General features: G+C 71.9%; 50 protein-coding genes and 1 pseudogene (1 of these 51 cut by a window edge). 22 read left to right on the top strand and 29 right to left on the bottom strand.

All coding sequences use genetic code 11. The annotated features are described in order from the left end of the window. Window positions 1-145: 145 nt before the first annotated feature. Window positions 146-937, top strand: coding sequence for a precorrin-6A synthase (deacetylating) (cobF, locus tag ACZ607_RS19255; RefSeq protein ID WP_469736038.1), 792 nt, complete (start codon window positions 146-148; stop codon window positions 935-937). A 57-nt stretch (window positions 938-994) separates the two neighbouring features. Here cobF and ACZ607_RS19250 read toward each other — a convergent pair whose 3' ends face one another. Both ACZ607_RS19250 and ACZ607_RS19245 read right to left on the bottom strand, forming a co-directional pair. Continuing rightward, window positions 995-1558: a CGNR zinc finger domain-containing protein gene (locus tag ACZ607_RS19250; protein ID WP_469736036.1), complete on the bottom strand. Its 564-nt coding sequence runs from the start codon at window positions 1556-1558 to the stop codon at window positions 995-997. Window positions 1559-1647: 89 nt separating this feature from the next. Then, complete coding sequence (locus tag ACZ607_RS19245) at window positions 1648-1848, bottom strand: hypothetical protein (protein ID WP_469736034.1); 201 nt, start codon at window positions 1846-1848, stop codon at window positions 1648-1650. 228 nt (window positions 1849-2076) lie between these two features. Between ACZ607_RS19245 and ACZ607_RS19240 the strand changes: the two genes are divergently transcribed. Beyond that, complete coding sequence (locus ACZ607_RS19240) at window positions 2077-3120, top strand: alpha/beta fold hydrolase (protein WP_469736032.1); 1044 nt, start codon at window positions 2077-2079, stop codon at window positions 3118-3120. 12 nt (window positions 3121-3132) lie between these two features. Here ACZ607_RS19240 and ACZ607_RS19235 read toward each other — a convergent pair whose 3' ends face one another. Next, window positions 3133-4020: a helix-turn-helix domain-containing protein gene (locus ACZ607_RS19235; RefSeq protein WP_469736030.1), complete on the bottom strand. Its 888-nt coding sequence runs from the start codon at window positions 4018-4020 to the stop codon at window positions 3133-3135. A gap of 134 nt (window positions 4021-4154) precedes the next feature. On the opposite strand from ACZ607_RS19235, the gene ACZ607_RS19230 reads away from it, so the two are divergent. Beyond that, window positions 4155-5924: a glycoside hydrolase family 35 protein gene (locus tag ACZ607_RS19230; protein ID WP_469736028.1), complete on the top strand. Its 1770-nt coding sequence runs from the start codon at window positions 4155-4157 to the stop codon at window positions 5922-5924. A gap of 92 nt (window positions 5925-6016) precedes the next feature. Here the strand turns inward: ACZ607_RS19230 and ACZ607_RS19225 are convergent, their stop codons facing one another. Continuing rightward, window positions 6017-9085, bottom strand: a complete 3069-nt coding sequence (locus ACZ607_RS19225; protein WP_469736026.1) for an endo-alpha-N-acetylgalactosaminidase family protein — start codon at window positions 9083-9085, stop codon at window positions 6017-6019. Window positions 9086-9359: 274 nt separating this feature from the next. On the opposite strand from ACZ607_RS19225, the pseudogene ACZ607_RS19220 reads away from it, so the two are divergent. Together ACZ607_RS19220 and ACZ607_RS19215 are read left to right on the top strand one after the other, a co-directional pair. Then, window positions 9360-10067, top strand: a pseudogene (locus ACZ607_RS19220) (DNA polymerase domain-containing protein); the annotation flags it as partial. A gap of 16 nt (window positions 10068-10083) precedes the next feature. After that, complete coding sequence (locus ACZ607_RS19215; protein ID WP_469736024.1) at window positions 10084-10863, top strand: Fpg/Nei family DNA glycosylase; 780 nt, start codon at window positions 10084-10086, stop codon at window positions 10861-10863. A 63-nt stretch (window positions 10864-10926) separates the two neighbouring features. Here the strand turns inward: ACZ607_RS19215 and ACZ607_RS19210 are convergent, their stop codons facing one another. The 3 genes from ACZ607_RS19210 to ACZ607_RS19200 all read right to left on the bottom strand — a co-directional run bounded on the left by ACZ607_RS19210 (window position 10927) and on the right by ACZ607_RS19200 (window position 14174). Beyond that, a complete protein-coding gene (locus ACZ607_RS19210) occupies window positions 10927-11628 on the bottom strand; it encodes a 2-phosphosulfolactate phosphatase (protein ID WP_469736022.1) in 702 nt (233 codons plus the stop codon). A gap of 99 nt (window positions 11629-11727) precedes the next feature. Continuing rightward, complete coding sequence (locus ACZ607_RS19205) at window positions 11728-13167, bottom strand: amidohydrolase family protein (RefSeq protein WP_469736020.1); 1440 nt, start codon at window positions 13165-13167, stop codon at window positions 11728-11730. A gap of 47 nt (window positions 13168-13214) precedes the next feature. Beyond that, window positions 13215-14174, bottom strand: a complete 960-nt coding sequence (locus tag ACZ607_RS19200) for an amidohydrolase family protein (protein ID WP_469736018.1) — start codon at window positions 14172-14174, stop codon at window positions 13215-13217. A gap of 76 nt (window positions 14175-14250) precedes the next feature. Here ACZ607_RS19200 and ACZ607_RS19195 point away from each other — a divergent pair, with 76 nt between their 5' ends. Further along, window positions 14251-15063 carry an IclR family transcriptional regulator gene (locus ACZ607_RS19195; RefSeq protein ID WP_469736016.1) on the top strand — a complete coding sequence of 271 codons (813 nt, stop codon included), beginning with the start codon at window positions 14251-14253 and terminating at the stop codon, window positions 15061-15063. A 196-nt stretch (window positions 15064-15259) separates the two neighbouring features. Here ACZ607_RS19195 and ACZ607_RS19190 read toward each other — a convergent pair whose 3' ends face one another. Next, window positions 15260-16687 carry an MFS transporter gene (locus ACZ607_RS19190; protein WP_469736014.1) on the bottom strand — a complete coding sequence of 476 codons (1428 nt, stop codon included), beginning with the start codon at window positions 16685-16687 and terminating at the stop codon, window positions 15260-15262. 256 nt (window positions 16688-16943) lie between these two features. Then, entirely contained in the window at window positions 16944-18389 is a 1446-nt protein-coding gene (locus ACZ607_RS19185) for a dihydrolipoyl dehydrogenase family protein (protein WP_469736012.1), read from the bottom strand. A gap of 115 nt (window positions 18390-18504) precedes the next feature. On the opposite strand from ACZ607_RS19185, the gene trxA reads away from it, so the two are divergent. Continuing rightward, window positions 18505-18900: a thioredoxin gene (trxA, locus tag ACZ607_RS19180; protein WP_382990503.1), complete on the top strand. Its 396-nt coding sequence runs from the start codon at window positions 18505-18507 to the stop codon at window positions 18898-18900. Window positions 18901-18979: 79 nt separating this feature from the next. Here trxA and ACZ607_RS19175 read toward each other — a convergent pair whose 3' ends face one another. From ACZ607_RS19175 to ACZ607_RS19165, 3 genes are all read right to left on the bottom strand, one after another. Then, window positions 18980-19342, bottom strand: coding sequence for a hypothetical protein (locus ACZ607_RS19175; protein WP_469736009.1), 363 nt, complete (start codon window positions 19340-19342; stop codon window positions 18980-18982). Window positions 19343-19404: 62 nt separating this feature from the next. Continuing rightward, window positions 19405-20433, bottom strand: a complete 1029-nt coding sequence (locus ACZ607_RS19170; RefSeq protein WP_469736007.1) for a LacI family DNA-binding transcriptional regulator — start codon at window positions 20431-20433, stop codon at window positions 19405-19407. Between the two features lie 65 nt (window positions 20434-20498). After that, window positions 20499-21620 (bottom strand): glycosyl hydrolase family 18 protein, encoded by a 1122-nt coding sequence (locus ACZ607_RS19165; protein WP_469736005.1) that lies wholly within the window; start codon window positions 21618-21620, stop codon window positions 20499-20501. 71 nt (window positions 21621-21691) lie between these two features. Here ACZ607_RS19165 and ACZ607_RS19160 point away from each other — a divergent pair, with 71 nt between their 5' ends. Beyond that, window positions 21692-22159 (top strand): type II toxin-antitoxin system PemK/MazF family toxin, encoded by a 468-nt coding sequence (locus ACZ607_RS19160; RefSeq protein WP_469736004.1) that lies wholly within the window; start codon window positions 21692-21694, stop codon window positions 22157-22159. On the opposite strand, the gene ACZ607_RS19155 is transcribed toward ACZ607_RS19160, so the two are convergent. Then, a complete protein-coding gene (locus ACZ607_RS19155; RefSeq protein ID WP_469736002.1) occupies window positions 22144-22980 on the bottom strand; it encodes a TIGR02452 family protein in 837 nt (278 codons plus the stop codon). The genes ACZ607_RS19160 and ACZ607_RS19155 overlap by 16 nt on opposite strands. Before the next feature lie 146 nt (window positions 22981-23126). On the opposite strand from ACZ607_RS19155, the gene egtA reads away from it, so the two are divergent. Genes egtA through egtD form a run of 4 tightly spaced genes read left to right on the top strand, consistent with a single transcriptional unit; the run spans window position 23127 to window position 27476 of the window. Continuing rightward, window positions 23127-24425 (top strand): ergothioneine biosynthesis glutamate--cysteine ligase EgtA, encoded by a 1299-nt coding sequence (gene egtA / locus ACZ607_RS19150; RefSeq protein WP_469736000.1) that lies wholly within the window; start codon window positions 23127-23129, stop codon window positions 24423-24425. Continuing rightward, window positions 24422-25762 carry an ergothioneine biosynthesis protein EgtB gene (gene egtB, locus ACZ607_RS19145; protein WP_469735998.1) on the top strand — a complete coding sequence of 447 codons (1341 nt, stop codon included), beginning with the start codon at window positions 24422-24424 and terminating at the stop codon, window positions 25760-25762. The genes egtA and egtB overlap by 4 nt, the downstream gene beginning before the upstream one ends. Beyond that, window positions 25762-26517, top strand: coding sequence for an ergothioneine biosynthesis protein EgtC (gene egtC, locus ACZ607_RS19140; RefSeq protein ID WP_469735996.1), 756 nt, complete (start codon window positions 25762-25764; stop codon window positions 26515-26517). Before egtB ends, egtC begins: the two co-directional genes overlap by 1 nt. Then, window positions 26514-27476 (top strand): L-histidine N(alpha)-methyltransferase, encoded by a 963-nt coding sequence (gene egtD / locus ACZ607_RS19135; RefSeq protein WP_469735994.1) that lies wholly within the window; start codon window positions 26514-26516, stop codon window positions 27474-27476. The genes egtC and egtD overlap by 4 nt, the downstream gene beginning before the upstream one ends. On the opposite strand, the gene ACZ607_RS19130 is transcribed toward egtD, so the two are convergent. From ACZ607_RS19130 to ACZ607_RS19120, 3 genes are all read right to left on the bottom strand, one after another. Continuing rightward, window positions 27419-28258 carry a lysophospholipid acyltransferase family protein gene (locus ACZ607_RS19130; RefSeq protein ID WP_469735992.1) on the bottom strand — a complete coding sequence of 280 codons (840 nt, stop codon included), beginning with the start codon at window positions 28256-28258 and terminating at the stop codon, window positions 27419-27421. The two genes, egtD and ACZ607_RS19130, sit on opposite strands and share 58 nt — an antisense overlap. Beyond that, window positions 28255-29085, bottom strand: coding sequence for a GNAT family N-acetyltransferase (locus tag ACZ607_RS19125; protein WP_469735990.1), 831 nt, complete (start codon window positions 29083-29085; stop codon window positions 28255-28257). The genes ACZ607_RS19130 and ACZ607_RS19125 overlap by 4 nt, the downstream gene beginning before the upstream one ends. Before the next feature lie 169 nt (window positions 29086-29254). Then, entirely contained in the window at window positions 29255-30508 is a 1254-nt protein-coding gene (locus tag ACZ607_RS19120; protein WP_469735988.1) for an extracellular solute-binding protein, read from the bottom strand. Between the two features lie 206 nt (window positions 30509-30714). On the opposite strand from ACZ607_RS19120, the gene ACZ607_RS19115 reads away from it, so the two are divergent. Next, window positions 30715-30930 carry a dodecin gene (locus tag ACZ607_RS19115; RefSeq protein ID WP_469735986.1) on the top strand — a complete coding sequence of 72 codons (216 nt, stop codon included), beginning with the start codon at window positions 30715-30717 and terminating at the stop codon, window positions 30928-30930. A 54-nt stretch (window positions 30931-30984) separates the two neighbouring features. Here ACZ607_RS19115 and ACZ607_RS19110 read toward each other — a convergent pair whose 3' ends face one another. Together ACZ607_RS19110 and ACZ607_RS19105 are read right to left on the bottom strand one after the other, a co-directional pair. Next, entirely contained in the window at window positions 30985-31473 is a 489-nt protein-coding gene (locus ACZ607_RS19110; RefSeq protein WP_469735984.1) for a phosphatase domain-containing protein, read from the bottom strand. A gap of 37 nt (window positions 31474-31510) precedes the next feature. Next, window positions 31511-31837 (bottom strand): plasmid stabilization protein, encoded by a 327-nt coding sequence (locus tag ACZ607_RS19105; protein ID WP_469735982.1) that lies wholly within the window; start codon window positions 31835-31837, stop codon window positions 31511-31513. A 206-nt stretch (window positions 31838-32043) separates the two neighbouring features. On the opposite strand from ACZ607_RS19105, the gene ACZ607_RS19100 reads away from it, so the two are divergent. Further along, window positions 32044-32235 (top strand): DUF6381 family protein, encoded by a 192-nt coding sequence (locus ACZ607_RS19100; protein ID WP_104782993.1) that lies wholly within the window; start codon window positions 32044-32046, stop codon window positions 32233-32235. Window positions 32236-32332: 97 nt separating this feature from the next. Beyond that, on the top strand, window positions 32333-34750 hold the full coding sequence (locus ACZ607_RS19095; RefSeq protein WP_469735980.1) for an excinuclease ABC subunit UvrA: 2418 nt from the start codon (window positions 32333-32335) through the stop codon (window positions 34748-34750). A 45-nt stretch (window positions 34751-34795) separates the two neighbouring features. Here ACZ607_RS19095 and ACZ607_RS19090 read toward each other — a convergent pair whose 3' ends face one another. The 5 genes from ACZ607_RS19090 to ACZ607_RS19070 form a co-directional block, all read right to left on the bottom strand. Then, complete coding sequence (locus ACZ607_RS19090; protein ID WP_469735978.1) at window positions 34796-35902, bottom strand: SPFH domain-containing protein; 1107 nt, start codon at window positions 35900-35902, stop codon at window positions 34796-34798. A 29-nt stretch (window positions 35903-35931) separates the two neighbouring features. Beyond that, the gene (locus ACZ607_RS19085) at window positions 35932-36369 is read right to left on the bottom strand and encodes an NfeD family protein (RefSeq protein ID WP_469735976.1); all 438 of its coding nucleotides are present in this window, start codon (window positions 36367-36369) and stop codon (window positions 35932-35934) included. Window positions 36370-36500: 131 nt separating this feature from the next. Then, a complete protein-coding gene (locus tag ACZ607_RS19080) occupies window positions 36501-37247 on the bottom strand; it encodes a succinate dehydrogenase/fumarate reductase iron-sulfur subunit (protein WP_099175811.1) in 747 nt (248 codons plus the stop codon). Further along, a complete protein-coding gene (locus ACZ607_RS19075) occupies window positions 37244-39193 on the bottom strand; it encodes a fumarate reductase/succinate dehydrogenase flavoprotein subunit (RefSeq protein WP_469735975.1) in 1950 nt (649 codons plus the stop codon). Before ACZ607_RS19075 ends, ACZ607_RS19080 begins: the two co-directional genes overlap by 4 nt. 1 nt (window position 39194) lies before the next feature. Then, window positions 39195-39902, bottom strand: coding sequence for a succinate dehydrogenase (locus ACZ607_RS19070; RefSeq protein WP_469735973.1), 708 nt, complete (start codon window positions 39900-39902; stop codon window positions 39195-39197). Between the two features lie 96 nt (window positions 39903-39998). Between ACZ607_RS19070 and ACZ607_RS19065 the strand changes: the two genes are divergently transcribed. Next, a complete protein-coding gene (locus ACZ607_RS19065) occupies window positions 39999-40931 on the top strand; it encodes a LysR family transcriptional regulator (protein WP_469735971.1) in 933 nt (310 codons plus the stop codon). Between the two features lie 11 nt (window positions 40932-40942). Here the strand turns inward: ACZ607_RS19065 and ACZ607_RS19060 are convergent, their stop codons facing one another. From ACZ607_RS19060 to ACZ607_RS19050, 3 genes are all read right to left on the bottom strand, one after another. Beyond that, the gene (locus tag ACZ607_RS19060; protein WP_469735969.1) at window positions 40943-43117 is read right to left on the bottom strand and encodes a putative bifunctional diguanylate cyclase/phosphodiesterase; all 2175 of its coding nucleotides are present in this window, start codon (window positions 43115-43117) and stop codon (window positions 40943-40945) included. Next, window positions 43114-43932: an SAM-dependent methyltransferase gene (locus ACZ607_RS19055; RefSeq protein ID WP_469735967.1), complete on the bottom strand. Its 819-nt coding sequence runs from the start codon at window positions 43930-43932 to the stop codon at window positions 43114-43116. Before ACZ607_RS19055 ends, ACZ607_RS19060 begins: the two co-directional genes overlap by 4 nt. Before the next feature lie 205 nt (window positions 43933-44137). Then, window positions 44138-45094: an SCO0930 family lipoprotein gene (locus ACZ607_RS19050; protein ID WP_469735965.1), complete on the bottom strand. Its 957-nt coding sequence runs from the start codon at window positions 45092-45094 to the stop codon at window positions 44138-44140. Between the two features lie 206 nt (window positions 45095-45300). Between ACZ607_RS19050 and ACZ607_RS19045 the strand changes: the two genes are divergently transcribed. The 3 genes from ACZ607_RS19045 (at window position 45301) to ACZ607_RS19035 (ending at window position 47321) form a co-directional block, all read left to right on the top strand. Next, complete coding sequence (locus ACZ607_RS19045) at window positions 45301-45816, top strand: hypothetical protein (RefSeq protein WP_469735963.1); 516 nt, start codon at window positions 45301-45303, stop codon at window positions 45814-45816. Between the two features lie 16 nt (window positions 45817-45832). Then, complete coding sequence (locus ACZ607_RS19040) at window positions 45833-46600, top strand: bestrophin-like domain (protein WP_469735961.1); 768 nt, start codon at window positions 45833-45835, stop codon at window positions 46598-46600. 184 nt (window positions 46601-46784) lie between these two features. Continuing rightward, the gene (locus tag ACZ607_RS19035; RefSeq protein WP_469735959.1) at window positions 46785-47321 is read left to right on the top strand and encodes a hypothetical protein; all 537 of its coding nucleotides are present in this window, start codon (window positions 46785-46787) and stop codon (window positions 47319-47321) included. A 92-nt stretch (window positions 47322-47413) separates the two neighbouring features. Here ACZ607_RS19035 and ACZ607_RS19030 read toward each other — a convergent pair whose 3' ends face one another. Next, window positions 47414-48073, bottom strand: coding sequence for a hypothetical protein (locus tag ACZ607_RS19030; RefSeq protein ID WP_469735957.1), 660 nt, complete (start codon window positions 48071-48073; stop codon window positions 47414-47416). A gap of 319 nt (window positions 48074-48392) precedes the next feature. Between ACZ607_RS19030 and ACZ607_RS19025 the strand changes: the two genes are divergently transcribed. Continuing rightward, on the top strand, window positions 48393-49052 hold the full coding sequence (locus tag ACZ607_RS19025) for a class F sortase (RefSeq protein WP_469735955.1): 660 nt from the start codon (window positions 48393-48395) through the stop codon (window positions 49050-49052). A 24-nt stretch (window positions 49053-49076) separates the two neighbouring features. Here the strand turns inward: ACZ607_RS19025 and ACZ607_RS19020 are convergent, their stop codons facing one another. Further along, complete coding sequence (locus ACZ607_RS19020; protein WP_469735953.1) at window positions 49077-49922, bottom strand: polysaccharide deacetylase family protein; 846 nt, start codon at window positions 49920-49922, stop codon at window positions 49077-49079. Between the two features lie 164 nt (window positions 49923-50086). Between ACZ607_RS19020 and ACZ607_RS19015 the strand changes: the two genes are divergently transcribed. After that, the gene (locus ACZ607_RS19015) at window positions 50087-50548 is read left to right on the top strand and encodes a universal stress protein (protein ID WP_469735951.1); all 462 of its coding nucleotides are present in this window, start codon (window positions 50087-50089) and stop codon (window positions 50546-50548) included. 36 nt (window positions 50549-50584) lie between these two features. Here the strand turns inward: ACZ607_RS19015 and ACZ607_RS19010 are convergent, their stop codons facing one another. Then, the gene (locus ACZ607_RS19010; RefSeq protein WP_469735949.1) at window positions 50585-51808 is read right to left on the bottom strand and encodes a CapA family protein; all 1224 of its coding nucleotides are present in this window, start codon (window positions 51806-51808) and stop codon (window positions 50585-50587) included. A 257-nt stretch (window positions 51809-52065) separates the two neighbouring features. On the opposite strand from ACZ607_RS19010, the gene ACZ607_RS19005 reads away from it, so the two are divergent. Next, window positions 52066-52559: the 5' portion of a sigma-70 family RNA polymerase sigma factor gene (locus ACZ607_RS19005; protein WP_124279171.1), read on the top strand. 76 nt of this gene lie beyond the right edge of the window; the window shows 494 of its 570 coding nt (coding positions 1-494); it begins with the start codon at window positions 52066-52068; its stop codon lies beyond the right edge, outside the window.

The following is a 52559-nucleotide window of genomic DNA, read 5'->3' as shown; positions in this document are numbered from 1 at the left end:
CCCCACGCGCGGCCGGGGCTCCCCCCCCCCCCACCGTCGGTGCGGGCCGCGGGCCCCCCCGGGGGGGGGGGGGCGGGGGGGCGGGGGGGGGGGGGGGGGGGGGGTGGGTGGCCCCCCCCACGCCCGTTCGCGCATGATGCACCGTATGAGCAGCGAGACGAGACATCTTCTGGTCATCGGCATCGGAGCCGGTGATCCCGACCACCTGACATTGGCCGCGGTCAAGGCCATGCGCCGCGCCGATGTCTTCTTCGTCCTGGGCAAGGGCCGCGAGAAGGACTCCCTCACCCGGTTGCGGAGGGACATCCTCGACGAGCACGTCCCCGGGCCCCATCGTGTCGTCGAGGCCGAGGACCCGTGGCGTGACCGCTCCCAGGACGAAAGCGCGGGCTACGCCGAAGCGGTGCACGACTGGCGGCGCCGGCGCGCCGACGTCTGCGAGCGGCTGATCCGCGAGGAGCTGGCTCCGGGACGGACCGGAGCCTTCCTGGTGTGGGGCGACCCGTCCCTGTACGACAGCACGCTCGCCATCCTGGAGGACATCCGGGCCCGGGGGGAGGTGACGTTCGACCACGAGGTGGTCCCGGGCATCAGCAGCGTGTCCGCGCTGGCCGCCCGCCACCGCATCAACCTCAACCGGGTCGGCCGGCCCGTGCACATCACTCCCGGGCGACGGCTCTCCGAGAGCCTTCCGAACGACGACGGCGACATCGTGGTCATGCTCGACGCCCACGAGAGCTTCCAGCACCTGGCCGGCAGCGGCATATGGATCTACTGGGGCGCCTACATCGGCACTCCCGACGAGATCCTGATCTCCGGACCGCTCGACGAGGTCTCCGACCGCATCCGCCGGGTGCGCGCCGAGGCGCGGGCGGAACACGGGTGGATCATGGACACCTACCTGTTGAGGATCCACCCCGACGGCACCGACGGCTGACGCCCTCCGCCGGTCCCACCTCACGCTCCGGGGTGAGCCCCCGACGCGGGGGCCACCTCAGCGGGCCGGCGCGGCGGATGTGCTCTTCCTGCGCGCGCGGTAGGCAGCCGCCTTGATCTTGTTGCCGCACGAGTCCATGCCGCACCACTGCCGCCGCATGCCACGCGACCGGTCGATGTACACCCGGGTGCACTCGGGGTTGCCGCACTCCTTCATCAGGGGCACGTCCGGCCCGCTGAGCAGCTCGACGGCGAGCCGGGCGACGGTCGACAGCGCCTGCTCCGGGGTCGCCACGGTCCGGCGCCCGGCGCGGGTGAGCTGCGGTACGGCGGCGGGCCTGCGCGCCGCCTCGTTGACCACGGCGAGCGCGTCCGCGCCGAACTCCTCGCCCAGGCGGCGGGCCGTGACCAGGGCGTACACGGCCTCACGCACGGCCCGCGCCTGCTGTACGTCGCTGTCCTCACCCGGGGTGACGGCGTCGACGACGCCGGATTCCTCGTACCAGGCACCGAGCCGTTCCGGCGTCACGAACATCTCGAAGCGCACCGAGCGGCGGGCCCGGAGGGTGGCGGCGAAGTCGAGGGCGGGGTTTCCGCAGACGAAGACATGGTCGAGGTTCACATCACCATCCTGACAGGTGACGCCGAGCAGTCACAAGAAACGTCACGGCGCCACCTCGGCCATCTCTGCCCGAACCACCGCGACCGGGATCAGAGGCCCAGGTCGAGGGCCAGGCAGGAGAAGTACTGCCACGTGCCCTCCGCCTGGTAGCGGGTGCCCGCCCCGGCGTCCGGAGCGACCGCCTTCTCCTCGATCAGATGCTCACGGGAGACACGGTCGGGCAGCGTCCCGAAACGGGCTTGCCGCTCCATCGCCGCGATCCGGTCGGCCGACACCTGTTCGTTCTTCATGGTCGATCTCCGCTCATCCAGTGGCGGACTGCGCCACGACGGCTGGGGACACCCAGCATGCTCCCTCACGTATCACCGGTCAAGCCGGTGATGCATAGTCCAGATCACGAGATAATGCCGGAATCACTCCAATGCATCACCGCCTTGACCGGTGACGCGCCCCTGTGTCAGGGTCAGCGGGCGGCGCACGACGGGGGCGTCGGTACGCGACGGTGAAAGGTCACTCGAATGATCGACAGGCGTGTGTTCGGCAAGGTCGTCGGCATGGGCGCAGGGACGGTCGCCATGTCCCTGGCGGGTCTGCGGGACGCCTCCGCGGCGGACAGGGCTCACGGGACGAAACCCGCGCCCGTCCCCACCCCCGCCACCTCGTTCACCGGCCTGAAGCAGGTCCGGGCAGGTGTGCTGGACGTCGGCTACGCCGAGGCGGGCCCGCAGCACGGCCCCGTGGTCATCTGCCTGCACGGCTGGCCCTACGACATCCACAGCTACGTCGACGTCGTCCCGCTCCTGGCCGGCCAGGGCTACCGGGTGATCGTCCCGTACCTCCGGGGTCACGGAACGACGCGGTTCCTCTCCTCGCGCACGGTCCGCAACGCCCAGCAGTCGGCGGTCGCCCTCGACATCATCGCCCTGATGGACGTCCTCAAGATCGAGAAGGCCGTCCTCGCCGGCTTCGACTGGGGTTCGCGTACGGCCGACGTCATCGCCGCCCTGTGGCCCCACCGTGTGAGCGCCCTGGTCTCGGTGAGCGGCTACCTCATCACCGACGTCGAGGCGCAGAAGAAGCCGCTGTCCCCGAAGGCCGAGTACAGCTGGTGGTACCAGTACTACTTCTCCACCGAGCGGGGCCGCATCGCCATGGAGACGCCGGACGACCGCGACGCGCTGTGCCGCCTGGTCTGGGACACCGTCTCACCGACCTGGGAGTTCGACGACGCCACCTTCGAACGGACCGCCGCCGCCTTCACCAACCCGGACTACGCCGCCGTCGTCATCCATAACTATCGGTGGCGGCTCGGTCTCGCCGACGGCGAACGGCGTTACGACCGCTACGAGAAGCAGCTCGCCGCCCGCCCCCGCATCGCCACCCCGACGATCACTCTCGACGCGGAGCGCGACCCGTTCACCGCTCCCGGCGAAGGCTCCTCCTACCGGGAGTTCTTCACCGGCCCGTACGAGCACCGCACGCTCGCCGGGATCGGCCACAACGTGCCCCAGGAGGCACCGGCCGCCTTCGCCCGGGCCGTCGTGGACGCGACCCGCCTCTGAAACACGCCCGGCTCACACCGGCGGGGTGGCGATGGTCGGAGGGTGCCCGGGATCCGGGATCTGGTTGCTCCAGCCGCCGGGGACCGCCCGGCCCTGCTGGTCGCGGAAGCGTACGGGCGCCGTGCCGACCCGCCGGGTGAAGAGCCGGGAGAAGTAGGCGGGGTCGTCGTAGCCGACACGGCGGGCCACGGCGGACACCGGGAGGTCGGTGCCGGCGAGGAGCTCCTTGGCGCGGCCGAGGCGGATGCCGAGGAGGTAGTCCTTGGGGCTGCATCCGGCGACCCGGCGTACGGCGGTGCGCAGCTCGGCGGGTGTCATCCCGTGGCGGGAGGCGTGCTCGGCGACGGACAGCGGCTGGAAGGCGTCGCGGGCGAGGGCGTTGAGCACGGGGTCCCCGTCGGCTCCGACGTCGGCGCGGGACCGGCGCAGGGCGACGAGCAGTTCGTGCACGGCCGCGCCGGTCTCGACCTCCAGGAGGGGATTGCCCAGGCGGGCGGCGCGGGCGATGCGGCTCACGGCGGCCCGCGGGGACGCGGTGTCGGCGAGGGGGACGACCGGCCGGTCGGGTTCGATGTAGCCGAGCTCGGTGTACGGGGTCGTCGCCGGGCCGGTGAAGTCGACGAAGCTCTCGTCCCATCCGGTGGCCGGATCGGGGCCGTAGTGGTGCGGGACGCCCGGCACGAGCCAGATCAGCGCCGGGGCCGTCACGGGCGTCTCCGTACCCTCGGGGCAGCGGTACCAGCCGCTGCCCGCGCTGATGACGACGGCGACATGGTGGTCGAGCGTGCGGGGCCCCACGGTGGGCAGCGTGCCGTGCTGGAGGCCGACCCCGAGGCAGACCAGGCCCAGCTTGTGGTGCGTGGGGCTCGGCGTGAAATAGCGCATCCAGGTGTGGTACATACGCTTCCTTTCCTCCCCGCCCGGCCGTCGGCGTTCCGTTGTGTCCAACCAGCGCTGATCTTTGTCCATGGACCGCTCCGCCGCCAGGGGGTGAGGTGGGGGACGGTGGGGGCGTGGAACGAGAGGCGGGGACCGTGGCTGAATTCACGGTGGGCGAGCGGGACTTTGAACTGGACGGGAAGCCCGTCCGGCTGCTGTCGGGTGCGATGCACTACTTCCGGGTGCACGAGGACCAGTGGGGACACCGGCTGGCGATGCTGCGCGCCATGGGGCTGAACTGTGTGGAGACGTACGTCCCGTGGAACCTGCACGAGCCGCGGCAGGGGCACCACCGCGACGTGGAGGCGCTGGGGCGGTTCCTGGACGCGGCGGACGCGGCGGGGCTCCGGGCGATCGTGCGGCCGGGGCCCTACATCTGCGCGGAGTGGGAGAACGGCGGTCTGCCGCACTGGCTGACGGGGTCGCTGGGCACCCGGGTCCGGACCCGGGACGCGGAGTACCTCGGGCAGGTGGAGCGGTGGTTCCGGCGGCTGCTTCCGCAGGTGGTGGAGCGGCAGATCGACCGGGGCGGCCCGGTGCTCATGGTGCAGGTCGAGAACGAGTACGGCAGTTACGGCTCGGACCAGGTGTATCTGGGCCGGCTCACCGAGCTGCTGCGTGAACTCGAAGTGACCGTACCGCTGTTCACCTCCGACGGGCCGGAGGATCACATGCTCACGGGCGGCTCCGTGCCGGGCGTGACGGCCACGGCGAACTTCGGCTCGGGCGCCCGGGAGGGCTTCGCGACGCTGCGTCGGCACCGCCCGGACGGGCCGCTGATGTGCATGGAGTTCTGGTGCGGCTGGTTCGGGCACTGGGGCGCGGAGCCGGTGGTACGGAGCCCCGCCGACGCGGCCTCGGCGCTGCGGGAGATCCTCGCGTGCGGCGCGTCCGTCAACATCTACATGGCGCACGGCGGTACGAACTTCGGCGGCTGGTCGGGGGCGAACCGCGCCGGGGACCTGCACGGCGGGGAGCTCCAGCCCACCGTGACGTCGTACGACTACGACGCGCCCGTCGACGAGTACGGCCGTCCCACGGAGAAGTTCTGGCTCTTCCGGGACGTCCTCGCTCCCTACCGGGAGGACGGCGCCCCGCTGCCGGAGGTTCCGCCGCAGCCTGCCGCGCTGGCGGGCCCGGTGCGCGTGGAGCTCGTGGAGTGGGCGCCGCTGGGCGAGGTGATGGACGCGCTCGGCGGGCCGGAGGCCGAGCGGGCGATGCCGCCGACGTTCGAGGAGCTGGGGGTGGACCGGGGGCTGGTGCGCTACCGGGTGGAGGTGCCGGGGCCGCGTCAGCCGTATCCGCTGGGGGTGACCGGGCTGCGGGACCGGGCGGTGGTGTACGTCGACGGCGTGCGGGCGGGGGTGCTGGGCGGCGGCCCGGCCGAGGCCGGTTCGTACACGGCGTTGGAGGAGCCGGTGGCGGGGCCGGCCTCGGTGGAGCTGTGGGTGGAGTCGCTGGGCCGGGTCAACTACGGGCCGCGCCTCGCCGAGCCGAAGGGCATCACGGGCGGCATCCTGCACGAGCGGCAGTACCTGCACGGTGTACGGGCGCGAGGGCTGACCCTGGACGCGTTCGAGGGCGAGGACGCGCTCGGGAAGGTGCCGTTCCGTTCCCCGGAGGCGGGCGCCACGGGCCTGTTCCGTGGCACGTTCGACGTGCGCGGCGCGGGTGACGCCGGGATCGTCCTGCCGGGGTGGGAGCGGGGCTTCGTATGGGTGAACGGCTTCTGCCTGGGCCGTTACTGGGGCGTGGGCCCTCAGGAGTCCCTGTACGTCCCCGGGCCGCTGCTGCGCGAGGGTGTGAACGAGGTGTGGGTCCTGGAGCTGGAGCGCTCCGGCGAGCCCCTGCTGACGCTGCGCTGAGTCACCCGTACCACCCCTGGAGGGCCGGCCCTGTCGTCAGGGCCGGCCCTCCACGTCGTCACCGCTCGCGCACGGCGGCTCTCAGCCGTCGCTCACACCTCACGCACCTCGAAGGAGTCGAGGACGAACTCCGCCGTGCCGTCGTCCCCGGTCTTGCGCAGTCCGACCCAGGTCTCGCCCTCGGACGGCGCGGTGAACTCGTAGCTCAGGACGGCGGGCGAGGTGGCGACGGGCAGGTCCCTGCGTTCGAGTTCGCGGGAGTCAGGCGCGTCGACACCGGTGATCCAGGCGTACTGGCCGGCCTTCTCGTTCTCGTACCGGAAGGTCACCCGGTAGCGCTTGCCCGGTTCGAAGCGGACGGTGTGCTGCACGGTGCGGTGGACGAGCCCGGTGTTCTCGCCACGCGACTTGAGCGACTGGGTGCCGTCGACGACGTCGTCGATCGCCTTGCCGTTCCAGCCGCGCTGGGTGAACGGGGCGTGCCGCTGCGCGATGTGGGTGCGCGGGTCCGTCGAGCCGCCCGAGTCGCCCTTGACGAAGGCTCCCCAGCCCTGGGGTACGTGCTGGAAGTCCTCGAAGGCCACCGTTCCGGCCTTGGTGGTGCGCCGCGCGGCGACGATCCGTACGTTGTCGAAGCGGACCCTGGCGCTCCCCGCCTCGGCCCGCAGGGTGAGGTCGACCGGGCCTCCGCCGGCCGGCACGGTGAAGTACGTGAACATGCGCTGGAAGCGGGTGTCGTGCTTGCGGTCGGCGGCGACGAGGTTGACGGCGGTCGAGGAGTCCGTCCAGTTCTCGGCGGTGGTCCCGTCGGCGGTGCGCACGGTGAGCGCGGCCCGGCGCCTCTCCCCCGCCTTCGCTCCCACCTCCACCTGTACGGACGCGGCGTAGGTGCCGGGAGCCAGGCGCGTGAGCCGCCGGCCGACGGCGGCCGCCGCACCGGCGCCGACGACCAGTTCGTAGTCGCCGAGGGCGCTCAGCTCCACCGACGCCGGGCCGCTGACGTTCCAGCCGTCCAGCGAGCCGGAGTTGAAGCCCGGGTCGTGCAGCGGTGTCGCCTGGCCCCACTTCGGGTCCGGGTTCGCGGGCATCCGGGTCCGGTGGACGACGTACGGCTGTTTCGCCTCGGCCTCGATGGTCACCCGGCCGGAGCGGACGGGCACCTCACGGAGGTCGGCGCGCCCCTGGTCGGTGAGCCGGTAGACGGCGACCTTCGACCGGCCGGCCCAGCCGCGCGGCAGCTGCCAGGTGGTGCTGCCGCCCGCCGGGTTGTAGTGGTAGAGCCGGTCCGGGTCGGTCGCCTCACGCGGCTCCCAGGGCAGCAGATAGCGTCCCGCCTCGTACACCACCCGGCCGTCCGTGGTGATGCGGCGGGTGCCTTCGGTGTCGTCCACGGACGTCTTCGTCGGGCCGAAGAACGTGATCTCGTGGGCGCCCCAGGTTCTGACGGGGTACGCCTGGAGGTACTTGGCGGGCAGGCTGTCGGTCCAGATCTGCTCGTAGAAGGTGTTCCAGTCGGTCTTGTTGACCCAGCCCTCGAAGTTTCCGGTGCGCGGGATGCCCAGGAGCGTCGGCCACTTGTCGGCGAAGACGTCCTTCTGGTGGTTGCGGATGAAGCGGATCAGCCGGGAGTTGATGCCCCGGGACGTGTCGGCGCCGTAGTCGGTCTCGGTGGCCCAGTGGGACCACAGGGAGGACCGTTCGAGGCCGTGGCCCCACTCGGTGGTGACCTGCCACCCCTGGTCGCGCAGGGCACGCTGCAGCCGGTCGGAGGTCCATCCCGACTCGCGGAACACGTCGATGTAGAGCATGTTCAGGGCGGGGTCGGTCTCGTCCCTGAGGTCCTGGAAGCGCTTGATGATGTCGCCGGACACGAGGTCGCGCCGCTGGTCGATGCGGTAGCTCCGGTCGAGCCAGTCCCACTGCTCGTCGTTCTTGTCGACGAGTGTCTCGGAGAAGGCGTTCGCGACGGGGTACGACTCGGTGGCGTTCACATGGACGCCGAAGTCGCTCCCCCACCGGCGTCCCTCGCGCACGAGTGTGTTGAGGTCCTTCAGGCCGCCGGCGCGCTCGTTGTGGTTGCCCGCGTAGTCGGGGTGGGCGGAGTCGTGGCCCTCCGACTGGTAGCCCTTGAGGAGCGTGTACTGCCGCAGGCCGTCCGTCGCCAGCGAGATCCGCTTGACGTTGTCGAGCGTCGCGAGGAACGGGTTGGTGGCCTGGCTGGCGAAGTTGAACGGGATGTGCGGGACGACGCGCAGGTGCTGCTCGTCGGCGCCCAGCGGGTCGACCATGATGTCGCGGAAGGCGATGGCGGCATCCTGCCAGTCCACCACCCCGTCGCCGTTGCGGTCTCCGGTGATGATCACGGTGGCGTACGGGAGCGGCTCGGTGGCGTCCACGGGCGCGGTCGCGGCACGGTGCGTCCACTGCCCGCAGGCCAGCTGCGCCGTGACGTAGCCGTCCTTCGCGACGGTCCGTCGCCACAGCCGCCCGTTCTCCCAGGTGACGCCGGGGGCGCTGTCGGGCTTGTCGTACGTCGTGTTGGTCTCGACCGCGCCACCGAGCCGGTCGTGCGCCACGACGGCGTAGGCGCAGCCCGTCGGCTCGGCGTCGGGCGCGGTCCCGGGCGTGACCTCGACCAGGGTGTCGCCGCTGGTGGCCTTGTCGAGCTGGATCCGGGCGGCGAGGAGCGCGGCGCCCGGCTGGTCGCTGCGTACCGACAGGAAGGCCAGCGACGGGATCTGGAGCGTGCCGACACGCAGGGCCGGTGTGTCGGTGATCCTGGTGACCCGCCAGTCGACCCGGTGGCCGGTGACCCGGATCTCGACCCTGATCTCGGTGCCGCCTTCGAAGGCGAGGGTGTACGAGGCACTGTCCCGGCCGGAGCGTGAGGTCACCCGTGGCGTCCGGGCGGTCCCGTCGATCAGCACCGAGGTGACCGGGTCCTCCTGGCCGTGCAGGACGGCGCCGCCGGCGCGGTCGGTGTACGAGACGACGCGCGGGAAGTCCGGATCGACCCGCACCTCCAGTTCGCGGGAGCGCAGCACGGTCTCCCGCTGCGCCGCGAACGCGGCGCCGGGGCCCGCGAGGGCCAGCCCCGCCCCCGCCAGCGCGGTGGCGGCCACCACGGTCCTGCGGCTCGGTCCGGGATCTTGTGCGTGCATGCGCGCTCTCCTGACGCTGGACGGCATCCGTGCACGCCAAGATCGCGGCTCGGGGGTGAACGCGCCCATGGACAAAGGAGGAGCGGGTCTTGGACTAACGCGCCGGGCCGGTCCGGGACCGGCGCGGGCGGCCTCCGCCCGGTCCGTGCGCCGCGCGCCGGCACGGGCGCGGTGGGTTGCACGATCCGTGCACCGGAGGATCCTGGAAGACCCGGCTCCGGTGGCGTGACAGGGGCCCGTGGGCGTCGTACGGGAGACCGTCGGAGGGAGGGACATGAGCGCGGAGGAGCACATCCGGGTGGGCCGGCGCACGGTGGCGATCACCCGCCCCGGCAAGGTCCTGTTCCCGGACGACGGGATCACCAAGGCGGGACTGGCGGACTACTACCGGAGGGTCGCCCCGGCCATGATCCCCCACCTGCGGGGGCGGCCGCTGATGATGGAGCGGCGTCCCGAAGGCATCGACGGGCCGGCCTTCATGCAGAAGGAGGTGCCGGGCCACTTCCCCGACTGGTTCCACCGCGTCGAACTGCCGAAGGAGGGCGGGACGGTCACCTACGCGGTGTGCGACGAGGCCGCGGCCCTCGTGTACCTCGCGGGCCAGGCGTGCATCACCCCGCACCGTTTCCTGTCCCGGGCCGACCGCCCGGACCACCCGGACCGGATGGTGTTCGACCTCGACCTGTCGGACGACGACTTCGGCACCGTCCGTGCGGCGGCGCTCCGCCTCCGCGCGCTCCTGGACGAACTGGACCTGCCCTCGGCGGTGATGACCACGGGCTCGCGCGGGCTGCACGTCGTGGTGCCGCTGGACCGCCGGGCACCTTTCGACGGGGTACGCGAACTCGCCCACCGGATCTCGGGTCTGCTCGCCTCCCGTCACCCGGAGACGCTCACCACCGCCCCGCGCAAGCAGGCCCGCGGCGGCCGGCTCTACCTGGACGTCCAGCGCAACGCGTACGCCCAGACCGCGGTCGCCCCCTGAAGCGGAGGAACCCATGCCCGAACTCCCTGACGTCGAAGGGTTCCGCCGGGAGCTGACCACGTGCGGGCGGCGACGGCGGGTCACCGAGGTCGACGTACGCGACAGCGGGGTCCTGGAAGGTGTCACCGGGCGACGGCTTCGCGGAGAGCTGACCGGGTCGCGTTTCGGCACACCCCGGCGGCACGGCAAGTGGCTGCTCGCACCCACCGACGGCGGGCCGACGCTGGCCTGGCACTTCGGTATGACGGGGTCACTGCGGTGCTGCTCCCCCGAGGAGGAGGCCCACCGGCACGACCGCCTGGTGCTGACGCTCGACGACGGGCGGCAGGTGCGCTACCGCGATCAGCGCAAGCTGAAGGGCGTCTCGTGGATGAGCGACCACGACGTCGACCGCCTCCTGGACGGCCTCGGCCCGGACGCCCTGACCGTGGGGACGGCGGAGTTCGTGGAGGCGCTGTCCCACCGGCGGTCGGCGGTCAAGAGCGCGCTCATGGACCAGTCCGTCGTCGCGGGCCTCGGCAACCTCCTCTGCGACGAGATCCTCTGGCGGGCGCGCGTCGACCCGCGCACTCCGGCACGCGACGTGGACGCCACGACGCTCCGGCGGGTCCACCGAGCGACGGGACGCGTCCTGCGTACGTCCGTGCGGGCCGGACACGTCCCCGCCCGGCGGTCCTGGCTGACCGGCCGGAGGGACGCGTCCGAGCCGTCGTGCCCGCGCTGCGGCCATGCCCTGGAGTCGGACCGGGTCGCCGGACGCCGCACGGTCCACTGCCCGCACTGCCAGACCTGACGGGACCGTCGTACGGGGCCGGGTCCGCGCCGGGAACGGCACGGCCGCCCCGGCCTCGGGTGGTCAGGCCGGGTGCCCGTCGGCCGACGGAGGCATCGCGTGCGGGCGCAGGACCATGAGCGGGCCCTCCGGGGCCGCCACCATGGCGAAGGGGAACCGGTCGACCTCGAGGCAGAGCGCGATGTCGTCGGGGTGGACCCCTTGGCGTATCCCCTGCGCCAGTTCGGCGGCGGCGCGCGAACCGGCTGCTCGGCGGAGGAACTCCGCCGCGTCCGTCCCCGCGCCCTCGGCCCTCCCCGCGATGTACTCGGCGCACGCCAGGTCCTCGTCGGCCCGCCCGTCCTCACCGGTGACCACGAAGGTGACGCTGTCGCTCCCACGTGCCACCAGCGTCCGGGCCGTCGCCTCCGCCACCACGAAGCCGGCGCACAGCACGAGCGACGCGTCCTTGACCGCGAGGGCGCCGACCGTGCCGGCCGTGGTCTTCTGCACCACGGTCCGTCCGCCGAGGTCGGCGGACCGCAGCAGCCCCGGGGAGTTGACCAGGTCGAACCCGGGTGCGGGCGGCCCGTCCTTGAGCGCCACCCAGTCCGGGTGAGCCGCCTTGAGCGCCAGCGCCTCGTCCGGCGACCCGGCGAGAACGATCTTCTCGGCCCCCCGGGAGAAGGCCCAGGCCGCCACGGTGAAAGCACGCATGACGTCCACGACGACCGCCACGGAAGGGACCTCGTCGAGATCGGGGATACCGAGGAAACGTGTGTTCATCCGAGTCATGATCGTGCATGCCCGGCCCGGGGTACAGGCTGGTAACTCATACGCTCCGAAGTCCCCCGTCCCCGCCGGCGACGGCCGCCGCGAGCGGCGTCAGTCGACGGCCCGCGCCGCGGCGATCCGGTCCTTGGCGACCGCCAGCTCCTGCTCCGAGAGGTACGTACCGGCCCGGACCACGCCGACGACGTGATGCAGGTGCGCGGCGTCCTCGGTGGGGTCGGCGCCGAGGAGGACGAGGTCGGCGTTCCTGCCCACGTCGACGGTGCCCATCGAGTCCGTGGTGCCGAGGAACTCGGCGGCGGACAGGGTGAGCATCCGCAGCAGCCGCAGCGGCGGGATCCCGGCCTCGGCGAGCAGGTCGATCTCGTCGTGGAGCGCGGCGCCGGGGACCACCCAGACGGCGCCGGAGGAGTCGGTACCCACGAGCATCCTGACGCCCGCCGCGTCGAAGGCGCGCACCATGTCGTACTCGTGGCGGTGGGACGCCGCGAAGGTGGCACGCTGTTCGGGCCCGAACTTCTTCCGGAAGGTGGCGACGACACCGTGCCAGGTCTTCAGCGTGGCGCGGGAGACGTAGCGCAGGTCGGGGTCGGCGGCGAACGCGGGGTCGTCGCAGAGTTTGCTGGTCCTCTGCCGGATGAGGGTGGGGACGTGCCAGGTCCCGTCGGCCACGAAGTGCTCGGCGAGTTCGCGGGTGAGCCTCTCGTCGTAGGTCCGCACGGCCCGGTCCACCAGAGCGACGTCCTCGGGCTTGTTGAGGTTGACGGGGTTCAGCACGACCCGCCTCATGATCGCGCCCATAAGTCCGTCCACCGCTCGGCCCAGGAACGGCGCCTTGATCTTCGGCAGCCTGAGGCGCAGTCCGGCGCCGGCGGCCTCCTGGATGGCGTGCTCCTCGGTGGAGCAGCAGGCCAGGACACCGAGTCCGGAACCGAAGTGCTCGATCGACTTCATACCGATGCGTGAGGCGCGCAGGACGTCGATACCGGCGGGCAGATGACCGACGATCGGCACCCCGAGTCGCAGTGCCTCGGCCTGTGCGTCGAAGAAGCGCTCCTTGGTCATCGCGACCGACTTGACGAAGTCGGCGCCGGCCGCGACCTGTTCACGGACGGCCCGCGCGGCTTCCTCCGGTGTGGCGGTGTTCAGGGTCGTCAGGAGAGGGCCGGGCATGGCGAGCAGGGCGGGTGATGCCGCCGGAAAGTTCAGCTCGCCGGAGGCACGGGCCTTCAGCAGGTCGAGGTCCCCGGACATCTGCCGGTAGCCGGTGATGCCGTGGGCGAGCATGAGTTCGAGGGTGGCGGAGACGTCGCCGCCCCGGCCCAGCGGGTGCGCGTGCATGTCGTTGTACCCGGGGACGAGGTAGCGGCCGGTGACGTCGACCGTCCGCGCTCCGTCCGGGGCGGTGAGCCGAGGGCCGACGGCGGTGATGACGCCGTCCTGGACCAGGACGTCGGTGGCGGGGTGGAGCGAGCCGTCACGGGTGTCGACGACGGTCGCGTGGCGCAGGACGAGTGCGGAGGTCGTGGGCACGGGGTCTCTTTTCCTGGGGCGGTGTGGCGGTCCGGGGGGTCGGAGGGTCACCGGCCTTCCGCGGCGAACAGGCGTCGCGCGTTGCGGGTGGTGAGGTCCCGCCAGCTCCCGGCGGTGGCCGGCGGCGGGGCGGAGTCGACCGACGCGATCTGGGCGAGGGCCCCTTCGGCGGGCGTCCAGCAGTGATCACTTCCGTACAGGAGCCGTTCCGTGCCGAACGCCGCGTCCAGGGCCGGGATCTGGCGCGGGAAGGGCGTCCCGGCCATGTCGTACCAGAGGCGCCCGAGCTCCTCGACGGCCCCCGGCGCGTCCGCGGGCCCGTCGCCCAGCCAGGAGCGGAAGAGCTCCAGCCGGTCGGCGAGCAGCGGCAGGGCCCCGCCGCCGTGGGTGAGGACCCAGCGGATCCGCCGGTGACGTGCGAGGACGCCGCGGAGGAGGAGGTCGCTCGCGGTGCGGGCGGTGTCGAAGAGGAACTCCAGCATCGGGCGGGGCCGGCCGAGCGAGACGGCCTCGGCGTGGGGCGGCGAGGTGGGGTGGACGAAGACGAGGGCGCCACGCCGGTCGAGTTCCTCCCACAGCGGTTCGAGCCGCTCGTCGCCGAGGTAGAGGCCGTGGTGGTTGCTCTCCACCGTCACCCCGTCCGCCCCGAGCACGTCGAGCGCGTACGCGGCTTCGGCGAGCGAGCCCTCGACGTCCGGCAGCGGGAGGGAGGCGAAGTGGCCGAACCGCCCGGGATGCTCCGTACGCACGCGGGCGCCGAACTCGTTGACCTCGCGTGCCAGGGCGCGGCCCGCCTCGTCGTCACCGAAGTGCACTCCGGGGGAGGACACGGAGAGGTACGACTTCTCGATGCCCCCGCGCTCCATCAGGGCGAGGTGGCTCCCGGCACTCCAGGCGGGCCAGCCGGGCATCCCGTCGGGGTGCTCGATGCCGGCGGAGCGCGCTGCCGCGACGTAGCCGTCGGTGACGAAGTGGGCGTGGACGTCGATGAGTCCTGCGGGTGCCATGGGGGCCTCCTGTTGACCGGTCCGTACAGGACGCCACCGTAGGAGCGGGGACCGTAGGGTGGCATCGGTGATGCCGATGAATGAAACACAGGGTTCGGACGGCGGTTCCCGGCCCCGACGTGGGGGCAAGCCCGCCGAGGGGCAGCCGGTGATCGAGCGGGCGTTCGCCCTGCTGAGCACCTTCGACAGCGACCATCGTGTGCAGACCCTGGCGGATCTCGCACACCGCGGCGCCGTACCCCGCAGCAGTGCGCTGCGGCTCGCCCGGGCGCTCGTGAATGTAGGTGCGCTGGAGCGTCTCGACGACGGCCGCTACACCGTGGGGCTGCGGCTGCTGGAGATCGCCTCGCTGGCGCCGCGCGGTCACGGGCTGCGGTCGGTCGCCATGCCCTTCATGGAGGACCTCTTCCAGGTGACCCGTCAGCATGTGCTGCTGGCGGTGCTCGACCAGGGCGAGGCTCTTCTCGTGGAGAGGCTGTCCGCGCTGGACGCGAGTCCGGTCAGCTACCGGGTCGGCGGGCGGCTCCCCCTGCACTCGACCGGCGTGGGACTGGTGCTGCTGGCCTTCGCGCCGTCGGCGCTCCAGGACGCGGTCATCGGCGGTTACGTGCCGGGGCGGGGTGACGATTCCCTGCGCACCCCCTCCGACCTGCGCCGCCTGCTCGCGGAGGTGCGGCGCGGTGACTTCGCGGTCGCCCACCAGAGCCACCCCTGGCAGATGAGTACCGCCGCCGCGCCCGTACGGGACGGCGACGAGGTGGTGGCGGCCCTGTCGGTCGTGGCGCCCCGTACGGGTTTCGCCGACGCGGGGTACGGCCCCGCGGTGCGGGCGGCCGCGCGGGCCGTGTCACGACAGCTCTCCGCGGACGGTGTGAGGCCGCTCGGGTGACGACCCGTACCCGACCCGCCGGCGGAAGCTGAGGGCCCATCAGGAACGGGACGGCTGCGGGGTGTGGACGCGCGGGGCTTCCCCGGACCTCTGGTTGCGGGCCACGTCCTCCGCCCGGGACCCGGCACGCGCTCTCGCCGCGCCGAGCCCCGCTCCTTCACGGAGGACGTGGCCTGCCACGCCCATCGGGTCCGCGTCAGGCGGAAGGGGCCTCGGTCCGGGCGGGGGTGGCCGGGACCTCGCCCTCGTCCAGGGCGACGTCCTTGGTCTCCTTGCCGATGAGGAGGGCGGTCAGGGTGAGGACGGCCATCACGGAGAGATAGACGCCGACCAGCCATGGGGAGCCGTCTCCGGCCTCCCAGAGGGCGACCGCGACGAACGGGGCGACGGCCGCGCCCAGGATGGAACTGACGTTGTAGGCGATGCCCGAGCCGGTGTAGCGGACGCTGGTCGGGAAGAGCTCCGGGAGCATCGCGCCCATCGGGCCGAACGTCGTGCCCATCAGGGTGAAGCCCAGGACCAGCCACAGGACCACACCGAGCGTGCCCAGGTTGATCAGCGGCACCCAGACCAGGCCGAAGACGATGATGCCGGCGGTGACCCAGGCGAGGGTCTTGCGGCGGCCGTACCTGTCCGCGAGCGGGCCGGAGATGAGGGTGAAGGCGGCGAAGAACAGCACACCGAAGATCATCATCAGGACGAACGTGGTGTAGCTGTAGCCGAGGCCCGGCACGTCCGCGTCCTCGGCGGCGCGGCCGTAGCTCAGCGAGAAGGTCGTCATCAGGTAGAAGAGGACGTACGTCGCCAGCATCGCGAAGCTGCCCAGGACCAGCTGCTTCCAGTGGTGGCGGAAGACGGTGGCCAGCGGAAGCTTACGGACCTTGCCGGTCTCCTGCGTCTTCGCGAAGACCTGCGACTCGACCAGGCGCATGCGCACCCACAGGCCGATCGCGACCATGACGGCCGAGAACAGGAACGGAATCCGCCAGCCCCAGCTCTGGAAGGCGTCGGAGGGCTGCGAGGGGTCGGCGCCCGCCGCCGAGGGCAGCAGAGCGCCGATGACCAGGAAGAGGCCGTTGCCGATGATGAACCCGAGCGGGGCGCCCAGCTGCGGGAACGTGCCCCACAGCGCGCGCTTCCCGGCAGGTGCGTTCTCGGTGGCGACCAGGGCCGCGCCGCTCCATTCGCCGCCGAGCGCGAAGCCCTGGGCGAGCCGCATCAGCACCAGCAACGCCGTGGCCACCCAGCCGACTTGCGCGTACGTCGGCAGAACGCCGATCAGGAAGGTGGCGATGCCCATCGTGAGCAGCGAGGCGACCAGGGTGCCCTTGCGGCCTAGGCGGTCGCCGAGGTGGCCGAAGACGATCGCGCCGATCGGGCGCGCGACCATCGCCGCGCCGAACACCGCGAAGGAGGAGAGCAGGGCCGTGGTCGCGTCGCTGCTCGGGAAGAAGAGTTTCGGGAAGACCAGGACCGCGGCGGTCGCGTAGACGTAGAAGTCGTAGAACTCGATCGTCGTGCCGATGAGGCTGGCGATCAGGACGCGGGACCGCGAGTTGGCGGGCGCGGCCCCGGCCGGGGACTGCGACGGGGCCTGGGCGGGCCCGGTGGTGGGAGCGTACATCTCTGGGACTTTCCCACGAGGGCGTTGTGCGGCCGTCGACTTGGGGGGCCGACGTCCCGCGCGGTGTCGCAGGTCCCCCTCGTGGCAAGGCCGCGCGACCTGTGCGGGCCCCGGAACGATCTCATGCATCTCACGGACCGGTTGGGCATCGTCCAGAATGTGGGATCGCTGAACGGGTCACGGGCCGCTCGCGGACGAGGCCGCGGGCGGCTCGTGCGGGCCGCCCGTGGCCTCCTCGGTGCGCGGATACGCGGGCTCAGCCCCGGTACGTCTCCAGCAGCCGCAGCCACACCTCGCTGATCGTCGGGTACGCGGGCACGGCGTGCCAAAGCCGTTCGATCGGGACCTCACCGGCGACGGCGACCGTCGCCGAGTGCAGGAGTTCACCGATGCCCGGGCCGACGAAGGTGACGCCGAGCAGGATCTCCCGGTCCAGGTCGACGATCATCCTGGCCCGGCCCTTGTACCCCTGCGCGTACAGACCGGAACCGGCCACCGAGGCCAGGTCGTAGTCGACGGCCCGGACCCGGTGGCCCGCGGCCTCCGCCTCGGCGAGCGTGAGGCCGACCGAGGCCGCCTCCGGGTCGGTGAACACGACCTGGGGGACGGCCGCGTGGTCGGCGGTGGCCGCGTGCGCGCCCCAGCGGTCGGTCTCCAGCAGAGGGGTCTCCTGGGCGCGGGCGGCGATCGCCGCTCCCGCGATACGCGCCTGGTACTTGCCCTGGTGGGTGAGGAGCGCGCGGTGGTTCACGTCGCCGACCGCGTACAGCCAGTCGCTGCCCTCCACGAGGCAGCTGTCGTCGACGGAGAGCCAGGAGCCGGGCTCGATGCCCACCGTGTCGAGGCCGAGGTCGCCGGTCCTGGGGGCCCGGCCGGTGGCGAAGAGGATCTCGTCGGTCTCCAGCCGCTCCCCGTTGTCCAGCTCGACGGTGACCGGTCCGTCGTGGCCCGCCCGGCTCACACCGGTGGCCGAGACCCCGGTCAGGATCCGCGCGCCGGCCTCGGTGAGTGCCTCCGCGACCAGCTCACCCGCGAAGGGTTCCATCTTCGGGAGCAGGCCGCCGCCACGGATCAGCATCGTCACCTCGGCGCCGAGGCCCTGCCACACGGTGGCCATCTCCACGCCGACCACTCCGCCGCCCACCACGACGAGCCGGCCCGGGACCTCCTTGGCGCTGGTCGCCTCGCGGCTGGTCCACGGCCGTACGTCCTCGATGCCGGGCAGGGCGGGGACCACGGCCCGGCTCCCGGTGCAGACGGCGACGGCGTGCCGCGCGGTGAGGTGCTGCTCGGACCCGTCGGCGGCCGTCACGGACACCTTCCGGACCCCCGTCAGCCGGCCCATGCCGCGGTAGATGTCCGCGCCGATGCTCTCCAGCCAGCCGACCTGGCCGTCGTCCTTCCAGTGGGAGGTCTCCTCGTCGCGGTGGGCGAGCACGGCGTCCGCGTCGAGCGGGCCCTGCACCGCTTCGCTCAGCCCGGGTACGCGGCGGGCGTCGGCACGCGCGACGACCGGGCGCAGCAGTGCCTTGCTGGGCATGCACGCCCAGTACGAACACTCGCCGCCGATCAGCTCGGACTCGATCACCGCGGTGCTCAGCCCGGCGGCCCTGGCCCGGTCCGCCACGTTCTCCCCCACGGGGCCGGCCCCGATGACCACGACGTCGTATTCGCGGTTCCGCACACCTTCATCATCAGTCATGGGAACAGTCTCCTCGTGGGTGTGCGGAGCGGCCACATGGGCAGGCGGAATAGCGCAAGTGACGTCACCGTTGTGCCGGACAGGTCCGAACGGTCCCAGGAAGAGGTAACAGAGTATGAGCACCGTAGAGCTCACCAAGGAAAACTTCGATCAGGTCGTGAGCGACAACGAATTCCTGCTGATCGACTTCTGGGCTTCCTGGTGTGGTCCGTGCAAGCAGTTCGCCCCGGTCTACGACTCGGCGTCCGAGCGTCACCCCGACCTGGTCTTCGCCAAGGTCGACACGGAGGCACAGCAGGAGCTGGCGGCCGCCTTCGAGATCCGGTCCATTCCCACGCTGATGATCGTCCGTGACAACGTGGCGGTCTTCTCGCAGCCGGGGGCGCTGCCCGCGGAGGCGCTGGAGGATGTCATCGGCCAGGCGCGCAACCTGGACATGGACGAGGTCCGCAAGTCCGTCGAGGAGCAGAAGCAGGCGCAGCAGGGCCAGGCGCAGCAGGAGCCTCAGTAGTCCCTGCGGATGTGCGGCAGACGTGATGAGGGCCCGGCCGGAACGGCCGGGCCTTCGTCATGGGGCAGCGCCGTCTCAGCTAGCTCTGGCTCTCCGTGCCGGCTCCGGCCCCCTCGGTCCCGGCGTCCGACGTCCCGGCCCCCTCGGTCCCGGCGTCCGACGTCCCCGTCTCCTCCGGGCCGCGGATGCGGTCGGCGATCCTGGCCGTGAGGCCGTAGTCCAGCTCCGCTCCGTCCACCAGCAGGGCCTCCACCGTGTGGGACGCGGGGTCGATGTCCGCCTCCATGCCGTTCCCGGCGTAACGCGGGTAGCCCGATTCCCCGGTCTCCCCGGTGGCCGCCACGACCGCCGAGCGGATGGCGGTGCCGGGCGGGGGCGCCCCGGTGACGGGCTCCTCCGGTTCCGGGAAGAGCAGGATCTCGTAGCTCTGCGGATGGCTCATGCCGTCGACGCTAGACATCCGGGGCCACCCTCGCATGTCGCAACGCCGCGCGGCCGGGCCGGTCAGCCGGATTCGCGGGCCACCACCGCGGCCCGCAGCGGATAGTGGCGCTCCGGCGCCCCTCCGGGGCTCCGCACCAGGCGGTCGATCATCTCGGCCGGTGACTGCGCGGTCGCCAGTTCCATGGTGACGCTGCTGAGCCGGGGCCGCAGGAGCCTGCCGAGCATCAGGTCGTCCGCCCCGATCACGGCCGTCTCGGCGGGGACGCCGATCCCGGCGTCCTGGAGGGCTCTCATCAGCAGCATGGCGTACGTGTCGTCGTACGCGAACACGGCGTCCAGGCCGAGCGTCCGCCAGCGGGCGGCGAGATCCGCGGCCGACTCCTCCTCGTACCGCAGGGGCAGGGGCTGGACACGGGCGTCCGCGCCGGACTCCTCGACGGCGCGTATCGCTCCGGCCAGCCTGGGTTCGGCGAACGGGGCGAGGCCGGGTTCCTGGGGCATGACCACCCCGATCCCCCGCCGCCCCCGCGAGAGCAGGTGACGGACCGCCGTGGCTCCGACCTCGCGCAGGTCCACGACGAGCGCGTGGGCGCCCTCCACCGGCTGCGGGCCCAGGGTGATCACGGCCTTGGCGCCGGAGCGGGTGAGCACTCCTGTGCCGTACGGGGTGAGGGCGATGTTCCCGGGCGACACCACGGCCACCGGGCGGAGTTCCGCCCAGGCCCTGGCCGCCTCGTCGGCGTCCATGCCCGCGCTTCCGTACTGGACGACGGTGTAGTCGAGGCGGCGCAGACCGGTTTCGAGCCCGGTGAGGAACCGCTGGTACAGGGGTCCGGCCGGCGAGCGCGCGGCGGGCAGCAGCACCATCCTGGTGTGCCCGGCGCGAAGGCTCCGTGCCGCCGCGTGCGGGACGTAGCCGAGGTCGGCGGCGGCTTCTTTGACCCGGCGGCGGGTGGGTTCGCTGATCCGTACGGAGGTGTTGTCGTTCAGTACGTAGGACACGGTGGCCCGGGAGACTCCCGCGAGCCGCGCCACATCGGCGCTGGTCGGTACGGAGACGCCCGCGGGCTGCTCGGATAACTGGCTCATGGCGTCCGGCAGTCTTCCAGACCCCCTGGCCCCGCCCTGGGGGCGGGGCACCGTAACGGGCGGGGTCAGCCGCCGGCGAGTACCGGCCAGATCTTCGGGTCCTCGAAGTTGAGCGCCCACAGGGCGGTCCCGGTCACACCGTGCTTGCGCAGCACCGGCAGGTGGGCGGCGATCCCGCGCGCGTCCTGGTACCAGACCTCGCGGGACTCGGTGCCGTCCCGGTAGGTGAAGTACGGGGTGCCGGAGACCTCGTCGAAGCGGTACGGGACGCCCTGCCGGTTGCGCAGTGCCTCGGCCTCCTTCCAGGTGACGTGCCTGGTGGCGGCCGTGCTCGTGCGGTCCGCGGGCCAGTCCCAGCCGTAGGCGGGAAGGCCCATCTCCAGCTTGGCGGCCGGTACGAGGGCGGTGGCCCGGGTCAGGATGTCCTCGTACCAGCGGGTGTCGGCGAGCGGGCCGGGGTCGCCGCCCGACCAGTGCAGGTTGTAGCCCATGACACGGATCCGGTCGGCGACACGCCCGAGGGCGGCGTAGTCCCAGATACGGCCCGTCGTGGCGGTCTTCGGGAAGACCGTGAGCACGCACTGCTTGCCCAGGGTGTGCAGGCGCCCGCAGAGATCGGTCGCCAGCGCGGTGAACCCGTCGCGTACGGAGGCGTAGGTGGAGTCGCCGGTGGCGGCGATGGATTCGTAGTCGAGGTCGAGGCCGTCGTAGTCGCGGGTGGCGACGGTGCGCATCAGCGCGTCGGCGTGCTCCGCGCGCCGGGCGGGGCTGGTCAGGATCGCCGCCAGGGCACCGGACTTCATGGTCTCCATCACCGTGGGGACGACCTTCGTCCCGGCCCGGTGCAGTCCGTCGATGATGCGGCGTTCGCCCGCGCCGGGGTGGGCGTCGATCCGGCCGGCCGACACGGCCTCGTACCAGAACGGGCTGACGGTGTGCAGCTGCTCCGCGTGGAGCAACGCGTCCTGGTAGGCGCCCTCCTGGTCCCAGTAGGGCAGCCACGCCGACACGGTCCGGGCGGTCGGTGCGGACGGGCGGACCGAGGGGGACGGCGCCGTGGTGGGTGTGGGGGACGGATCCGGCGGCGGGGCTGACGCCGCGCCAGGAGCCGTGGACAGGACGGCGGCTGCGAGGAGGCCGGCGACGGTGAGCGCGCGGGACAGCCGGTGGGTGAAGGGGGTGATCATGTGGTCGAGCCTGCGGTCCGTTCCGCCGACCCGCTCCACGGACTGGGCCGTACAGGTCCTACGGTGTTGCGATGACGTTCCAGCACACCAATCACAGCAGTGACAGCACGACCGACTTCCCCGGCCGCAGCGGACCGGCCGCCACCACGGAGGCGGAACCCCGCGAGGTGGGCCTCGTCCGCACCTCCTACGCCCCCGACCGCGACGGGACTCCGGACCCGGGCGAGATCGTCTGGACCTGGGTGCCGTACGACGAGAACGACGGGCGCGGCAAGGACCGGCCGGTTCTCGTCGTGGCCCGGGAGGAGCGGGGCACGCTGCTCGCCGTGCAGCTGTCCAGCAAGCAGCACGACGGGGACCACGAGTGGGTCTCCCTGGGGGCGGGCCCGTGGGACAGCTCGGGGCGGCCGTCCTGGGTGGATCTGGACCGGGTGCTGCGGGTGCACGAGGACGGGATGCGGCGCGAGGCCTGTGCGCTGGACCGCGGCAGGTTCGACCTGGTCGTGGGGCGGCTGCGGGAGCACTACGGCTGGAGCTGACCGCCGAGTGCGCGGCTGAAGGCCGCCCGGACGGCGGAGTCGGGGTCCCGGTCGGGAACGCCGAAGACGAGTTGCTCGAAGTGGCCGGCGAACCGCCCGCCGTCGGTGAGCAGGGTGCGGAACGCGCCGGCCACCTCGGCGGGGTCGTTCATGAAGACGCCGCAGCCCCACGCGCCCAGCACCAGCCGCCGGTAGCCGCGGACGGCGGCCACTTCGAGGACCCGCTCGGCCCGGCTCGCCAGTGCGGCGGGAATGCGGAGGACCAGGTCGGGCTCCCGGCTCCGGATGACTCCGGCGTTGGGCGCGGGAGAGGTGAGGAATCCGGCCGTGTACGGGGATTCCAGGAGCCGCCCCCGGTCGTCGCGGAAGACCGGTACGCCGGGTGAGTGGATGACCCGGTCGGTGTAGAAGGCGCTGCGTTCGGCGCGGTGGTGGGCGTAGAACTCGGGGGCCCGCAGCAACGTGGCGTGGAGGGCGGAGCCCCGGCACAGGGACTCCTCCTGGGCCTGCGCGCCGTTCAGATAGCCGCCGCCGGGGTTGCGGGCGGAGGCGTAGTTCAGCACGGCGACCTTGGCCGGTGACTCGTCCGTCATCCGGCGTGCCGCCCGCAGGCTCGTCTCGTCGGTCACCTCGACGACCGGGCTGCGGTCGGTGTCCAGGAGCGCCACGGGGACGGGCTCGGGGCCGTACAGCCGGGTGCCGGAGAGCGCGGTGGCCAGGGCGCGCTCGATCGTCACCTCGCGCCCCTCGGGCGTGCGGTACCGCCCCGCCCGGACGATGGACTCGGTCTCTCGCGCGATGCCGCGCAGTCGTGCGCTCATCGGCGCGCCCCCGTGTGGTGCATACGGGGCATGCTGGGCGCCGCGACGGCATGGACGCAACCGGTTTTCCGCGTCCAGGGGCACCCTTGTGCGAACTCCCGGTAAGGGTTTGGGTGGGTAGCAAGCACCCGAAGAGGAGGCCCAGCATGCCCCCGGACACTCTCGGCCAGCACGGCCCGCCCGTCGACGCGGCGCCGCTCGGTGAGGAAGAGGCGGAGGATCTGCTCCGCGGCATATGTTTCAAGACGGGACCGCCCCGGACGGTCGGTGTGGAGCTGGAATGGCTCATTCACGACCGTGAACATCCCGAGGTCGCCGTCCCGCACGACCGTCTGCGCGCCGCGGCCGATGCCGTGCGCGCGACCCCGCTGGACGCCGCCCTGACCTTCGAACCGGGAGGCCAGCTGGAGCTCAGCTCCCGGCCCGCGCCCTCGATGATGGCGTGTGTGGACGCCACGGCCGCCGATCTGGCCTCCGTACGCGACACCCTCGGCCGGGCCGGTCTGACCCTGGCCGGTCTGGGCGTGGACCCGTGGCATCCGCCGCGTCGCCTGCTCCGGGAGCCGCGTTACGACGCCATGGAAGCGGCGCTCGACCGGTCGGGTTCCGCGGGCCGCGCCATGATGTGCACCTCCGCGTCCGTCCAGGTCTGTCTGGACGCCGGCGAGGAGGAGCCCGGACCGCTGGGCTACGGGCGGCGCTGGCAGCTCACGCACCTGCTGGGCGCGGTGCTGGTCGCCGCGTTCGCCAATTCGCCGTACCGGCAGGGCCGGCGCACCGGCTGGCGGTCGACCCGGCAGTCGCTGTGGGCCGACCTCGATCCGGCCAGGACGCTCGCACCGCAGGGCCGTCTCGCGCCCCGGGATGCCTGGACCGCGCATGTGCTCGCGACCCCGGTGATGTGCGTCCGTTCCGACGACGGTCCCTGGGCCGTGCCGGAGGGCCTGACGTTCCGCGACTGGATCCGCGGCGGTGGGCCGAGACCGCCGGTGCGGGCCGATCTCGACTACCACCTCACCACGCTGTTCCCGCCGGTGCGCCCGCGCGGGCACCTGGAACTGCGCATGATCGACGCCCAGTCCGGCACCGACGGCTGGATCGTTCCGCTGGCCGTCACCACGGCTCTGTTCGACGACCCGGAGGCAGCAGAAACCGTGTACCGCACCGTGAAACCGCTGGCCGAGACCGCAGGCCTGCCGGCCGCGCCTCGCAATCCGCTCTGGACCGCCGCCGCCCGTGACGGGCTGAGCGATCCCGAGCTGGCGACGGCCGCAGCGGCCTGCTTCACGGCGGCGCTGGAGGCGCTGCCCAGGATCGGGGCGAGCGACCACGTCATCGGGACGGTCGCCGCCTTCCATGACCGCTATGTGGCCCGGGGCCGATGTCCGGCCGACGACTTTCCCGACCCGGCGCGGGCTCCGTACGGAAAGGGCTTGGTCCGATGACCGACACCTCAGCACCACACACCGGCGGGGAAATCGACGCGGAGAAGCTGCGCGAACGCGCCCTGGCCGCGCTCCTCGCCGCGCGTGAGCGCACCGCCCTGCTCACCGACAGCGTCGACGACCACGACCTCACCGCCCAGCACTCGCCCCTGATGTCGCCCCTGGTCTGGGACCTGGCGCACATCGGGAACCAGGAGGAGCTCTGGCTGCTGCGGGCCGTGGGCGGCCGCGAGGCGATGCGCCCCGAGATCGACGGGCTGTACGACGCCTTCGAGCACTCCCGGGCCAGCCGGCCCTCACTGCCCCTGCTGGCCCCCGCGGAGGCACGGACGTACGCCGCCGACGTACGGGGCAGGGCGCTGGACATCCTCGGTGGCGCACCGCTGCACGGCGAGGGCCGTCCGCTGGAGCGGGCGGGGTTCGCCTTCGGCATGGTCGCCCAGCACGAACAGCAGCACGACGAAACGATGCTGATCACCCATCAGCTGCGTTCGGGGCCGGCGGTGCTCGGCGCCCCGGAGCCGCCGGAACCCACCGACACCGTCACCCTCCCGTCCGAAGTCCTGGTCCCGGGCGGGCCGTTCACCATGGGGACCTCCACGGAACCCTGGGCGCTGGACAACGAACGGCCCGCGCACCGGCGCGAGGTGGCGGCGTTCCACATCGACACCGCCCCGGTCACCTGCGGCGCGTACCAGCGCTTCATCGAGGACGGCGGCTACACCGAGGAGCGCTGGTGGGCGCCCGAGGGCTGGGCGATGATCCGCGAACACGACCTGACGGCACCCCTGTTCTGGCACCGGGACGCCGGACAGTGGCTGCGGCGGCGGTTCGGGGTGACCGAGCCGGTCCGGGCGGACGAGCCGGTGCTCCACGTCAGCTGGTACGAGGCGGACGCGTACGCCCGCTGGGCGGGCCGGCGCCTGCCGACCGAGCCGGAGTGGGAGAAGGCGGCCCGCCACGACCCCGCGTCGGGGCGTTCGCTGCGCTACCCGTGGGGCGACGAGGACCCGGCCCCCGAGCACGCCAATCTGGGCCAGCGCCATCTGCGGCCCGCCGCCGCCGGGGCGTACGCGGCCGGCCGGTCACCGGCGGGCGCGGGCCAGTTGATCGGCGATGTGTGGGAGTGGACGTCGAGCGACTTCCTGCCGTATCCCGGCTTCGTCGCGTTCCCGTACCGCGAGTACTCGGAGGTGTTCTTCGGGTCCGGCCACAAGGTGCTGCGCGGTGGTTCTTTCGCCGTGGACCAGGTGGCGTGCCGTGGCACGTTCCGTAACTGGGACCTTCCCGTCCGCCGCCAGATCTTCTCCGGTTTCCGCACGGCGAGGGATGCCTGATGTGCCGTCATATCGCCTACCTGGGGCCGCCGGTGGCACTGGGCGACGTGCTGGTCTCACCGGCTCACGGGCTCGTGCGCCAGTCCTGGGAGCCCCGTCACCAGCGCTACGGCACGGTCAACGCCGACGGGTTCGGGGTCGGCTGGTACGCGGAGGGGGACCCCGTGCCCGGCCGCTACCGCCGCTCCGGGCCGGTCTGGGGCGACGAGACCTTCGCCGATCTGGCCCGCGTGGTGCGCAGCACGGCGCTGCTCGGCGCGGTCCGTGACGCGACGTTCGCCGGGGCCGACGGGGAGGCCGCCGCGGCTCCCTTCGCCGAGGGCCGTCTGCTGTTCAGCCACAACGGGGCGGTGCGCGGCTGGCCGGGTTCCCTGGCGGCGCTGGCCGGGGACCTGCCGCCCGAGAGGCTGCTGGCCCTGGCGGCGCGGAGCGATTCGGCGCTGATCTGGGCGCTGGTGCTCCACCGGGTGGCGCAGGGCGACGACATAGCCCGGGCGGTCGCCGACACGGTTCACGACGTCGGCGCCGCCGCCCCCGGTTCACGCCTCAATCTGCTGCTCACCGACGGTTCCACCATCGTGGCGACGACCTGGGGCGACTCCCTCTGGTGCCTCAACGAACCGGGCCACCGCACGGTCGTGGCCTCGGAGCCCTACGACGACGATCCGTACTGGCGCGAGATCCCGGACCGCACGCTGCTGGCCGCGACACGCACCGATGTCCTGCTGACCCCGCTCAAGGAGCCCACCGCGTGAGTCCCTTCCAGCTGACCCGCACCCTGCCTGCGGACGCGACGGACGCGGCGCTGCGCGCCGATGTGCGCAGCGGTCTGACGCGGCACCCCAAGACGCTGCCGCCCAAGTGGTTCTACGACGCGCGGGGCAGTGACCTGTTCGAGGAGATCACCCGCCTGGAGGAGTACTACCCGACGCGTGCCGAGCGGGAGATCCTGATCGCCCGGGCCGGGGAGATCGCCGCGGCGTCCGGGGCGCGGACCCTGATCGAGCTGGGGTCGGGCTCGTCGGAGAAGACGAAACACCTGCTGGACGCGCTTCCGGACCTGCACACGTATGTGCCGGTGGATGTCAGTGAGAGCGCGCTCGCGGGCGCGGCCGAGGCGCTGCTGGCCGAGCGTCCGGGGCTTTCCGTGCACGCTCTCGTCGCCGACTTCACGCATGTCCTGGAGCTTCCTGAGAGCCCCGGGCCACGGCTGGTGGCGTTCCTCGGCGGGACGCTGGGCAATCTGCTGCCGGCGGAGCGCGCGGAGTTCCTCCGGTCCGTACGGGCGAGGCTCGCGCCCGGGGACGGGTTGCTGCTCGGCACGGACATGGTCAAGGACGAGGCGACCCTGGTCGCGGCGTACGACGACGCGGCGGGGGTCACGGCCGAGTTCGACAAGAACGTGCTGGCGGTGGTCAACCGTGAGCTGGGGGCGGACTTCCCGCCCGACGACTTCGACCATGTGGCGCTCTGGGACCCGGAGCACGAGTGGATCGAGATGCGGCTGCGGGCCCGCCGCGCGCTGACGGTCAAGATCCGGGAGCTGGATCTGGTGGTGCAGTTCGAGGAGGGTGAGGAACTGCGTACGGAGATCTCCGCGAAGTTCCGTGAGGAGAGGGTCAGGGACGAGCTGGCCGCGGCGGGGCTGCGGCTGGATCAGTGGTGGACGGACACCGCGGGCAGGTTCGCGCTGTCGCTGGCGACGGCGGACTGAGCCGCCCGCGCCAGGGCCCGCCTGCCGGGCTCACCGTCCGCGTGGACCGGGGGCAGGATCCGGATCTCGGCGGTGAGCCCGGCGGCAGTCACCACCCGCCACAGCGAGGCGGCGAGCGGGTCGTCCCCGACGAACGCGGCGGCTCCCGCCGCGGCCGTCGTCGCCGTCCGGTAGGTGATGCGTACGGGGCGTACGGCCGATCCGGCGTCGATCGCCGCCTGGAAGGCGGCGGGCCGGAACCGCCCGCCGCCGCTCCGCCCGCACCAGGTGCTGCCCTGCGGGAACACCGCGACCCGCGACCCGGCGGCCAGCGCCCCCGCGAGGGTCCGCACGGCGTGCGGGAGGGCCCTGAGCCGGTCGCGCTCGATGAACAGGGTGCCGCCGAGCGCGGCGAGCGGCCCGAGCAGCGGCCAGTTCCGTATCTCGCTCTTGGCGACCATGCGGGCGGGCAGCACGGAGGCCACGAGCGGGATGTCGAGCCACGACACGTGGTTGGCGACGACGAGTTCGCCCGCCGGTGGCCGCCCACGCTCCACCGGCTGCCCGGTGACCCGTACGCGTACGCCGAAGGCCCGCACCACCGCCCGGGCCCACCGGCGGATCAGCAGGTCGCGGTGGGCCGGTCCCAGGAGCAGCACCACGGGCACGCAGAGCACCCCGAGGAGGGTGAGGGCGCATCCGGCGGCCAGCAGGGCCGTGGCGTGCGCGGTCGGACGTCTGGCCCCCTCGTGGTGTGCGCACTCGCGCGGGGTGCAGGGGGCGACGGGGAGCCACGCGCTCATCGCAGCGGGGCCAGCGAGAGGAAGTGGCGCAGGTAGCGCGGGTCGGTGCGGCGCATCGACAGCAGGACGTAGAGGTCCGCGACGTCGAAGTCCGGGTCGTGGGCGGGGGCTCCGCAGACCCAGGCGCCGAGCCGCAGATAGCCGCGCAGCAGCGGGGGCAGTCCGGCGCGGCCGCCCGCGCCGCCGCCGGGGTGGCCCGTGGTGTCCCAGAGGCGGTGCGGGGTGACCCAGTACTCCTCGGGGGCCAGGTGGTGGGTCCGTACGGTGTCCCAGCTCCTGGCGGCCAGCGCTCCTCCGTCGGCGAGCGGTACGGAGCAGCAGCCGGCCAGCCAGGTGTGGCCGGTGCGCTCCATGTAGCGGGCGAGGCCGGCCCAGATCAGGGCGATGACGGCTCCGTCCCGGTGGGCGGGGTGGACGCAGGACCTCCCCACCTCGACGAGGTCGTCGCGGATGGGTCCGAGGCGTTGCAGGTCGAACTCGCTCTCGGCGTAGAGCCCGCCCGCGAGCCGGGCACCCCGGGGCGGCAGCAGCCGGTAGGTGGCGACCACCTCCCCGGTTGCGGTCTCGCGCACCAGCAGGTGGTCGCAATGCGCGTCGAAGGCGTCGACGTCCAGGCCGGGTTCGGCGCTGTCGAGGCGGGCGCCGAGCTCTCCGGCGAACACCAGGTGGCGCAGTCGCTGGGCGGCCCGTACCTCGTCCTGGCCGGTGGCCAGGGAGACCCGGTAGCCGGAGGGCGCACCGGCGGCGGCCGGACGCGGCGCGGGCACGGCGATGGGGGCGGAGGAGGAGGGTACGGGGGTCGGGGAGGTGAGCGGCAGCACGGTCATGGCGGTCTCCGGGGACGGATCAGCGGGGCCGTCGGCCGCCGCGGGAGTGCGACGGCCCGGCCCTCTACTTCTTCCGTGACCGGCTGGATTCGACGTGACCGGAGTGGAGCGGGGGGATGTGCGACGGCTGAATCCCCGGGTCGCCGGGCGGCGGCCCCGCCCGGTCCGGTCAGCCGGTGATGAGCTTGGACGTGATGCGGTCGGAGGCCTTCTTCGCCTCTTCCGCCGGATCGCCGCCCTCCAGCACCGCCGTCATGTACGGCTTGATCGGGTTGTCCGCCTCGACTGCGGCCCAGAAGGGCGAGTTGGGGGTGGCACGGCCCTCGGCGGCGCCTTCCGCCATCGCGGCGGTCCCCTCCTGGCCGTCGACGACCTTGGCCAGGGCGGGCTTGTTCGGGACGTAGCTCATGGCACGGGCGAGCTCCGTCTGCCACTTCTCGCCCGCGAGTTCCTTGACGACGTCGATGCCCTCGCCCCGGTGGTCGGCGCCTTCCGGCACGATCAGGTCGGATCCTCCGGTGAAGACGGCGCCGGGCTTCTTCGCGCTCCTGCCGGGGACGGGGAAGTATCCGAGCTTCCCCTTGAGTTCGGGGTTCTGCTGTTCGATCAGGGCGGCGCTGCCCGGTACGGAGATGATCTGGGCCACCTCACCTCCGGCGAACACGTCGGTCTCGGGGGGCGTCTGCTCGTCGGCGTCCTTGGGGCCGTCGCCGAACGCCTGGAGCGTCTTGTAGAAGTCCATGCCGCGCAGCGCGGCGGGTGAGTCGAGTGCGCCCTGCCAGTCGCCGCCGCTGTCGTCGGCCAGTTCGCCGCCCTCGTCCCAGATGAACCCGGCGAGTACGTACCAGTTCTGCCCGGCGAGGTAGATGCCCTGCCGGCCGGCGGTGTCGAGCCGCTCGCTGATGTCGAGCCATTCCGCACGGGTTTTGGGGAGTTCGGTGATCCCCGCCTCCGCGAAGAGGTCCTTGTTGTAGATGACGACGCGGTTGGCCGCGTACCAGGGGATCCCGTACTGGGCGCCGTTGACCTTGCCCGGGTCCGCGAGTCCCGGCAGCCAGTCCTCCCCGCCCAGGTCGCGGATGGACTCCAGGGTGAGGTCGCGCAGTTTGCCGCTCTCCGCGTACTGGGCGACCTGGGTGTTGCCGACCTCGATGACGTCCGGCGCGTCGTCGCCTTCGAGCGCCTTGAGGACCTTGGGGCCGATGCCGCCCCACTCCTGGAGGATGAACTCCAGTTCGACCGAGGGGTGCTCGGCCTCGTACGACTCCTTGAAGCGGTCCAGGAAGCCCTGCGAGGCGCTGCCCTTCATCAGCCACACCGTCACCGTGCTGCTGCCCGATCCCCCGCCGGGAAGGTAACCGCAGCCGCTCAGCACGACGGTGGAAGCGAGCGCGACGGCTCCGGCCAGGATGCGGATCTTCACGGGGGTCACCTTCTGCGAAACGGCACGACGACAGGACAGGACCCGGGTGGGGGGACTGCGGGCGGCGCTCGCACGGGACGTGTGAACCGGAGTTTGGTATGGACCAATGCGCAGGTCAAGCCCCTGCCCGCCCCCGGATCGCCGCGCGGATGCCTCGCGCTCCACCCCGGAGTGAGGCACCGTGGAATCACGAAAGGAGACATTAGATGTCGAATCACACGTACCGGGTCACCGAGATCGTAGGAACCTCCGAGGAGGGCCTCGACGCGGCGATCCGCAACGGCGTCGCAAGAGCCTCCGAAACGTTGCACAATCTCGACTGGTTCGAGATGACGCAGGTCCGGGGACATATCGAGGACGGCCGCATCGCCCACTACCAGGTGGGGCTCAAGGTGGGCTTCCGGCTCGACGAGAATTCCTGATCCGGCGCCCCGCCCGAGGCGGGGCCGGCATCCGCGACCGCCGGGACCGGCGCCTCAGGTGCGCCCTTCGCGCTCCTGCGCGTCCTTCAGCGACGGCGAGGCCGCGGCCCACCGGGCGCGGACGACCGTGAAACCGGCCCGTTCGGCCGCGTCGCACACGAGTTCGTCGTCGTCCACCAGGACGCGCACCTCGCGTTCCCGGCCGAGCCGTCGCAGGATCTCCAGCTTGGTGCTGCGGGCCGGCCGCCGGTCGGCCTCACGCCGCATGTGGAGGTCGCCTCCGGGCAGCCCCTGCCGGTCCAGCCAGGCCAGGGTGTCCCTGCGGCACCTCTCGGGCCGCCCGGTCAGATAGACCACCTCGCACTCCTCCGCGCTCGCCAGCACCAGGCTCACGCCCTCCTCCAGCGGAGGATCGTGGGGCGCGGCCGAGAAGAAGGCGTCCCAGTTCCGGCGCGAGCCTTCGAGGAAGTGCTGACGGTGGCCGCTGTCGGCGAGGGTTCCGTCCAGATCGAATACGGCCAGCGGCCGGGTGTCGTCACTCACGGCGGCCAGCTTAGGGCCGCCCGGCACCGCCGTTGCCTCAGCGCCCCAGGGCCTTGCGCAGCTGCTCCTTGTTCATCGAGGAACGGCCCTCGACATTGCGCTTCCTGGCCTCCTCGTACAGCTGGTCCCGGGTGGGGCCCTGTGCTCCGCTGTGGGAACGCTGCCCACCGCGCTCGGAGGCCGATTTGGGGTCCTTGAGCGAGGTGCGGCTCGCACTGCGGGACTCGCCCGAGCGGGCCCGCTCCTTGTTGACGGTCCGCGCCGCGATCTCCTCGGCGCGCTTCTCGGAGGTGCCGCGCTTCTCGGCACCTTCCTTGATGTGCTCGTACTGGCGTTCACGCTTGGGGCTGGATCCTGCCGGCATGGCACCTCTCCTCACTGTCGGACGACGGTGGTGACCCGCCGCACCCACTACCCCACACCTTCGCCCTTACGCCTGCCGGGCGGGAGGTCCGAACGGGGCACGGGGCCGGCCGGCGCCGGTCGCGGAGCGTGGCCGTTCGAGATGCAGCCGGGCCCGGGCGCTGTTTCGCTGAGGGGGTCCGCTCCCCCACAGATCCAGGAGTGATCATGAGCGTTGCAGGTGAGTCCGGCGGCCGCGCCAAGCAGCTGCGTGCCAAGGCGCAGGAACTGAACGAGGCAGCGGAACGCGCCACCGACCCGGAGCAGCGGCAGCGGCTCCAGGACAAGGCCCGCCGCCTGCGGGAGCAGAGCGAGCAGGAGAGCTCCATGACGGACCGTGGCATGGACCCGATGGTGTAGGTCCGACGCCCCGCGCTGCCGGTGGTCCTTCCCGGTGCTGGGAGGATCACCGGCAGAAGCATGCCCACCCCACCGACCCCACGGAGCCGTGCCGCCGATGTCCACCCCTCATGATCCGTACGTCCGGGTGCGCGGCGCGCGTGAGCACAACCTCACCGACGTGGACGTCGACATCCCGCGCGACACCCTCGTGGTGTTCACGGGTGTCTCGGGCTCGGGCAAGTCCTCCCTGGCGTTCGGGACGATCTACGCGGAAGCCCAGCGCCGGTACTTCGAGTCCGTCGCCCCCTACGCCCGCCGGCTGATCCATCAGGTCGGGGCGCCCGACGTGGGTGAGATCACCGGTCTGCCACCCGCCGTGTCCCTGGAGCAGCGCCGGTCGGCGCCCGGGTCGCGTTCCTCGGTGGGTACGGTCACCACGCTGTCCAACTTCCTGCGGATGCTCTTCTCCCGTGCCGGCGACTATCCGCCGGGGGCCGAGCGGCTCGACTCGGACTCCTTCTCGCCGAACACGGCGGCCGGCGCGTGCCCGGAGTGCCACGGCCTGGGGCTGATCCACCGCACGACCGAGGAACTGCTCGTGCCTGACCCGTCGTTGTCGATCCGGGAGGGCGCGATCGCTGCCTGGCCCGGAGCCTGGCAGGGCAAGAATCTGCGCGATGTGCTGGACGCCCTTGGTTACGACATCGGGCGTCCGTGGCGGGAGCTGGATGCCGCTGACCGCGAGTGGATCCTGTTCACCGACGAGCAGCCGGTGGTGACGGTCCATCCGGTGCGCGAGGCGGGTCGGATCCAACGCCCGTACCAGGGTACGTACATGAGCGCGCGGCGCTATGTGATGCACACGTTCGCGGATTCCAGGAGCCGCACGCTGCGGGCGAAGGCGGAACGCTTCCTGACCAGCGCGCCGTGTCCGGTGTGCGGGGGCAGCCGGCTGCGGCCGGAGGCCCTGGCGGTCACCTTCGCGGGTCGTACGATCGCCGACCTCGTGGCGCTTCCGCTCACCGCCCTGACCGAGGTGCTGCTGGAGGCGGGCGACGGGAGCGACACGGCGCACGTGCTGACGGCCGACCTGCTGGCCCGGATCGGACCGGTCACGGAGCTCGGTCTCGGCTATCTCAGCCTCGACCGTACGGCGCCCACCCTGTCCTCGGGCGAACTGCAGCGGCTGAGGCTCGCCACCCAGCTGCGCTCGGGCCTGTTCGGCGTCGTCTACGTGCTGGACGAGCCGTCGGCGGGGCTCCATCCCGCCGACACGGAGTCGCTGCTCGGCGTACTCGGCAGGCTCAAGGACGCGGGGAACTCGGTCTTCGTGGTGGAGCACCAGATGGACGTGGTGCGGCAGGCCGACTGGCTGGTGGACGTGGGGCCGCTGGCGGGCGAGCACGGCGGTCGCGTCCTGCACAGCGGCCCTCCGGCGGACCTCGCCGGGGTGGCGGAATCCGCGACCCGGCGGTTCCTCTTCGACGAGGACCCGCCGCCGGCCCGTGAGCCGCGCACCCCCGCCGGGTGGATCACCCTGCGCGGGGTGGACCTGCACAATGTGCGCGGTGTCGACGCCGCGTTCCCGCTCGGGGTGCTGACGGCGGTCACCGGGGTGTCCGGGTCCGGCAAGTCGACGCTGGTCGGCCAGGTCCTGGCGGGTGTGCTGGCCGACCGGCGGCAGGCGGAGACGGACACCCCGGCCGCTCCGGAGGTGCGGGGCTGCGCGTCGGCGGAGGGCCTGGAGGCGGTGGACCGGCTCGTACAGGTCGACCAGCGGCCCATCGGCCGTACGCCCCGGTCCAACCTGGCCACGTACACCGGTCTGTTCGACGTCGTACGTAAGCTGTTCGCGGAGACGGAGACGGCACGGGCCCGGAAGTACAAGGCGGGGCGGTTCTCCTTCAACGTGGCGGGCGGGCGGTGCGAGACCTGTCAGGGCGAGGGGTTCGTCTCGGTCGAGCTGCTCTTCCTTCCCAGTACGTACGCTCCCTGCCCGGACTGCCACGGCGCGCGCTACAACCCGCGGACGCTGGAGGTGACGCTGCGCGGGCTCACGATCGCCGGGGTGCTGGACCTGACGGTGGAGGCGGCTGCGGAGTTCCTCGCCGGGACGCCGGCCGCCGAACGCAGTCTGCGGGCGCTGCTCGACGTGGGGCTCGGCTACCTGCGGCTCGGCCAGCCGGCGACGGAGCTGTCCGGCGGTGAGGCGCAGCGGATCAAGCTCGCCTCCGAACTCCAGCGCGCCCGGCGCGGGCACACGCTGTACCTGCTGGACGAGCCGACGACCGGACTGCACCCCGCCGATGTGGAGGTGCTGATGCGCCAGTTGCACGGGCTGGTGGACGCGGGGAACACGGTGGTGGTCGTGGAGCACGACATGGCCGTGGTGGCCGGCGCGGACCATGTGATCGACCTGGGGCCGGGCGGCGGCGACCGGGGAGGCAGGATCGTCGCGACGGGCACGCCGCGTGAGGTCGCCCGGGCGGCGGGGAGCCGTACCGCCGGCTACCTGGCGAAGGCCCTCGGGTAGCCGGCGCGGAGGCGTGCTCGGACCGGCCGGTGCACAGGGCCGGTGTCAGTCGCCGGACGCCCGGCCCCGGCCCGGCAGCTGGGACGACTGTGCGGCCTGTGCCTCCGCCTTGGCATCGCTCACCGCGGCGGCGGCCTGCTTCTCGGCCTCGTCGGTGGCCTGGGCCGCGTCGAGCGACAGGGCCGACGGGGCGTCGAGCTCGGGCGGCGCGCCGCCGCCCGACGTCTCGTCGGCCTCGTCCGTCGCCTCGTCGGCCTGGGCGACGCCCGGAGGAGCGCCCTTCGAGTCGTCGCCGAACGCGCTGGTGACCGTCCTGATCGCCTCGGTCAGCTCCCCCGGGATCACCCAGAAGGTGTTGTTGTCGCTGCTCGCCAGGTGAGGGAGCGTCTCGAGGTACTTGTAGGCGAGCACCTTCGCGTCGGCGTTGTTGCGATGGACGGACTGGAAGACGAGTTCCACGGCCTTCGCCTCGCCGTCCGCCCGCAGGATCATGGCCTGCTGGGTGCCCTGGGCCTCCAGGATGTCCTTCTGCTTGGTGCCTTCCGCGGTGAGGATCTTGGCCTGCCGCTCACCTTCGGCGTGCAGGATGGCCGCGCGCTTGTCACGCTCGGCACGCATCTGCTTCTCCATCGCCTCCTTGATGGTGTTCGGGGGGTCGATGGCCTTGATCTCGACGCGGTTGACCCGGATGCCCCACTTGCCGGTGGCGTCGTCGAGGACGGCGCGGAGCCGGGCGTTGATCTCCTCACGCGAGGTGAGCGTCCCCTCCAGGTCCATGGAGCCGATGACGTTCCTCAGCGTGGTGACCGTGAGCTGGTCGATGGCGTGCAGATAGTCGGCGACCTCGTAGGCCGCCGACCGCGGGTCGGTGATCTGGTAGTAGAGCACCGTGTCGATGTTCACCACGAGGTTGTCCTCGGTGATCACCGGCTTGGGCTCGGACGAGTAGACCTGTTCGCGTACGTCGAGCTTGGAGTTGATGCGGTCCGCCACCGGCATGACGAGGTTCAGGCCGGGTTGCAGGGTGCGGCGGTACCGGCCGAACCGTTCGACGTTGTAGCGGCGCGCCTGCGGGACGATCCGCACGGTCGACGCCACGAGGAAGATGACGACGATGGCGGCCACGAGAATGGGGATGACAACGGGATCCACAATGCCTCCGTCGCTCTGCGTTCAGCCGTTCACGGAAGGAGTTCTCGGGGGTACACGACAGCCGTGGCGCCGTCGATCTCCATGACGTCGACCAGGGCGCCCACGGGGATCACCAGGGTCTCGTCGAGGGCGCGGGCGGTCCACTCCTCGCCGACGAGTTTGATCAGGCCGTGCGTCCCGGTGACCTCCCGCACGACCTCCGCCTGCTTGCCGATCAGTGCGTCGCTGCCCTCGCGGGTGATCGGTTGCTGTGCCATGTGGCGGAGTGCGACGGGACGGATGAGGACGAGCCCCGCCGCCGCCGCTGCCACCAGGGCCACGAGCTGGCCGAGGAGCCCGACGCCGAGACCGGCGACCACGGCGGCGACCAGTGCGGCACCGGCGAGCAGCCCCAGGACCAGGGTCAGGGTGAAGAACTCCGCGGCACCCAGCGCCGCGGCAGCGAGCAGCCAGAGGAACCACGGCATCGGGTCACCCGCCCTTCTTCAGGGGCCTCACCCTCCAAGCTACCGTGTGCGGCGCCGGACAGAACCGGGGAGGACGGCCGCGATTCCTCCCGGGCGGCTGAAAACCCGGTACACGCTCCCCCGGCGGCCGGTCAGCGGCGCACCTTGCGGTTGGCGCGGAGCCACTCCTTGTTCATCGCGGTGATCGACGGCAGCGGGATGCCCTTGGGGCAGGCCGTGGCGCACTCACCGGTGAGGGTGCAGCCGCCGAACCCCTCGTCGTCCATGGTGGCGACCATGTCGAGCACCCGGGTCTCCCGCTCGGGCGCCCCCTGCGGGAGCACGTTGAGGTGGTTGACCTTGGCGGAGGTGAAGAGCATCGCGGAGCCGTTCGGGCAGGCGGCGACGCAGGCTCCGCAGCCGATGCACTCGGCGTGCTCGAAGGCCGAGTCGGCGTCCGGCTTGGGCACCGGGGTGGCGTGCGCGTCGGGGGCGGTGCCGGTGGGCGCCGAGATGTAGCCGCCCGCCTGGATGATCCGGTCGAAGGAGGAGCGGTCGACGACCAGGTCCTTGACGACCGGGAAGGCGGAGGCGCGCCACGGCTCGATGTCGATCGTGTCGCCGTCCTCGAAGGACCGCATGTGGAGCTGGCAGGTGGTGGTGCGCTCCGGGCCGTGGGCGTCGCCGTTGATGACGAGGCTGCACGCGCCGCAGATGCCCTCACGGCAGTCGTGGTCGAAGGCGACGGGCTCGTCCCCGCCGAGGATGAGTTCCTCGTTGAGGGTGTCGAGCATCTCCAGGAACGACATGTCCTGCGAGATGCCGTCGACTTCGTAGGTGGCCATGGCGCCGGGCGCCTCGGCGTTCTGCTGGCGCCAGACGCGCAGGGTGAGCTTCATGCGTAGCTCCGCTGAGTGGGGTGGACGTACTCGAAGACGAGGTCTTCCTTGTGCAGGACGGGGGCGTCGCCGGTGGCGCTGAACTCCCAGGCCGCGGCGTAGGAGAACTCCTCGTCCCGGCGGGCGGCCTCGCCGTCCGGGGTCTGGGACTCCTCGCGGAAGTGGCCGCCGCAGGATTCGGCGCGGTGCAGGGCGTCGAGGCACATGAGCTCGGCGAGCTCCAGGTAGTCGACGATCCGGTTGGCCTTCTCCAGCGACTGGTTGAACTGCTCGCCGGTGCCGGGCACCTTGATGCGGCGCCAGAACTCCTCGCGGATCTGCGGGATCCGGTCGAGGGCCTTGCGGAGCCCCTCCTCGGTGCGGGCCATCCCGCAGAACTCCCACATGAGTTCACCGATCTCGCGGTGGAAGGAGTCCGGGGTGCGGTCCCCGTCGACGGCGAGGAGGAGGTTGAGCCGGTCCTCGGTCTCGGCGACGGCCTCGGTGACCGCGGGGTGGCCGGCGTCGATCTCCTCGGTGTGCGGGTTGCGGGCGAGGTAGTCGTTGATGGTCGACGGCAGGACGAAGTAGCCGTCGGCGAGGCCCTGCATCAGCGCGGAGGCGCCGAGGCGGTTGGCACCGTGGTCGGAGAAGTTGGCCTCGCCGATGGCGAAGAGGCCGGGGACGGTGGTCTGGAGGTCGTAGTCGACCCAGAGGCCACCCATCGTGTAGTGCACGGCGGGGTAGATGCGCATCGGTGTCTCGTACGGGTTCTCCGCGGTGATCCGCGCGTACATGTCGAAGAGGTTGCCGTACTTCTCCTCGACCTTCTTCCGGCCCATGCGCTCGATGGCCTCGGCGAAGTCGAGGTAGACGCCCTGGCCGCCGGGGCCGACGCCCCGCCCCTCGTCGCAGACGTTCTTCGCCGCGCGGGAGGCGATGTCGCGGGGCACGAGGTTGCCGAAGGCCGGGTAGATGCGCTCCAGGTAGTAGTCGCGCTCGTCCTCGGGGATCCGGTTCGCGGGCCGGTCGTCGCCCTTGGCCTTGGGGACCCAGATGCGTCCGTCGTTGCGCAGCGACTCGCTCATCAGCGTCAGCTTCGACTGGTGGTCGCCGGTACGCGGGATGCAGGTGGGGTGGATCTGGGTGAAGCAGGGGTTGGCGAAGTACGCGCCGCGCCGGTGGGCGCGCCAGATGGCGGTGGCGTTGGAGTTCATGGCGTTCGTCGACAGGTAGAAGACGTTGCCGTAGCCGCCGCTGGCCAGGACGACCGCGTCGGCGAAGTACGTGTCGATCTTCCCGGTGACGAGGTCACGGGCCACGATGCCGCGGGCCTTGCCGTCGACCACGATCAGGTCGAGCATCTCGGTGCGGGAGTGGAGCTCGACGTTGCCCGCGGCGATCTGGCGGGAGAGCGCCTGGTACGCGCCGAGGAGGAGCTGCTGGCCCGTCTGGCCGCGTGCGTAGAAGGTGCGGGAGACCTGGACGCCGCCGAAGGATCGGTTGTCGAGGAGGCCGCCGTACTCGCGGGCGAAGGGGACGCCCTGGGCGACGCACTGGTCGATGATCTCCACGGAGATCTCGGCGAGCCGGTGGACGTTGGACTCCCGGGCGCGGAAGTCGCCGCCCTTGACGGTGTCGTAGAAGAGGCGGTGCACCGAGTCGCCGTCGTTGCGGTAGTTCTTGGCCGCGTTGATGCCGCCCTGCGCGGCGACGGAGTGGGCACGCCTGGGTGAGTCCTGGAAGCAGAACTGGACGACGTGGTAGCCCTGTTCGGCGAGTGTCGCGCCGGCCGAGCCGCCCGCCAGGCCGGTGCCGACCACGATGACGGTGTGCTTGCGGCGGTTGGCGGGGTTGACGAGCTTGGCCTCGAAGCGCCGGGTGTTCCAGCGGTCGGCGACCGGCCCGGTGGGCGCCTTGGCGTCGGTGACGGGCTCCCCCGTCGTGTACGTCGTGTAGTCGGTCATGTCAGCTCACCAATCCGGTCATGACGGCCACGGGTACGGAGATGAAGCCCACCGTCAGCACCGCGGCGAGCAGGTTGGCGAGGGTCTTCAGCACCCGGTCGCGGGTCGCGCTGCCCACGCCGAGGGTCTGCGCGGCGCTCCAGAAGCCGTGCTGGACGTGCAGACCCAGGGCGAGCACGGCGACGATGTAGACGACGTTCCCGTACCAGGTCGAGAAGGTGTCGAGCACGTTCTGGTAGGGATGCCCCGACTGGAATCCGCCGGTGTGCACGGTGCCGGTCGTGAGGTCCAGGATGTGCCAGACGATGAACAGCGCGAGGATGACGCCGCCGTAGCGCATGGTGCGCGTCGCGTAGCTGGAACGCGCCTTCTTGTGCACGTACGCCGTCGGGCGCGCCCGGAGGTCACGTCGGCTCAGCTGGTACGCGGAGACGGCGTGCAGGACGACTGCCGCGACGAGGACCACGCGGACGATCCACAGGGCCCACTCGTAGTGCAGGAAGGGCTCGCCGAGGGTCCGGAGCCAGTGCGCGTAGTGATTGAACTCGTCCGGTCCGAAGAAGATCTTCAGGTTGCCCAGCATGTGGACCACCAGATAACCGAGCATGATCAGGCCGCTCACAGCCATGATCGTCTTCTTGCCGACGGACGAGTCCCAGAGCGTACGCGTCATCGACGGCCGTCGGTCCGTCCGCGTTGCCAGTGCCATGGACACGACGCTAGAGCCGGAGGGCATCATCAGTCCAAGACATGAAATGACTCATCTCCATAGGCGTAAGCTATCGAGTTCGCTAGGGTCGTCCCCATGCACTTCCAGCAGCTCGCCTATTTCGTGGCCGTGGCCGAGGCCAGACACTTCACCCGGGCCGCCGAGGAGGTGCACGTGTCGCAGCCCTCCCTCTCCCAGCAGATCAAGGCCCTGGAGAACGAGCTGGGCGCGGAGCTCTTCAGCCGGGCTCGCGGCAACATCGCGCTGACCGACGCGGGAGAGGCCCTGCTGCCCCTCGCCCGCCGGATCCTGGCGGACGCGGACACCGCACGGCACGAGGTGCAGGAGCTCGTGCAGCTGCGCCGGGGGCGGATCAGGCTCGGCGCCACTCCGAGCGTCTGCACGGGCCTGCTCCCCGATGTGCTGCGCGCCTTCCACGGCGCGCACCCGGGGATCCAGCTCCTGATCGAGGAGGGCGGTTCCCACGACCTCGTACGGCAGCTGGCGCGGGGTGCGCTGGACCTCGCGCTGCTCGTGCTGCCGCTGCCCGCCGCCTCCCCGGCGCTGACCACGGTGGAGCTGCTGCACGAGGACCTGGTGGTGGTGTCGTCCGAGTCCCGGCCCGCGCCCGGCCGGAAGGGGTCCGTGCACATCGCCGATCTGGAGAACGAGCCGCTGGTGATGTTCCGGCACGGCTACGACCTGCGGGAGCTGACCGTCGCGGCGTGCCGGGCGGAGGGCTTCGAGCCCTCGTTCACGGTGGAGGGCGGCGAGATGGACGCCGTACTCGGCTTCGTACGGGCGGGCCTGGGGATCGCCGTCGTCCCCCGCATGGTGGCCGTACGGGCCGGCCTGGGCCTCCGGACGACACAGCTGGCCTCGCCGGGGCTGCGGCGCACGATCGCGCTGGCGCACCGCAGCGACGTCGAACCGCCGCGCGCGGCGCGCGAGCTCCAGCGGATGCTCCTGGGTGCGGGGCCGCCCGGCGTGTCCTCAGCCGCCGGCGGGTCCGGCCCCGGCGGCGGCTGAGGACAGGGCCGTCAGACCGCGTCCGCCAGCAGCAGCGAGTGGATGCGGTCCGGGGCGCCCGGGCGCGCGTAGTACCAGCCCTGCGCGGTGTCGCAGCCGAGCTCCCGCAGCTGTTCGGCCTGGGCGCCGGTCTCGACACCCTCCACGGTGACCGCGAGGTCCAGGCTGTGGGCGAGCGAGACGATGCCCTCGACGATCTTCAGGTCCACCGGGTCGGCCGGGTGGTGCTGCATGCCCTGGGTGAAGGAACGATCCAGCTTGAGGATGCTCACCGGCAGCCGGCGCAGGTTCGCCAGGTTCGAGTAGCCGGTGCCGAAGTCGTCCAGCGCGATGTCGACGCCCATCTCCGCCAGCTGGCGCAGCGGCTTGAGCAGATCGTCGTCCGCGCCGATCAGCGCGGACTCGGTGACCTCCAGGCAGAGGGCGCCCGCTTCGAGGCCGGAGCGCTCCAGTACGTCGACGGTCTCGGCGACCAGACTGGGGTGGTGCAGCTGGGTCGGTGAGAGGTTGACGTTGATCCGCAGGGGGCCGCCGTCGGTGTGACGTTCCTGCCAGAAGTTCGCCTGCCGGACCGACTCCTCCAGGACCCAGCGGCCGAGCGGCACGATCAGCCCCGTGTGCTCGGCGAGCGGGATGAACCGGTCCGGGCCGAGCACTCCGTGCTGCGGATGGCACCAGCGCACCAGCGCCTCGGCGCCGTGCACGCTGCCGTCCCCGAGGTGCACCAGCGGCTGGTACTCGATGAAGAACTCACCGCGGTCCAGCGCCGCCGGCAGTGCCGTCGTCAGCCCGTGGCGGGTGATGGCACGGGCGTCGGCCTCGGCGTCGGCGAGCGCGAAGCGGTTCCCGCCCGCCGCCTTGGCCCGGTACATCGTGATGTCGGCGCTGCGCAGCACCTCGGCGGCGGTGCGCTCGCCCGACGGGCCCTCGACGATGCCGATGGAGCCCCGTACGGTCAGCTCCCGGCCGTCGAGACGGATGGGCATGGCGAGTGCGGAGAGGATGCGGCCGGCCAGCTCGTGGACCTCGTCCTGGGTGCGCGGCCCGGTGGTGAGGGCGACGAACTCGTCGCCGCCGAGCCGGGCGACCATCTCACCGGGGGCGGTGGCGCAGCTCTGCAGCCGGTCGGCGACCTCGACCAGGAGCCGGTCACCCGCCGCGTGCCCCAGGCTGTCGTTGATGGCCTTGAAGCCGTCGAGGTCCAGGTAGCAGAGACCGAAGCGCATCCCTTCCCGGGGCGCGAGGGCCTTCTCCAGGCGCTCGAAAAACAGGGTCCGGTTGGGCAGGCCGGTGAGCGCGTCGTGCGTGGCCTCGTAACGCAGCCGCAGATTGAGCAGCCGGCGCTCGGTGGTGTCCTCAAGGAGCGCCAGCTGGTACTCCGGCCGCCCTTCCGCGTCCCGCAGGAGCGACACGGTGAGGTTGGTCCACAGGACCGTGCCGTCGTTGCGGTAGTAGGGCTTCTCGACGCTGTAGTGCTCGCGTTCGCCGCGTACCAGCTCGTCGTAGTACTTCCATACGTGCGGTGAGTCCTCGGGGTGCACCCACTCGTTCACCTTGTGGCTGCGGACGTGGTGCTCCAGTCCGCCGAACATCCGGGTGAGGGTGTCGTTGATCTCCAGGATGTTCCCTTCGAGATCGGCGATGCCGATCCCGACGGCGGCGTCCTTGAACACGGCGCGGAAGCGTGCCTCGGTGGCGTGCAGGGCCTGTTCGGCGTCCGAGCGGGCGGTGAGCGCCGAGCGGGCGATCGCCTCCTGCTCGGCGAGTGTCCGCTCACGCAGCGCCTGGGTGAATCCGCCGGCCAGCGCGTGCTGGATGCGCGCGCAACGGGCGCGGCTGTCCTCGGTGGACAGCTCCACCGGCCCGTTGCCGCCGCAGTAGAGCACGAGGTAGGAGTCGACGACGCCCAGCGTGGAGCTCAGGGCGTCGGGGTCCGTGCAGTGCGCCGCCACGAGTGAGGCCCCGACGCCGTGCGCGGGCGTCGCGTCGAAGACCCGGGTGTGCAGGATGTCGCTGAGCTCCCGGGCGAGCGGGAGCAGGTGCTCCTCGAACTCCGGGCGGGACATGGAGGTGGCCGTGGAGGGGAAGATCGCCCGGCTCCAGATGGTGGCGAATCTCCGGAGCCGGCCCTCGGGGCCGTCGGGTTCCGCGTCCGGCGCGCCGGACGACTGGGCGGGAATGCTCACGCCTTGCGCCCTACCCCGGCGAAGCCCGAATAGGTGAACGGGTCCTCCATCGCGAGCTGTTCGGGGGACTCGGGCCGCCACTCGGGCATGGCCACGAGCCCGGGGTCGACCATCTCGTACCCGTCGAAGAAGCGGCCGATCTCCGTGCGCGACCGCATGATCAGCGGGTTGCGGATGGTGCGGTAGACGCCGACCGTCCCGCCCGCCTCCTCCTCGGAGAGCGGCATCCGCTCGTACGAGGCGTGGGTCAGGATCAGCAGGCTGCCGGGAGCCAGCGCGTCCCGCAGCTCGGCGACCGCCGCGTACGGGTCGTCGGTGTCCTCGATGAAGTGGAGCACCGCCACCAGCAGCAGCGCCACCGGCCTGTCCAGGTCGAGGAGGCGGTTGATCTGCGGGTCCTCCAGGATGTCCTGGGGCTTGCGCAGGTCGGCGGCGGTGATGACGGCCCGTTCGTTGCCCTCGAGCACCGCCTGACTGTGTGCGACCGCGACCGGGTCGTGGTCGACGTAGGCGACCCGTGCCTCGGGGTCGGCCGCCTGGGCGACTTCATGAACATTGCCGAAGGTCGGTATCCCGGAGCCTATGTCCAGGAACTGGTTGACGCCCGAACTGGTGGCGAAGTGCACGGCCCGTCGCATGAAAGCCCGATTGGCCTGCATGACCTTGGGCAGGCCCGGCATGAACTCCATGGCCTTGCGGGCCGCTTCCCTGTCCACCTCGAAATTGTGCGAACCGCCCAGATAGAAGTCGTACATGCGAGACACGCTCGGCACCGAGATGTCAATGCCTTGCGGTGCCCAGGCGGGACGCTCCATCGATGTCTCCAACAAGTCGCCACGGCGATCCGGCCATGTTCATGGTCAGTGTTGACCAGAGGCTACTGATCGACCGCCAAGAGAGCGAGTGGAAACGGAAATTAGAGATCCGTTATTGGTCACACACCGGAGGCACGTACGACCGATCCGTCGCTGCGTGTGCGCACGCGGCGACGGACCGGCGTCACGGGGCCTCTCCCGGGGGTTACTTGGCGGCTCCGACCAGCTTCGCGTCGGGTGACACCGCGTACCATGTGCCCCCGACTCCTTGGCCGTTGGTGTCCCCCGGCTTCGCGTCCCCGGAGAAGGTGTAGACGGGCCAGCAGTCGAGCGACTGCTGCTGGATGCCGTCGGGGCGGTCGAAGGTGACGAATCCCTTGGTGGTGACACCGTCGACGTCATTCTTGGGTACGGGAGCGACGACCGGCCACTTCTTGAGGCAGTCACCCGTGCACGCGGACTTCATCGGCCATGCCGAGTCCTTCTTGAAGCGGTAAACCGTCATGCCGCGCTTGTCGACGACGATGTCCCCGAGTTCCGGGTCCTTGCGGACCGAAAGTCCGGCGGCGTCGGTCTGCGCACCGCTGGGCCCGTCGGCGTTCACGGCCGCTTTCTTTCCGTCCGGGGCCGCGGCGAACCACGTTCCGCCGACACCCTGTCCGTTGGCGTCACCGGGTTCGGCGTCCTCGGCATAGCGATACATGGGCCAGCCCCCGACGGTCAGCTGCTTGGTCCCGTCGGCCCTCGTGACCTCGCCGATCGCTGACGCGTCCGCCCCGGCGGCGGCCTCGGCGTTCTCCGCGGGAACCGCGGGCCACGCCTTCGCACAGTCGCTCTCGCAATTCGAGGCGGGCGGTTCGGCGGTGTCCTTGTCGAACCGGTAGAGCGTGAAGCCCTCGCTGTCCGTCAGCACCTTGCCCAGCTTCTTGCTGTCCCACACCGCGAGCTGCCCCGCCTCCTTCGGTGCCGCGCCCGCCGCCGCGTCGGAGCCGTAGCCGCCGTCCGAGCCGTAGCCGCTGCCGGCCGACTGCTGCGCCGGAGCGGCGTTCCCCACGGCCTGGCCGTTGGGGGACGCGGCGCCCTTCTCCTGACCGCACGCCGTCGTCAGCGCCAACAGGGCCACCGCCGTCACGGCGAGCGAGGCGTTCCGCCAGGTATTCATGTCGACTCCCGTTGTCCTTCTGCCGTCCGGGACGCGAGTCCGCGCCTTTCGTGGCCCTTGGTACGGGCGGCCGGGGGCCCTGTGTTCAACGGGAGCCCGAGAAAGTTCCGGCGGGCGCAAACGCGAATTGCCCAAGGTCCCCTCCATCAGGCGAATCCGTTCCCTCCGCCGCGTGTCCGGCGGCCGGGGGGAACATGCTCCCCGGCGTGTACGGATCACGCATATGGCGGCTGACGGCCGCGACCCTGCTCCTGCTGCTCGCCGTCCCGCTGCCGGCGGCCGGTGAGGACTGCGCGGTCGCCTCCATCGGGCAGGGGGACGGCGGCTCGTCCATCGCCGTGGCGGGCGAGGGCCGGTGCGGGGCGGTCATCGCCGAACCCGAGCCCGAACCCGCCCCACCGCCACCACCACCACCACCACCTCCGCCGCCCCCTCCACCACCGCCACCGCCACCGCCACCACCGCCACCGCCCCCTCCACCACCGCCACCTCCCCCACCGGCCCCCGCACCACCCGAACCGGAACACGAACCGGAACCCGCACCCCCGCCGCCCACCGTCCGCCCCTCACCACCGGCCCCGACACCGATCGCGCGGCCCGCCTACAGGAAGCCGCCCCGCAAGACACCCCGGGCCGGCCCGTCACTGGTCTCGCTCACCCTTCTCATCACCGCGCCCGCCGTTTTCGCCGTGGCCGTGCTGCGGCCCCGCTCGTCCCGCTGACCGAAGAGGGGAACCCATGTCGGAATGGCTTGTTCTGACCATTGCCATGGCGTCGGCGTGTGCCGTCGTCCTGACCATCGCCGTCCTCAGCAACCGCCGCGTCGCCGATGACGACGACCCGTCCGAGACGCCCGACGTCATCGAGTACATGACGATGATGATCGGCGTGGTGTACGCGATCGTGCTCGGCCTGGCCATCGCGGGCGTCTGGGAGGGCCGCAGCGCCGCCCAGGAGTCGGTCAGGCTGGAGGCCCAGGCACTGCACGAGGTGAGCGCGCGGGCATCCGTCTACCCGGCCGAGGTCCGCGACCGTATCCGCGCCGACGTGGACGCCTATGTGGCCCATGTCGTCGGCGACGAGTGGAGGTCGATGACCGACCACGAGAGCCTCACCGACGAGGGCACCCGGCTGCTCGACCGCGTACGGGCCGATGTGACGGAGTACGAACCGAGGACGGACCACGAAGGGCAGGCGTACCAGCCGCTGGTGGACCAGGTGGCCGCCGTCGACGACGCGCGGGGGGCCAGGGGGCAGAACGCCGGCGCGACCATGCCGGGAGTCGTCTGGTTCGGCCTGATCACCGGGGCCGTGGTCACGGTCGGGCTGATCTTCACGCTCCAGATCCGCAGAACCTTCCGTGAACTGCTGCTCGCGGGACTCTTCAGCGTCCTGATCGCCTTTCTGCTCTTCCTCATCTGGGACTTCGACGCCCCGTTCGGCCGGGGCATCTCGGCGACCACCGCCCCCTTCATCGATCTCTTCCCGCACGCCACGGGCGGATAGGCGCGCGCCCGTCCGCCCCCGTCCCCCGGCGGGTGAGCCGGCCGGGGGACACGGCTGCCCCATTCGCCTGACACCGATCGCGGGTGGTATGCGGCGCTTCTACCGTTTCGGGCATCGAGGTGCATTTCCCATACCTCGCGGAAATCCGTTCCGCGGCTGCTCCTCGGGACCCGGAGGATTCACCATGCGCGCGATACGTGTCGCACCTGTCGCCCTGCTGGGCGCCGCCGCCTGCTTCCTGACGGCACCGGCCGCGTCCGCCGATGTGCTCACCGGCGGCACGTCCACCTCGTTCACGCCGACGATCACGCCGTCGACGGTCGCACCGGGGGGCCAGGTCACCCTCGGCGCCATGGGGTGCACCACCGAGGCCACCGCGTTCTCGGGTGTGTTCGACACGACCACCATCCCGAGCGGGAGGTCGGCCACGGCCACGGTCGACCGGGACGCCCGACGGGGCGCTGTCTACGAGGTGACCTTCCGCTGCGGCACCACCACCCGGTCCGCCAACCTGACCATTACGAGCGGTGCCACCAGTTCCCCCACCACGGCCCCGACGACCAGCTCCACCGCCTCTCCCAGCGGTGTGCTGGGCGGCCTCGGAGGCAGTGTCGACACGATGGACCCCGCGGAGATCGCCGCCGGCTCCGCACTGGTGGCGGTGGCCTCGGCCGGCGCCTTCTACGTCCTGCGCAAGCGCCGCACCGGCCGCCAGCACTGACGGCTCGTCCACAGGCGCACGACAGTCGCCCCGGGTCCTGGTCCAGGACTCGGGGCGACGGGCGTATCGGGCCGGGCAGGAGGTTCGACGCGTCAGATCGCCGCATTGCTCGTCCGCCGGCGGACGAGGAAGAAGGCACCGCCGACGGCCGCCGCCGCGACGAGGCCGCCGCCCACCTGCATCTCGACGGAGCTGGGGCCCATCGAGCCGCCGAGGCCGCCCTGTGCGCCCCGGGAGGGAAGCACGGTGAAGCGGGCCGTCGCGACAGGGTCGCCCCCACGGCCGCCGTTGCCGCCCTGGCCGCCGTTCCCGCCCTGACCGCCGTTGCCGCCGTTGCCGCCCTGACCGCCCTGACCGCGCTCGTCCCCGTTGCCGCCCTGGCCGCCGTTGCCACCCTGGCCGCCGTCGCCGCCGCCGAAGTTGTTGTCGCTGTCGTTGCACCTCACGGACAGGCTGTACTGACCGGGCGTGGCGTTCTCACGGATGTGCGCCGTGGCGTAGCCGACCCGGCCCGGCGAGAGGTTCACCGTCGGGAAGGCGTTCGACCACACCTTGCCGCCGGAGCGCCCGCATCCCTCCGCGCTGACCTGCATCGTGGCGCCCTGGAAGACCGAGGACGGGTTGACGGTGACGTTCGTCGGGAAATTGCTCGGGTTGCTGCCCGGGCCGCCGCCGGCGGCGGCCAGCGGGGCAGCGAGCCCGACCGCCGCGAAGGCGGTCGCGGTCACCGCGAGAGTGCGTGAAGCACGCATCTTTGAACCTCCAGCGGGAAGCGCCCCGGAGTCCTGGCCTCCGGGATTCGACGAGAACGCGTCCCATGACGAACCCTCACCAGATACCTCAGGAGTCGCACTTCGGCACTGCTCCACCCCGGTGAGCCGACACGCCGGGGGCCAGGTCCGGAATCTGACGGAGCCGCAGGTCACGGACCGTCAGAAGTTTTATCCGCTCATTACTCCGAGAGAACACAGTGCCCTCGACGCCCGGTCGGCCGCCACCCGTTCGCCCGTCCCTGATCGCCACCGCCCGGACCTGTGCCTAGCGTTGCGGTGTCGCGACGAAGGGAGAACCATGGGCCGGGACCAGTGGGGCGGGCGGAGCAGAAGCACACCGTGGGGCGCCATCGCCCTGGTGATGCTCACCGGGCTCGCTCTCATGCGCAACGGGGTGGAGACGTCCCCCGGGCCGCCGCAGCCGGCCGCCGCGGCCTCGGTGGCCGGCCCTCGGGACACCACCGCGTCCGCCCCGGCCGACGGGGAGCCCGTACAACCGCTCGCCTACGCCCCCGCCGAGCGCATCCAGATCCCGTCGATCGAGGTCGACGCGCCCGTGGTCGACGTGAATCTGGACCCGGCCGGCTGGATCGAGGCGCCCCCCGCCCAGGACCCGAACCTCGCCGGCTGGTACCAGAACGGCATCGCCCCCGGCCAGCGCGGCACGTCGGTGATGGTCGGCCATGTCGACAACCTCGCCGGCCCCGCGGTCTTCTACGGTCTGGGCTCCCTCAGCAAGGGGCAGCAGATCGAGGTGTCCCGCTACGACAACCGGACCGCCGTGTTCGAGATCTACGGCGTCGAGGTGTTCTCCAAGACCGACTTCCCCGGCCCCCGGGTGTACGGCGACACCGGCTACGCCGAGCTCCGGGTCATCACCTGCGGCGGGGGTTACTCGAAGGCCAACGGTTACGACGGGAACGTGGTGGTCTTCGCCCGGCTCGTCGAGACCCGGTAGCGGCCGGCCCCCGTCGCCCGCCGTTCAGCTGCGGTGCGGGACGGTGGGCCGGTAGCCCCTCTCGATCAGCGCGGGCAGGTACCGGCGCAGGGCGGCCACGCTCTGGGACCGGTTCCCGCCCGCGTCGTGCGACAGCACGACGACGCCGGGCGCCGCGCCCTTCTTGACCCTGCGGACGATGGTGTCGGTGCCCGGCGTGGTCCAGTCCAGCGTGTCGACGGTCCAGGCCATCGGTTCCATGCCCATCGCGGCACCGATCTCGAAGGAGTTGCGGTTCCAGGCGCCGTACGGGGCCCGGTACCAGAGCGGCGGGGCGCCCAGGGTCTTCTCGATCACCTCGCTGGTGCTGCCCAGTTCGTCGCGGATCGCGCCCCGGGAGAGCTTCGGGATGAGGGGGTGCGACCAGGTGTGGTTGCCGACCAGATGCCCGTCGTCGGCCATCTCCCGGAGCAGGTCGGGGTTGTCCGCCGCCATCTCGCCGCAGACGAAGAACATCGCGCGGACGTCGTACCGGCGCAGGGTGGCCAGGATGTCCGGGGTGTACCGCGGGTCGGGCCCGTCGTCGAAGCTGAGCACCATGGCGTCGTTCCCCAGCTCCGGCAGCTCCTCGAAGGGCCGGGTGCGGACGGGCGGCGCGGCGGGCCGGAAGCGGGGCGGCGTGGTCGAGGTCATGGGGCGCAGGCGGTACGCCCCGGGGCGGGCCCGGGCCGCCGCCGGGGGCCCGGAGGCCGGGGCCAGGGGCTCGCCCCCGGGGCGCGCGGGTGTGCCGGCCGGATCCGCCGCGACCGCGTTCACGGCGGTGGCGACGCCCAGGGCGAGGGCGAGGCGCAGCAAGGTGCGGCGTTCCGCGGGGATCTGATCATGCTTCATGACCAACTGCTCGCACGGTGTGAGGTCCGGGCACGTCGCCGACACCGGAGATGTGATGATTTGCACCCGATGGATGGAGTCCTGCGGCGGTATCCGGCGGGGAGGTTCCGGGCCTGGTGGAGGCGCCCGAGGGGAGCCCGGCGGCAGCGGCTACCCTCGGGGCCGTGACTGACCAGCAACACCAGCGCTTCGAGCGCGGCACGGACGGCCCCAAGGTGATCGTCGCGGGCATCGACGGATCCGATTCGTCGATGCGGGCCGCGGCGTACGCGGCGGGCCTCGCCCGCCGGCAGAACGCGATGCTCGCCCTCGTCTACGTCCAGCCGGTGATGTCGGCCGGTGCCGCCCTGGGAGCCCCGGTCGCCGAGGCGACCGGCGAGGTCGCCGAGGGGCTGGTGAACGAGATCAGGACGTCGACCGAGCGGCTCAAGGACATATGGAACGTCCGCTGGGAGTTCCACACCTTCCACGGCGATCCGTACAACGGGCTCGTCACGGCGTCCGACGAGCTGAAGGCGGACGCCGTGATCGTGGGCGCGTCGGAGTCGGCGGGCCACCGCTTCATCGGATCGGTGGCGGTGCGGCTCGTGAAGGCAGGGCGCTGGCCGGTCACCGTCGTGCCCTGAGCACCCGGAGGCGTCTGGACCGACGACCGGCCCGGTTCACCTGCCTGCCACGAGGCCGTCCTGGGCGGCACCGCGACTGAGGACGACGGTGTGGATCCGGTCGCGGATCTCCCGCAGCCGGCTGCCCGTCTCCCCCTTCTGGCCCGGTGCCCCGGGGGCGAGGTTCACGACGCGGGCCGCCTCGGGGTCGAACCACTGCGGGATGAACTCGGCCTTCCCGACGGCCCAGCGCTGCCCCGGCTTCGCGGGCGGCTCGAAGGTGAAGCGGCCCATCGAGCTCTCGTTGGCCCGCGGGTCCTGGGCGCCCTCGTGGTTGACCATGGATCCGGCGACCTGGTCGCCCATGCCGTAGACGATCCAGGTGCCGTTGACCTTCTCGTACGCCTGCGGGACATGGGCGTGCGTGCCGAGGATCAGATCGATGTCGGGGCGTTCGCCGGTGCCCGAGGCGGTGAGTTCGCGGCCGAGTCCGAGCTGTACGTCGTCGGGGGCGTCCTGCCACTCGGTGCCCCAGTGCAGGGAGACGACGACCACGTCGGCGCCCGCCTCGCGTGCCGCCCGCGCGTCCGCCAGGATCCGGTCCTTGTCGATCAGGTTGACGGCCCAGGGCTGCCCGGCGGGCAGCGGAAGGTCGTTGGTGCCGTAGGTGTACGCGAGGTGGGCGACCTTCGCCGCGTCCTTGCCCTTGCCCGCCCTGAGCAGCGTGGGGCGGGACGCCTCCTCGGCCGAGCGGGCGGATCCCGCGTGGGCGACGCCCGCGCGGTCCAGTGCGTCCAGGGTGCGCCGGATCCCCTGGGAGCCGTCGTCCAGGGTGTGGTTGGAGGCGGTGGAGCAGGAGTCGAAGCCGGTGGCGCGCAGGGCGGTCGCCACCTCGGGCGGCGATTTGAAGGCCGGATAGCCGGTGTACGGGCCGCCGTCCTGGCCGTACACGGTCTCCATGTGGCAGATGGCCAGATCTGCTCCTGAGACGGCCGGGGCGGCGCCCTTGAGCATGGGACGGAAGTCGTAGCCCCTGCCGTCGGCGTCGGCGGCCGCCCGGTCGATGATCGAGGAGTGCGGCAGGATGTCGCCCGAGGCCAGCAGCGTGAAGGACCGCGCGCCCTCCGCTCCCCCGGCGCCCGCGCCGTTCGCACCCCGCTCGGCGGAGAGGTGCCGGCCGGCGAATCCGGGAGGCGACGTCGGCTGGCCGGTACAGGCTGTTGCGGTGGCGAGCAGGCAGGCGACGGCGATCGCCGCGCCCGGTCGGATGCGCTTCGTCATCTGCACGACTCCCAGTTCGGACGATTTCGGCCATCCGAATACACATATATTCATACCGGCGAGTCAAGAACAAAGCGGACCAAGTACCTGAATCGGCCGTATCGGGGTCCGCCGACCGTTCACCGCACCACTCGCCGCTCCGTGCGACCGCTCGGCGCACACCTCGGTGCACCGGCTGTTCCCCCACGTCCCGATGCGTTCGTATACGCCAGGCGGGAGCGAGGCGTCAGGGGCCTCTCCGGGAAAGGACGTTCACGATGACCACGGCGACGACCGATGAGCGGACCCTCGCCCGGCTGCAGCGGGAACACGGGCCCGCCCTGTTCCACTTCCTGCTGGGGCTGACGTTCGGTGACCGGCAGCGGGCGGAGGATCTGCTCCAGGAGACCCTGGTACGCGCCTGGCAGCACCCGGAGGCGTTCGACGCCCCCTACGACTCGATGCGCCCGTGGCTGTTCACCGTCGCGCGGCGGCTGGCCATCGACGCCCGCAGGTCCCGCCAGGCTCGGCCGACGGAGGTCAGCGACGCGGTCCTGGAGAGCGCACCCGCCCATGACGACACCGCGGACTCGGCGGTCCACGCCCTCGACGTTCGCGAGGCCGTGAGCACGCTCAGCCCCGAGCACCGGGCGGTTCTCGTGCAGATCTACTTCCGGGGGCTCAGCGTGGGCGAGACCGCGCAGGCCCTCGGCATACCGGCGGGCACGGTCAAGTCGCGCTCGTACTACGCGCTGCGGCTGCTGAGCCGTAA

The sequence above is a fragment of the Streptomyces sp. NPDC104381 genome (assembly GCF_055583745.1).
Note: the sequence above shows the minus strand (reverse complement) of the source record. Positions and strands in the feature narration are given on the sequence as shown.

Excerpts from the sequence above, each read along its gene's own strand:
- cobF (WP_469736038.1), top strand. The coding sequence starts at position 146 with ATGAGCAGCGAGACGAGACATCTTCTGGTCATCGGCATCGGAGCCGGT.
- ACZ607_RS19245 (WP_469736034.1), bottom strand. The coding sequence starts at position 1,848 with ATGAAGAACGAACAGGTGTCGGCCGACCGGATCGCGGCGATGGAGCGG.
- ACZ607_RS19240 (WP_469736032.1), top strand. The coding sequence starts at position 2,077 with ATGATCGACAGGCGTGTGTTCGGCAAGGTCGTCGGCATGGGCGCAGGG.
- ACZ607_RS19235 (WP_469736030.1), bottom strand. The coding sequence starts at position 4,020 with ATGTACCACACCTGGATGCGCTATTTCACGCCGAGCCCCACGCACCAC.
- ACZ607_RS19225 (WP_469736026.1), bottom strand. The coding sequence starts at position 9,085 with ATGCACGCACAAGATCCCGGACCGAGCCGCAGGACCGTGGTGGCCGCC.
- ACZ607_RS19215 (WP_469736024.1), top strand. The coding sequence starts at position 10,084 with ATGCCCGAACTCCCTGACGTCGAAGGGTTCCGCCGGGAGCTGACCACG.
- ACZ607_RS19210 (WP_469736022.1), bottom strand. The coding sequence starts at position 11,628 with ATGAACACACGTTTCCTCGGTATCCCCGATCTCGACGAGGTCCCTTCC.
- ACZ607_RS19200 (WP_469736018.1), bottom strand. The coding sequence starts at position 14,174 with ATGGCACCCGCAGGACTCATCGACGTCCACGCCCACTTCGTCACCGAC.
- ACZ607_RS19195 (WP_469736016.1), top strand. The coding sequence starts at position 14,251 with ATGAATGAAACACAGGGTTCGGACGGCGGTTCCCGGCCCCGACGTGGG.
- ACZ607_RS19190 (WP_469736014.1), bottom strand. The coding sequence starts at position 16,687 with ATGTACGCTCCCACCACCGGGCCCGCCCAGGCCCCGTCGCAGTCCCCG.
- ACZ607_RS19185 (WP_469736012.1), bottom strand. The coding sequence starts at position 18,389 with ATGACTGATGATGAAGGTGTGCGGAACCGCGAATACGACGTCGTGGTC.
- trxA (WP_382990503.1), top strand. The coding sequence starts at position 18,505 with ATGAGCACCGTAGAGCTCACCAAGGAAAACTTCGATCAGGTCGTGAGC.
- ACZ607_RS19175 (WP_469736009.1), bottom strand. The coding sequence starts at position 19,342 with ATGAGCCATCCGCAGAGCTACGAGATCCTGCTCTTCCCGGAACCGGAG.
- ACZ607_RS19170 (WP_469736007.1), bottom strand. The coding sequence starts at position 20,433 with ATGAGCCAGTTATCCGAGCAGCCCGCGGGCGTCTCCGTACCGACCAGC.
- ACZ607_RS19165 (WP_469736005.1), bottom strand. The coding sequence starts at position 21,620 with ATGATCACCCCCTTCACCCACCGGCTGTCCCGCGCGCTCACCGTCGCC.
- ACZ607_RS19160 (WP_469736004.1), top strand. The coding sequence starts at position 21,692 with ATGACGTTCCAGCACACCAATCACAGCAGTGACAGCACGACCGACTTC.
- ACZ607_RS19155 (WP_469736002.1), bottom strand. The coding sequence starts at position 22,980 with ATGAGCGCACGACTGCGCGGCATCGCGCGAGAGACCGAGTCCATCGTC.
- egtA (WP_469736000.1), top strand. The coding sequence starts at position 23,127 with ATGCCCCCGGACACTCTCGGCCAGCACGGCCCGCCCGTCGACGCGGCG.
- egtB (WP_469735998.1), top strand. The coding sequence starts at position 24,422 with ATGACCGACACCTCAGCACCACACACCGGCGGGGAAATCGACGCGGAG.
- egtC (WP_469735996.1), top strand. The coding sequence starts at position 25,762 with ATGTGCCGTCATATCGCCTACCTGGGGCCGCCGGTGGCACTGGGCGAC.
- ACZ607_RS19130 (WP_469735992.1), bottom strand. The coding sequence starts at position 28,258 with ATGAGCGCGTGGCTCCCCGTCGCCCCCTGCACCCCGCGCGAGTGCGCA.
- ACZ607_RS19125 (WP_469735990.1), bottom strand. The coding sequence starts at position 29,085 with ATGACCGTGCTGCCGCTCACCTCCCCGACCCCCGTACCCTCCTCCTCC.
- ACZ607_RS19115 (WP_469735986.1), top strand. The coding sequence starts at position 30,715 with ATGTCGAATCACACGTACCGGGTCACCGAGATCGTAGGAACCTCCGAG.
- ACZ607_RS19105 (WP_469735982.1), bottom strand. The coding sequence starts at position 31,837 with ATGCCGGCAGGATCCAGCCCCAAGCGTGAACGCCAGTACGAGCACATC.
- ACZ607_RS19100 (WP_104782993.1), top strand. The coding sequence starts at position 32,044 with ATGAGCGTTGCAGGTGAGTCCGGCGGCCGCGCCAAGCAGCTGCGTGCC.
- ACZ607_RS19095 (WP_469735980.1), top strand. The coding sequence starts at position 32,333 with ATGTCCACCCCTCATGATCCGTACGTCCGGGTGCGCGGCGCGCGTGAG.
- ACZ607_RS19085 (WP_469735976.1), bottom strand. The coding sequence starts at position 36,369 with ATGCCGTGGTTCCTCTGGCTGCTCGCTGCCGCGGCGCTGGGTGCCGCG.
- ACZ607_RS19080 (WP_099175811.1), bottom strand. The coding sequence starts at position 37,247 with ATGAAGCTCACCCTGCGCGTCTGGCGCCAGCAGAACGCCGAGGCGCCC.
- ACZ607_RS19075 (WP_469735975.1), bottom strand. The coding sequence starts at position 39,193 with ATGACCGACTACACGACGTACACGACGGGGGAGCCCGTCACCGACGCC.
- ACZ607_RS19070 (WP_469735973.1), bottom strand. The coding sequence starts at position 39,902 with ATGGCACTGGCAACGCGGACGGACCGACGGCCGTCGATGACGCGTACG.
- ACZ607_RS19065 (WP_469735971.1), top strand. The coding sequence starts at position 39,999 with ATGCACTTCCAGCAGCTCGCCTATTTCGTGGCCGTGGCCGAGGCCAGA.
- ACZ607_RS19055 (WP_469735967.1), bottom strand. The coding sequence starts at position 43,932 with ATGGAGCGTCCCGCCTGGGCACCGCAAGGCATTGACATCTCGGTGCCG.
- ACZ607_RS19050 (WP_469735965.1), bottom strand. The coding sequence starts at position 45,094 with ATGAATACCTGGCGGAACGCCTCGCTCGCCGTGACGGCGGTGGCCCTG.
- ACZ607_RS19040 (WP_469735961.1), top strand. The coding sequence starts at position 45,833 with ATGTCGGAATGGCTTGTTCTGACCATTGCCATGGCGTCGGCGTGTGCC.
- ACZ607_RS19035 (WP_469735959.1), top strand. The coding sequence starts at position 46,785 with ATGCGCGCGATACGTGTCGCACCTGTCGCCCTGCTGGGCGCCGCCGCC.
- ACZ607_RS19030 (WP_469735957.1), bottom strand. The coding sequence starts at position 48,073 with ATGCGTGCTTCACGCACTCTCGCGGTGACCGCGACCGCCTTCGCGGCG.
- ACZ607_RS19025 (WP_469735955.1), top strand. The coding sequence starts at position 48,393 with ATGGGCCGGGACCAGTGGGGCGGGCGGAGCAGAAGCACACCGTGGGGC.
- ACZ607_RS19020 (WP_469735953.1), bottom strand. The coding sequence starts at position 49,922 with ATGAAGCATGATCAGATCCCCGCGGAACGCCGCACCTTGCTGCGCCTC.
- ACZ607_RS19010 (WP_469735949.1), bottom strand. The coding sequence starts at position 51,808 with ATGACGAAGCGCATCCGACCGGGCGCGGCGATCGCCGTCGCCTGCCTG.